The sequence below is a fragment of the Phenylobacterium sp. LjRoot97 genome (genome assembly GCF_964254345.1).
In the GTDB taxonomy this organism is placed as follows: Bacteria; Pseudomonadota; Alphaproteobacteria; order Caulobacterales; family Caulobacteraceae; genus Phenylobacterium.
This window is the reverse complement of record NZ_CAXUTH020000001.1, coordinates 2,664,627-2,717,884: the sequence shown is the minus strand read 5'-3', so window position 1 is coordinate 2,717,884 and position 53,258 is coordinate 2,664,627. Positions and strand designations below refer to the sequence as shown.

Below are 53,258 nucleotides of genomic sequence, written 5' to 3'. Positions count from 1 at the left end.
GGTAGAGCGTGGCCTTCATCCGGAAGTCCGGGGTGCCCGGCAGTGCGCCGGTCAGAGCCGACACGATCAGGTCTCCGAGCGGATCGGATTGAGGCGCGGCTTGTGCGCTTTGTGACAGCCCAAAGAAGAAGGGGAGGGCGGCAAGGGCGGCGAGGCGACGTCGCATGACGGCGGCTCCTTCGTCGTTGTTCTTGGCAGCGGCGGTCTTCGTACCCGGACTCCGAGCGGCAGATCAACCCCGCGTGAACAGCCGACGCTCGCGACATATCGACACGAGCGCTTTGAGCGCAGCACGAGAAAGGCTATCAACCCGTTGGCCAACAAGGGGTTGAGGCATGCGCGTCTATGGCGATTCCATCTCCGGAAACTGCCTGAAGGTAAAGTGGACGGCGGACCATCTTGGCCGTCATTTCGAGTGGATCGAGACCGACATCATGCGCGGCGAGTCGCGCACGGCGGAGTTTCTGGCGCTCAATCCGGCCGGCCAGGTCCCGGTCGTGGTGCTCGACGACGGACGCCCGCTCGCCCAGTCCAACGCCATCATCATCCACCTGGCCGAGGGTTCCGACCTGATCCCGGCCGACGCCTACGACCGCGCACGGATGCTCGAATGGATGTTCTGGGAGCAGTACAGCCACGAACCCTATGTCGCCGTCGCCCGCTTCCAGGTCCGCTATGCGGGCAAGCCGGTTTCCGCGCTCGAGGCCCGGCTGGTCGAGCGGGGCAACGGGGCGCTGCAGCGGTTGGAAGAGGGGTTGGCGGCCTCGTCCTTCCTGGTCGGCGAGGCCCTCAGTCTCGCGGACGTCGCACTTGTCGCCTACACCCGCGTCGCCCACGAGGGCGGCTTCGACCTGAACCGGTATCCGCGCGTCCAAGCCTGGGTGAAGCGGGTGGAGGCTGCGCTCAAGATCGCCTAAACGAGGTCGTATGAAAGCTTCGCTGCTCGCCGCCGTCGCCGCGCTCTGCATCCTGCCTGCCCAGGCCCACGCCTGGGGCGCGATGGGACACCGAATGGTCGGGGAAGCGGCGGCTCAGGCGCTGCCGGCCGAGGTTCCGGCCTTCCTGCGGACCCCGACGGCGGTGCGCGACATCGGCGAACTCTCGCGCGAACAGGACCGCTCCAAGGGCGCGGGCCGCATCCATGACCACAACCGCGACGCCGGGCACTTCCTCGACCTCGACGAAGACGGCAAGCTGCTCGGCGGCCCGTCCTTCACGCCGCTGCCGGCGACCCGCGCCGACTACGAGAAGGGCCTGCAGGCCGCCAGCCTCGACAGCTGGAAGGCCGGCTACCTGCCGTACTCGATCGTCGACCGCCACCAGCAGCTGACCAAGGATTTCGGCTATTGGCGGGTGCTGACCTACATGGCCGCCCGCGAGAAGAACCCGATGCGCAAGGCCTGGTACAAGCGCGACCTGGTCCGCCGCGAAGCCCAGATCCTGCAGACCATCGGCGACCTGTCGCACTTCGTCGGCGACGGCGCGCAGCCGCTGCACGTGACCGTGCACTACAACGGCTGGGGCGAATATCCGAACCCTAAGGGCTATACGACGGCCCGCATCCATGGTCCGTTCGAGAGCGAGTTCGTCTTCGAGAACGTCAAACCTGCCGATGTGACGATAAAGATGGCGCCGTTGAAATCCTGCGACTGCCCGATCGAGAAGCGCACGGTGGATTATCTCACCGATACAGGCGCCTACGTGATCCCGCTCTATGAGCTTGAGAAGGCCGGCGGCCTAGCGGCCGGCGATCGCCGCGGCGTCGAGTTCGCCGCCGCCCGGCTCGCCGTCGGCGCGTCGGAGCTGCGCGACATGATCGTCTCGGCCTGGCGCGGCAGCGACAAGGCGACGGTCGGCTGGCCGGTGCTGCGCGTCGACGACGTGCTGGCTGGCAAGGTCGATCCCTTCGATTCCTTGTACGGCAAGGACTGACCGGTGCGCGCCGTGCCCCAGTTCGGTGATCGCAGGGCCGGGCCGACCTATGCCGACCGGCCGGCGGCGTTCGGGATCCTCGAACGCGACGGGCAGATTGCTGCGGTCCGGATCGAAAAACCTGACGGTGCGAGCTGGATCGACCTGCCCGGCGGCGGCGTCGATCCGGGCGAAACGCCCGAAGAGGGCGCAGCGCGGGAATTCGGCGAGGAGGCGGGGCTCAAGGTCACGGTCCGCGAGTCGTTCGCCCTGGCCGACCAGTACTTCGTCAACACCGAGGGCGAGGCCTGGAACAACCGCAGCGTCTTCTTCGTCCTCGATCTCGTCGCCGAGGAGCCGGCGCTGAAAGTCGAGGAAGATCACACGCTTATTTGGCTTTCGCCGCTGGATGCGATCGCTTCGCTGCGGCACGATTCCCACGCGTGGGCGCTGGCCGCCTGGCTGCGCCGCTAGGCGCGCCCTTGCTGCCGGAGGCGGGCTTGGCCGCCTTGCGCCGGCTGCGCTGATGGGTCGGGGTGCCGGCTTCCTCCCGCACCCTTGTCGACACTTCATCCAGCTCGGTGAGGATTTCCTCGAGCTCCTCGTCCGGCAAATTCTCTATGCCTATGAACGAGTTATGCGCCTTCGTCACCCGGATCAGCTCGTCCAGCTTGGCGTGCAGGGCGTTGTTGTCGCGGTTCTGGGTGTTCTGGATCAGGAACACCATGAGGAAGGTCACGATGGTGGTCGAGGTGTTGATCACCAACTGCCAGGTGTCCGAAAACCCGAACAACGGCCCGCTCGCCGCCCAGGCGATCACCAGGGCGCAGCAGGCCACGAATGTGAGCGGCCGGCCGGTCAGCCGGGAAATGTCGGTGGCGAACCGGGTGAAGACCTGGGTGACCTTGCTGCTCATCCGGCGTACTCCCGCCGCATTGCGCGGCGCAGGCTGAACGGGTAGTGGCTGCGCCAGTTCCGACCCCAGGAGAGCGCATGTCCCAAGCCCAGATCATCGACGGCAAGGTCACGGCCGAGCGCCTGCGGGCCGAGGTCGCGGAAGAGGTCGCGGCGCTGAAGGCGCAGCACGGCCTGCAGCCGGGCCTGGCGGTGGTGCTGGTCGGCGAGGATCCCGCCAGCCAGGTCTATGTCCGCTCGAAGGGCGAGCACTCCAAGGCCGTCGGCATGCATTCGGTGACCCACCGCCTGGCGGCCGACGCCAGCCAGGACGAGCTGCTGGCCCTGGTGCGCCAGCTCAACGCCGATCCGGCGATCCACGGCATCCTCGTGCAGCTGCCGCTGCCCAAGGGCCTGGACGAGAAGGCGGTCATCGAGACCATCGACCCGGCCAAGGACGTCGACGGCCTGCACGTCGTCAACGCCGGCCGTCTGGCCCAGGGACTGCCCTCGCTGGTTCCCTGCACGCCGCTGGGCTGCATGATCATGCTCCGCGAGACGCTCGGCGACCTGACCGGCAAGCGCGCCGTCGTCGTCGGCCGTTCGGTGCTGGTCGGCAAGCCGGTGGCCCAGCTGCTGCTGGCCGCCGACTGCACGGTGACCATCGCCCACTCGCGCACCCAGGACCTGGCGGCCGTCTGCCGAGAGGCCGACATCCTGGTCGCCGCCGTCGGCCGTCCTCAGATGATCAAGGCCGACTGGATCAAGCCGGGCGCGACGGTGATCGACGTCGGCATCAACCGTGTGCCGTTCCGCGATCCGGTCAAGGCCGCCGAGGGCAAGACCAAGCTGGTCGGCGACGTGGCCTACAAGGAAGCCTCGGCGGTCGCCGGGGCCATTACGCCCGTGCCGGGCGGCGTCGGCCTGATGACCGTGGCCTGCCTGCTGCAAAACACCGTCACCGCCGCCAAGCGCATCGCCGGGCTGGAGGCCTAGGCCCCGCGGGCGTTGGTCCAGGCGACCAGCTCGCCCAGAGCCTGACCGACCGCCTCGTCATAGGCCGCGACGATCGCCGAGACGCGGTTGTCGCCGGCCCGGACCCGCGTCTCGAAATTGTGTGAGCCGGCCAGCACGCGGTCCGGCCCGGTCAGCGTCGCCCGCAACGTGACGACGATCTCCGGCGCGGCCTTGGCGCCCTGGTTGTACTGCGCCTCGAATTGGGTGACGTCGACGCGCAGCACGTAGTCGGCCTTGCTGAAGTCGCCACGGGTCAACAGCCGGGCCGGACCGGCGTCGGCGTCGAACGCGCGTGACAACGCCTCGTTGAACAGCACCGAGGCCGGCGAGACCCAGCGGGAGCCGGCGACATAGGCCGCCTGGCTGCCGGTCATGGTCAGCATGCGGTCGTTAGCCGCCGCCTGCACGAAGGAGCCGCCCAGGCGCGCGACCGCGAACGGCGTGGCCTGGCTCGCAGCGACGGGCTGAATGCCGCCGTCGAAGCGGTAGAGCTGGGCCGGCTTCTCATCTGGCAGCAGGGTGATGCAGCCGGCGAGCAGGGCGGCGCAGGCGGCCAGGGCGAGGGCGGGGAGGGTGCGCTTCAGGGCGTTCATGGCTTGACCTTGACCTCCTGGGCCGGGGACTTGCCGACCAGGCCGCGGGGGTTGGCTTCGACGTCGCGGATCAGCCGATCCAGGGAATCGGCGGTCTGCTGCAGGGACTGGATCGCCGAGGTGAGCTGCGGCAGCCCATTGGTGGCGAAGTCGTTGGTCGGACCGTCCAGCCGCCCGACCATGGTGCGGATGTCCTTGGCCGCGACCTGCGCTTCGCCGGCCGCGTCGGCCAGATTGGCCAGGGTGCGCTTGCCTTCGCCATCGACCAGCTCCTGGCTCGACTTGGTGAGCTCGGTGATCTGGGCGGCCGCCGCATCGATGCTCTGCAGCGCCTTCTGAGCGTCGGCGATCAGGGCCTTGCGCTCGCGCAGTTCGGCGGTGACGGCCTGGGCGTCCTCGACCGCATCCCCGAACTTCTTGATGTTCTGGTCGGACAGCACGCGGTTGACGCGGTCCAGCGCCTCGACCGTGCGGGTGAGCACCGTTCCGCCGCCCTCCAACAGGTCCGACAGCGCGCTGCGCTGGGTGCGCAGCTTGGGCACCTTGCCGGGATCGACGGTGTCCTTCAGCAGCCGCTTGGCCGGCGAGCCGGCGGTGATCTGCACATAGTTGATGCCGGTGATGCCTTGCGGCTCGAGGGTCGCAAAGGAGTCGACGCGGATCGGCACGTCGGAGGTGACGCGCGCGCGCGCGATGACGCGGTTGGGATCGGCTGGATCGAGCTGGATCTTGGTCACTTCGCCGACCTTGATGCCGTTGAAGTGGACTTCGCCGCCCTGGCTCAGCCCCCGGACCGGGCCCTGGAAGATGATGTCGTAGAGGTCGTAGTCCTGGGCGAAGCTCAGCCGCGCCAGCCAGACCACGAAGATCAGCAGGCCGGTCACCAGCAGCAGGGTCGAAAAGCCCACCAGGGCGTAGTTGGCGTCTTTTTCCATCAGGCGGGTGTCCCGGCTCTATGGGCCGCTTCGGCCGCGGCGCGGCCGCGCGGTCCAAGAAAGTACTCTTTGATCCATGGATGTTGTGAACGCTCAAGCTCGGCGACGGGGGCCACCTCGACCACGTGTTTGTCCGCCAGGACGGCCACGCGGTCGGTGATCGAGTAGAGCGTGTCGAGGTCGTGCGTGATCATGAACACCGTCAGGTCGAGGCTGTCGGACAGGTCGCGGATCAGCTCGTCGAAGGCGCCGGCGCCGATCGGGTCGAGGCCGGCGGTCGGCTCGTCCAGGAACAGCAGCTGCGGATCCAGGGCCAGCGCCCGGGCCAGGCCGGCGCGTTTGCGCATGCCGCCGGACAGCTCGGCGGGCTTCAGGTCGCCAGCGCCAGGGCGCAGCCCGACCAGGGCGATCTTCAGGTCGGCGAGTTCGTGGACCACGCGGCGGGGCAGCTTGGTGTGCTCGTACATCGGCGCGGCGACGTTCTCGCGCACGGTCAGGTTCGAGAACAACGCACCCTGCTGGAACAGCACGCCCCAACTGCGCTCGATCTCCGACCAGCGGCGGCGGCTGGTGCGCTGGATGTCCTGGCCCAGCACCTTGATCGTGCCGGCGTCAGGGCGGCGCAGGCCGATGATCGAGTTGAGCAGCACGGACTTGCCGGTGCCCGACCCGCCGACCACGCCCAGCACCTCGCCGCGCTCGACCGTGAGGTCGAGATCTTCGTGCACCACGTGGTCGCCGAACTGCGAGCGCAGGCCGCGCACCTCGATGGCCGGACCATCGTCATCGAGCAGGGATTGGTTCGCTAAATCCGCCACTTAGATACCAATCTGCATGTAGATCAGCGCAAACACGGCATCGATCAGGATGATCGCGAAGATCGCGTGCACGACCGCGGCCGTGACCCGGCGGCCGAGCGACTCCACGTCGCCGCCGACTTCCATCCCCTGGCGGCAGCCGATGCCCGCGATCACTGCGGCCATGATCGGCGCCTTCGAAAGGCCGATCCAGAAGTGGGTGACGCCGACATTGTCGAGGATCCGCTGCAGGAAGAAGGAGGGCCCGAGGTCGAGCACGGTCCACGTCACCAGCAGGCCGCCCATCAACCCGGCGATGGTGGCGACGAAGGTCAGCAGCGGAATGATCGCCAGCAGGGCGGCGAAACGCGGGAAGACCAGGGCCTCGAACGGATCGACGCCCAGCACCTTCATGGCGTCGACCTCCTGGTTCATCTTCATCGAACCGATCTCGGCGGCGAAGGCCGAAGCCGAGCGGCCGGCCAGCAGGATCGCCGTGATCAGGATGTTGAACTCGCGGAACACGGCGATGCCGATCAACTCGACGGCGAACACCTCCGCCCCGAACTGGCGCAGCATGTTCGCGCCCAGCAGACCGACGACGGCGCCGATGAAGAACGATGTCAGGGTGACGATCGGAATAGCGTCGAGGCCGGCGCGCTCGGCCAGCGAGACGCAGGCCGCCCAGCGGATCCGCGCCGGATTGATGACCGTACGGCCGACGACCACCAGCAGGTGGCCGACGAACACCATGGTTTCGAAGATCTCGGTGCCGAGGTTGAACACCCCGCGTCCGGTGCGGATCGCCAGTTCGTAGAAGCCGCGCGGCTCCTGGCGTTGGGTCGGCTTGTCCCGGGCCGCCGCGGCGACCAGATCCAGCAGGCGAAGGGTCTCGGGGCGCGCGTCGATGTGGTTGGCGACGGGGTTATCGGCGACCGCGCGCAGGATGCCGTAGGCGCCAGCGGTGTCGAGCCGGCGGATCGTCGTCAGGTCGATCCCGGAGAGGTTCTCGCCGCGGACAGCGGCCACTAGGCGGCTGACGGCGTCGCCCGCGGCCGTGGCCGTCCAATCGCCAGAGAGGACCGCCCGGCGGCCGCCATCGGCCTCCATCACGCTGAAATCGGCGGGTCGTTCCATCGGCTCGCGTCGGGCCTCTTCAGCTAGCGTCCGCTTGAGTCTAAACGCCTCAAGCTTGAACCTACCAGAGCCGTCTCAACACGCCGAACGCCTTATGGCGAAGGTTGTTCCGTGGCGCCAGCCTATCGAACGCGTCTCGCGACAAGGTGATCCTAGGTCGCAGGCGGCGGCCAAGATTTCGCCCAAGTCGCAGGCCCTAAGAGGGCCGGGGCGGCTCAGTCCGCCCCCTGAACATATGCCTATCAGTCGGGAGCGTGGGTTGACCCGTCGTCACTTCGAGATCGCTGGAAAGTCCGGCGCCCTCTACCGGTACTCGGTTCTGGAGGAGGATCGCGTCCTGCCGCCGGCCGGCGCGAACTACGTCATCTGCAAGCCTGCGGATCGCGGCGTGGACATCCTGTTCGTCGGCGAGACGGACAGCTTGGCGCGGATCGCCTGGCGCGAGCAGCTCGCCTATGCCCGCGACACCTATGGCGACGACGCCGACGTGCTGACGCGCCTGAATGTGCGCAGCGCCGTGCGTCTGGCCGAGCAGGAAGACCTGCTGGAAGAATACCGCCCGCCGATGAACGCCGGGGCCTAGCGCCGACGTGCGGGCGTCGCCATTCTCCGGCGGTGCCTGATCCTCTCATCGTCATTCTTGGCGCCGCCGTCCGTCCGGACGGCAGCGCCAGCCCAGCCCTGCTTCGCCGGATCAAGGGCGGCTTTCGGCTGGCCCAAGCCCATCCTGCGAGCCTGGTGTTCTGCTCGGGCGGCGTCGGCCGCTACGGCCCGTCCGAGGCTTCGATCATGGCTGAGCGGCTGAGCGCCATGGGCTTGCCGGCCGCGCGGATGGTGCTGGACGAGGACAGCCTGGATACGCTGCAGACTGTGGTCGCCGCTGCGCGATACGTCCGCGCCCATGGCCTGGCGGGGGTGATCGTCTGCACCGACAGCTATCACACCCCGCGCACGCGGCTGTGCTTTGCGGCCCTGGAGGTCGCCAGCGTCGATGGTTCGGTGCTGGCCGGTCCGCGCCAGATGGGCTGGGGCGCGTGGTGGCGGATGCGGCTGCGGGAGATCCCGGCCATCCCCTATGACGGGCTGTTGGCCCTGACCAAGCGCCGCGCGCTTCAGCCGGTCCAGCGGTAGCCGACCCCCGGCTCGGTGGTGATCAGGGTCGGCGCCGCCGGGTCCGGCTCGACCTTCTGACGCAACTGGGCGACGAACACCCGCAGGTACTGCACGTCGGCCTCGTGCGCCGGTCCCCAGACGGCGGTCAGCAGCTGGCGGTGGGTGACCACCTTGCCGCCGCCAGCGACCAGCTGTGCCAGCAGGTCGTACTCCTTGGGAGACAGACGGATGGCATGCCCGCCGCGGGTCACCAGTCGCTTGATGAGGTCCACGGTCAGGTCGCCCGCCGTGACCACCGGTTCGGCCCCGGCTGACCTCAGTCGGTGGCGCAGCGCGACGCGAAGACGCGCCAGCAACTCGCCGACACCGAAAGGCTTTTCGACATAGTCGTCGGCGCCCATGTCGAGGGTGTCGATCTTCTCGGTCTCCTTGTCGCGGGCCGAGAGCACGATGATCGGGCCGTCGTAGAAGGCGCGCGCGCGGGTCAGGGCCTCCTTGCCGTCGAAGTCGGGCAGGCCGAGGTCCAGCACCACGGCGTCGGGCGCCTTGCGGGCGATCTCCTTCAGGCCGTCGGCGGCGGTGTCGGCGCGCACCGGCTCGTAGCCTGCCGCCTCCAGCGCCGGCTGCAGGAACCGGTGGATCTGCGGCTCGTCGTCGATGACCAGGATGCGGGGACGGCTGGCGCTCACAGCATGTGCCCCGGCATGACGTGCTCCTTGGGCAGGCTGATCAGGATGCGGGTGCCGCGACCGTCATGGATCGGGCTGGCGGCGGCGATCCGCCCGCCCATCGCCTCGACGAACCCCTTGGAGATCGCCAGCCCCAGCCCCGCGCCCTTTCCGCGGTCGGTGGCTTCCTCCATGCGGCGGAACTTCTCGAACACCCGCTCCAGCTCCTCGGTGGGGATGCCGCGGCCCTCGTCCTCGATGGAGATCACCACGTTGCCGCGGTCCTCGTAGGCGGCGACCTCGATGGCCGAGCCGTCCGGGCTGTAGGCGATCGCGTTCTCGAGGATGTTCACCAGGGCCTGCTCCAGCAGCGACGCGTCAGCCTTGACCATCGACAGCTGGGCAGGGAAGTCGCGCGCTACGCTGCGCTTGTCCAGCCGCCGCTGCACGCGCTCGACGGCGGCGCGCAGCACGTCGCGGATGTCGACCCACTCGCGGCGGGTGACCAGGGCGCCACCCTCCAGCCGTGTCATGTCCAGCAGGTCGCCGACATAGCGGTTCAGCCGTTCGGCCTCCTCGCGAATGGACTGAAGAAGGTCGTGTTGGACATTGGGTTTCAACGACTTTCCATAATCCAGAAGCGTCGTGACCGAGCCCAGCACCGTCGACAGCGGCGTGCGCAGGTCGTGGCTGACCGAGTTGAGCAGCGCCCCACGCAGGCGGTCGGTGCGGCGCAGAGCCTCGGCGTCGGCCGCCTGGGCGGCGAACTCGGCCCGCTCCAGCGCCACAGCGCCCTGATCGAGCAAGGCGGCGACAAACCGCTCGTTGTCCTCGGCGGCCAGCGCCTTGAGCTCGACGCCCGCGACGCCGGCCCGGGCCTTGACCCCCTGCAGCGGCCGGAACGTCCAGGCGCTGTTGGGCAGGGTGCCGGTGCCGGCCCCGGCCGGCTCGCCCTTTTCCCAGGCCCAGCGAGCTGCGGCCATGTCGCCGGGCGCCAGGGCCTCCAGCGCCGGCGAGGCGGCGGTGAGGGCCAGGTCGTCGCGCTCCGGCGTCAGCACCACGGCCGCGCCGCTGGTGGCGGCCGCCAGTTGCTCGGCCAGGGCCTGGGCCGCAGTGTCCTGCTTGGCCGCCGATGACAGGCGGCGGCTGGCGGCCAGCAGCGCCGAGATCGCCGAGGCCCGCTGCGCCACCGCTCGCGCCTGGTCGCGAATGCGACCGGTCAGCCAGCCGGTGGTCAAGGCCACGGCGAAGAACACCCCGAAGGTCAGCATGTCGGCCGGGTGGCCGATACGCACCGTCAGTCGCGGCTCCAGGAAGAAGAAATTGTAGATGAAGGCGCTCAGCGTCGCCGCCGTCAGCGCCGGCCACAGCCCGAACGCCAGGCCGCTGACCAGCACGCTGAGCATGAAGATCATCGCCAGGTTGGCGGTCTCGGCCACCTGGAACGTGACGCTGGCCAGCAGGGCGGCGACCACGACCATCGCGATGGCGGTCGCGTGTCCGATCCAGGGCCAGGCCCGCAGCGGGGCTGCATGCCGCGCCGGGGCCGCCTCGGGCTCGCCCTGTTCGGTCACCACGTGCAGCGCCGCGCCCTGGGCCTCGTCCAGCAGGGCGCGGATCAGCGAGCGGCGGAACGGGTTGCGGCGACGGCGTCCCGACTTGCCGACCACGATCTGGGTGACGTTGTTGCGCCGGGCGTAGTCGAGCACGCTGGCGACCAGGTCGTCGCCGGTCAGCACCACGCTCGTCGCGCCCAGCTGCTCGGCCAGCTTCAGGGCTTCGTTCAGCCGCGCCTGGCCGCCGGCCGGCGAGGGCGGGGCGTTCGGCCGCTCGACATGCGCCACCGTCCAGGGCGCGTCCATCATCATGTCCGACAGCCGCCGGCCGGTCCGCACCAACGCCCCAGCCGACCCGTCTGGGCCGACCAGAACCAGGATCCGCTCGCCCGCCGCCCAGGGGCCCTCGACGCCGGCGGCCTTCATCGCCCCGATCAGCTGGTCGTCGACCGTCTGGGCGGCGCGGCGCAGGGCCAGTTCGCGCAGCGCGGTCAGGTTTTCGGGCTTGAAGAACCGCTCGGCCGCCAGCCGCGCGGTGTCGCCGATATAGACCTTTCCCTCGGCCATCCGTTCGCGCAGCTCGGAGGGGGTGATGTCGATCAGCTCGATCTCGTCAGCCCGCGAGAGGGCGCTGTCGGGCACCGTTTCGCGCTGGCGCACGCCGGTGATCTTCCAGATCACCTCGCGCAGGCTCTCCAGATGCTGGACGTTCAGCGTCGTCCAGACGTCGATCCCGGCGGCCAGCAGCTCCTCGACGTCCTGCCAGCGCTTGGCGTGGCGCGAACTCGGCGTGTTCGAATGGGCGTATTCGTCGACCAGCAGCAGTTGCGGCCGCCGCGCCAGGGCGCCGTCCAGGTCGAACTCCAGCAGCGTGCGCTCGCGGTACTCGATCGGTCGGCGGGCCATCACCTCCAGCCCGCGCAGCAGGGACTGGGTCTCGCGCCGGCCATGGGTCTCGACCACCCCGACAACGACGTCGTCGCCCTCCGCCTTTCGGCGGCGAGCGGCGCGCAGCATCTCGAAGGTCTTGCCGACCCCGGGGGACATGCCGAGGAACACCTTCAGGCGTCCTCGGCCCGGCTGTTTGGTCGCCGCCAGCAGGGCGTCCGGGTCCGGCCGTCTGGGTTCGTCCGTGCTCATGGGGTCGGGGGCGGGAAGCGGGCGTCGAGGGCGAGGTTGGTCATCAGCACATTGACCCTCGGCTGGCCGAGGATGCCGAAGGTGCGCCCTTCCACATGGCTCTGCAACAGCGCCCGCACCCGGGCCGGATCGACGCCGCGGGCCGTGGCGATGCGCTCGGCCTGCAGCATCGCGTACTGCGGCGAGACGTCGGGGTCGAGGCCCGAGCCCGAGGCGGTGACCGCGTCGGCCGGGATCGTCCCCTTGACGCCTTCGGCGCGCAGGGCGTCGGCGCGCTCGGCGACCTGCTTGGCCAGATCCGGGTTCAGCGGGCCGAGGTTGGAACCCGACGATGCGCTGGCGTCATAGCCCTCGGCGCCGGCCGCCGACGGGCGCGGGTGGAGGTACTGCGGCTGCGCGAAGTTCTGGCCGACCAGTTCGGAGCCGACCACCTTGCCGCCTTCGAGAACGAGGCTGCCATTGGCCTGGCGCGGGAAGGCCGCCTGGCCGACGCCGGTGATCAGCAGCGGGTAGGCCAGGCCCAGCAGTAGGGTGAAGAAGGCCATCGAAACGACGGCGGGACGAATGAGGGAGGGCATGGCTTTGCGGTCCTAGAGCGCCGCGCCCAGGAAGGCGCAGGCGAAGAGCAGGGCGATCAGCCCCAGCGAGACGAGGGTTTCACGCAGCAGCATCAGGCGAGCCCCAGCCCGGAGATCGCGAGGTCGATCAGCTTGATGCCGGCGAACGGGGCGATGAGGCCGCCCAGGCCATAGAGCAGCAGGTTGCGCGACAGCAGCTTGGCCGCGCCGATCGCCCGGTAGCGCACGCCGCGCAGCGCCAGCGGGATCAGCGCCACGATGATCAGGGCGTTGAAGATCACCGCCGACAGGATCGCGCTCTGCGGGCTGTGGAGGTTCATGATGTTCAGCGCGCCCAGGCTGGGCAGGGCGACCACGAACATCGCCGGGATGATCGCGAAGTACTTGGCCACGTCGTTGGCGATCGAGAAGGTGGTCAGCGCGCCGCGGGTGATCAGCATCTGCTTTCCGACCTCGACGATCTCGATGACCTTGGTCGGGTCGCTGTCCAGGTCGACCATGTTGCCGGCCTCGCGGGCGGCCTGGGCGCCGGTCTGCATGGCCACGCCGACGTCGGACTGCGCCAGGGCAGGGGCGTCGTTGGCCCCGTCGCCGCACATGGCGACCAGCCGGCCCTTGGCCTGTTCCTCGCGGATCAGCCGTAGCTTGTCCTCGGGCGTGGCTTCGGCCAGGAAGTCGTCGACGCCGGCTTCGGAGGCGATGGCGGCGGCGGTGACCGGGTTGTCGCCGGTGATCATCACCGTGCGCAGGCCCATGCGGCGCAGGTCGGCGAACCGCTCCTTCACATTGGGCTTCACTACGTCCTTCAGGTGGATCACCCCGACCAGGGCGCCGTTCTCGCTGACCGCCAGCGGGGTGCCGCCCGAGCGGGCGATGCGGTCCACCGCCGCCGACAGGTCGGCCGGGATCTGGTCAGGCGAAAGCCCCAGGCCGCGCACCACCGCATCGACCGCGCCCTTGCGCCAGGACTGGCCGTCGGCGTCGAGGCCGGACTGACGGGTGGTGGCGCTGAACGGGATGATGCTCGCGCCATGAGGGGCTTCGAGATCCAGGCCTTCGCCACGGGCCAGGTCGACGATCGAGCGGCCTTCCGGCGTCTCGTCGCCGAGCGAGGCCATCAGGGTGGCGCGCATCGCCGCCTCGGGGCGCACGCCAGGCGCGGCGATCACTTCGGTGGCCATGCGGTTGCCGAAGGTGATGGTGCCGGTCTTGTCGAGCAGCAGGGTGTCGACGTCGCCGGCCGCCTCGACGGCGCGGCCGGAGGTCGCCAGCACGTTGACCTTCAGTAGCCGGTCCATGCCGGCGATGCCGACGGCCGACAACAGCCCGCCGATCGTGGTCGGGATCAGGGTGATGAACAGCGCGCCCAGCACCATCGGCGAGAGCTGGACGCCCGAGAACCTGCCCAGCCCCAGCAAGGTCGTCACCGCGATTAGGAAAATCAGGGTCAGGCCGGCCAGCAGCACGGCCAGGGCGATCTCGTTGGGCGTCTTGCGGCGGTCGGCGCCCTCGACCATGGCGATCATGCGGTCGAGGAAGGTCTGCCCGGCCTCCGAGGTGATCCGCACCTTGATCCAGTCGGAGACGACGGTGGTGCCGCCGGTGACGGCGGAGCGGTCGCCGCCGCTTTCGCGGATCACCGGGGCGGACTCGCCGGTGATGGCGGCTTCGTTGACCGAGGCGACGCCCTCGATGATCTCGCCGTCGGCGGGGATCACGTCGCCGGCCTCGACCAGGACGATCTCGCCGACGCCCAACTTGTGGGCCGGGGTGGGGACGATGGTGCCGGTCGCCGGATCGACGATCAGCTTGGCCTTGGTGGTGACGCGCGAGGCGCGCAGGGAGTCGGCGGCCGCCTTGCCACGGCCCTCGGCGACGCTCTCGGCCAGGTTGGCGAAGAGCACGGTGGCCCAGAGCCAGAGCGCGATCTGGATCTCGAAGCCGAACGGACGTCCGGCGACGATCTCGTTGATCGCCGAGGCGCTGGCCAGCAGCGCCACGATCCAGGTGGCGAAGATCACCGGATTGCCGGTCAGCTTGCGCGGATCGAGCTTGACCGCCGCGTCGCGGGCGGCGCGGGCGAGCAGCGGGGCGGAGAGGCTGGTGGCGAGGGTCGAGGCCTTGCGGCGGTCCTCGCCTTGCGGTGCATAGGATGCGGTCATGTGCTGACGCCTAGGGTTAGCGGCCGGCCAGGACGTCGAGCACCTGGAAGTGCTCGACGATGGGACCAAGCGCGAGGGCCGGGAAGAACTGCAGCCCGCCGAGGATGAGGATCACGCCGATCAGCAGGCCGACGAACTGGCCGCTGTCGGTGGGCAGGGTGCCGGCGGACGGGGCCAGCTTGGGCTTGGCGACCAGCGAGCCGGCGATGGCCAGCACGGCGACGATCGGCACGAAGCGGCCCATCAGCATGGCCAGGCCCAGGGTGGTGTTCCACCACGGCGCGTTGGCGGTCAGGCCGGCGAAGGCCGAGCCGTTGTTCGCCGTGGTCGAGACGTAGGCGTAGAGGATCTCCGACAGTCCGTGCGGGCCATGGTTCAGCAGGCCCTTGAGCGCCTCGGGCAGCACCGCGGCGATGGCCGAGAAGCCGAGCATCGACAGCGGCACGACCAGCACCGCCAGCATGGCCAGCTTGATCTCCTTGGCCTCGACCTTCTTGCCCAGGTACTCGGGCGTGCGCCCGACCATCAGCCCGGCGACGAACACCGCCAGCAGCGCCATCACGACCATGATCGCCACGCCCGAGCCGATGCCGCCGGGCAGAATCTCGCCCAGCATCATCAGGAACATCGCGATCCCGCCGCCCAGCGGCATGTAGCTGCCGTGCATGGCGTTGACCGAGCCGTTGGAGGCGCCGGTGGTCTGGGCAGTCCAGGCGGCCGAGGCGGCCGGGCCGAAGCGGACCTCCTTGCCCTCCATGTTGGCGCTGGCGTCGACGTGCGCGGCGACCAGGGCCGGGGGGCGCTGAGTTTCGGCCAGATAGACGCCGGATGCGCCCAGCGACAGCAGCACGGCGGCGGCGGCGACCAAGGCTCGCAGGTCCTTGAACGCCTTGGCCGAACGACCGAAGGCGAAGAACGCAGCCCAGCCCATCACATTGATCGACACCGCGGTCAGGAAATTGGTCAGCGGCGTCGGGTTCTCGAACGGGTGGGCGGAATTGACGTTGAAGATCCCGCCGCCGTTGATGCCGAGCTGCTTGATCGCCAGTTGGCTGGCGACCGCGAACAGCGACAGCTTTTGCTCGCCGCCTTCTAGCGTCGCGGCCTGGGCCGAAGCCGCCAGGGTCTGGGGCACGCCCAGCGCGACCAGGGTCAGCGCCAGCACGATCGAGGCCGGCAGCAGCACGTAGAGCGTGGTGCGGGTCAGGTCGGCCCAGAAGTTGCCGACGCCTTCGCTGCGATGGCCGATGAAGCCGCGCGCCAGGGCCGCGGCGATGGTCGCGCCGGTGGCCGCGGACACGAAGTTCTGCACCGTCAGCGCGGCCATCTGGCTGAACTGAGACATGGTCGTCTCGCCGCCATAGGACTGCCAGTTGGTGTTGGTCACGAAGCTGACGGCGGTGTTGAACGCCAGGTGCTCGCTGACCCCGCCGAAGCCCTGCGGGTTCAGCGGCAGGCCGCCCTGCAGCCGCAGGATGGCATAGACCAGGACGAAGCCCGCGGCGTTGAAGGCCAGCAGCGCGGCGGCGTAGCCGAACCAGGTCTGGCTCTTGTTCGCGTCGACGCCGCAGCCGGCGTAGACCAGCCGCTCGACCGGCCGCAGCACCGGGTCGAGCCAGGTGCGTTCCCCGTTCCAGACCCGGGACATGTAGACGCCTATAGGCCAGCCGAGCCCTATGGCCACGGCCAGCGTCAGGGCGATCTCCGCCCATCCTTGCCAAGTCATGTCAGTGATCCGTCAGAAGCGCTCGGGGCGCAGCAGCGCGGCGAGCATGTAGACGGCCACGGCGATCGCGCCGCCCGCCCAGAGGAGATCGACGAGCATCTTCAGATGCGCCTCAATCCAGCGGCCATCAGCGCGAACAGGGCGAACGCCCCCGCGCCGAGACCGAGAAAGATGAGATCCGCCATGACAGCGCCTCCATAGCCAGTTCAGGCCAGGAGAGTGCGCTCCTCAAGCGTCAGGGTTCGAGACGGGACGCGCCCGCCGCGCATAAGGGAAACGTAAAGGTCAGCCGGCGCGCGCGAACGTGAAGCGGCGGTGGCCGACCCAGCTGGTCGCGACCGGCACGGCGATCGCCAGGGCGTGGCCGATGGTCTCGGCGTGCCAAGTGAAGCCGATCATCGGAAACACGCCGCGCACCAGCAGCGTCGCGGTCAGGAAGGTCAGGGTCGCGCCGATCGCGTTGACGATCGCGAAGTTGCGCGCCTGCACGCCGATCGGCAGCGGCGAGCCCGGGAACACCAGCAGCCGGAACAGCACGAAGGCGACCGCCATGCCCGTGGCGTAGGCGCAGATCACCGCCGCCTCGAACGGCAGCACCAGGCTCCAAGCGAAGCGCGAACCGAAGTTCGTGCCGGCCGCCAGGCCGCCGACGGTCAGGAACCGCGCAAAGCGCAGCACATCGAAACCCAGCGGCTTCCAGCCAGGGCCCGCGGTCAGAACGTGTTCGTCGATCGACGCCATGACGGCCATCGTGGCGCGCCATGGTTGAGAAAACGCTCACGCGGCCTCAATTTTCTCCCGCAACCCCTTGTTAAGGTAGATGCGGCGGCCGCCCGAGGGCGGCTAGACCGGATCGACCCGGAAGTAGCGTTCGGCCTGTTCGCTCCAGCCGTAAGCTGTGTCGTTCATCTGATCGCGATCATAGCCCGGACTGTTCTTCAGCAGGTCCTTGCCCAGATCGGTGAGGTAGCTGTCCGAGGCCTCGTCATAGCGCAGCGCCCGCCAGGGGATCGGGTGGAACTTGCCGCTCGCGCCGAACAGCCCTCCGAACTCCAGCGCCACGAACCGAGCCTGGCCGGTGTCGCGCTCGAAATAGATCTCGCGGATCGTGCCGAGCTTCTTGCCGGAAGCGTCCTTCAACGGCGCGCCCAACAGGTTGGCGCTACGGATCATCAGGCTGTCCAGGCTCATTGCGTCCCTCCAATTCCGCGTGGGGAACGCCTAGCTGCGCTGTTCGATCCCGGAGGATTCTAGGCGGCGCTCACCTTGCGCTCCTTGGTTCGCCGCTCGGTCACCGTTTCGGGGGTGAGGGGGTGGCGGCACTCGCTGCAGATCACCACGCTGTCGACCGGGTGGCCGCACTGGTTGTGGGTGACGATGACCGGCGGCTGGTCGTCCTCGAGCAACCACTTGTCAGCCCAGATCAGCAGGGCCAGGGCGTGCGGATAGAGGTCCTTGCCCTTCTTGGTCAGCCAGTATTCGTAGCGCGGCGGCGACATCTCGTAGAGCCGCCGCTCGAACACGCCGTTGGCCACCAGAACGCGCAGGCGGTCGGTCAGGATGTTGGTGGCGATGTCCAGCATCGACTGGATGTCGTCGAAGCGGTGGATGCCGAAGTACTGGGTCGAGATGACCAGGCCCGTCCAGCGGTCGCCGGTCATGTCGACCACGTCGGCCGCCTGCCGGGGGGCGTCCTCCGCGCCGGACTGGCGGCGACGGTGCAGGCGGGCGATCTCGACCTCTTCGTAGCCCGCGCCCGGACCCGGATGGTGGCTGCAGGTGTGCAGCGAGATGTCGCCGCCGCAGTGGCGGCAGACCATCATCGGCAGCATCGACTTGCCGCACTCGGTGTGAACCAGCCCGGCCGGGCCGTTGGGCGCGGTGGCGTCCCAGCGGATGCCCCAGCACCAGGCGATCAGCACCGAGTCGAACAGGTCCAGGCCCATCGGCGTCAGGTGATAGGACTGGCGCGCCGCGCCCTCGCGATGGGCGCGCTGCTCGAAGATGCCGCTGGCGACCAGGCCTCGCAGGCGGTTCGACAGGGTGTTCCGCGGCGCGCCGGTGCGCGCGCGGAACTCCTCATAGCGTGTCGCCCCGCGGAACGCCTCCTGGATGATCAGCTGACTCCAGCGGTCGCCGATCGTGTTCAGCGCTCGGTGGACGGAGTTTTTGACGATCTTGCGGGTGCGGGCCATGGGTCTCCTGCACCCAGGCGTATAGCCGCACAACCCCCCTGTCCAGTTGGGATTGGCCGTCAAAAGCGCGCCGCGGGCGTGAGGCGGATGTCAAAAAGTCCATTTTTGAAAGCAATTCACGGCTTGCCCGCAATCTGCGGAATGACCCTCCACGCGGCCGGGGCTGCGCGCACGACCGGATCGGCGATCCTCAAGCTCAACGCGGTCCGAAAACGATCTCCGCCGAGCGCCCCGTCCGCCTGAGATCGGCTGCGGCCTGGTCGGTCGCGGCTTGAGCGGCGTCTTCCGAGAGGTAGTCGCCGAGGAAGACGTCATCGCAGGTGACGTGCCACACCCCATGGGCAAGGTTGCTGCGGATGATGACGGGCGAGGGGCGGGCATCTGCGCGCATGGCTCTGTGCGCGACTGTCGAAGGCGGGGCGGGCTGAGGGGCAGCGCTTCCGCGAACACGCATCAGCCGCATCACCTCCCGAATAAAGGCTTCCGCATAGTCGGCTGTCTCGACGTAGTCGTACTCGTACGCGCCTCGCCGCGCGCTGGCGAAGCGCTGGCGCATTGCGTCCAAGAAGTCTGGCCGGCCTTCGGCGATCTGAGCCATCAGTGCTTGTAGGATTTGTTCATGCGCCAGGACACGGCGCTCGAGATCGGTGTTTTCGACGGCCATCTGGGCCTCCATCAGTTCGATCGCCCCCCGTCGCGCGCCTTCCTCGCAAGCAAGGCGGTCCTTCGCATTTGGGGTGCCGCGACGCAATTTTCTAGGAGAATTAGAATAATCGTCTTCGTGATCGGTAAATAAAATCGCCCAATATTTCGGGTTGTGATATATTGATAGTGATCGAAAGCGCGAATTCGGCGCCTTCGCTCGGATAGATGCGCGCAGCGTGGCTCCGGGCGGGATCATGAAAGCTCAATCATGAGCATTTTATCAGAACGAAATCAGATTGCGGACGCGCCCGGATACTGGGCCATCCAGATCCATCTTGGCGAGAGCACGCCCGCGCGACGGTACCTGTGTCACGCGGAGAACGACCGAGCAGCGGTCAATATGGCGGGCCGTCTGATGGGGTCGTCGGTGGAAGCGAGGGGGTTCGATAGCCTCTGGATCAAGAAGGGACTGCTGGAGCGGAAGCGCTCGTCGCTGCCGGACATCGGGCGCCATCAGATCGTATCGAGCTCTGCGGAATGGGACCGGCTGGTCCAAGCGCACAATGCTTCCGAAGCAGAGAGCCCTCTGCGGGCCTAGGTGTCGCCATGAAGCGGTTGAAGCTCCTTCCGGGCGGGGCGGCGGGCGACTCGTCAGCAAACCGGCGCTGGATTTCGCAACAGAACCAGATGCCGGAGGCCACTCCAAGCCCGCCGCCTGTTCCCCTCCGACCTGCCAATCCAGTGGCCGTTTGGGAAGACGACGGCGGCGCCGCTTCGCGCCTGACCTGAGGCCGGGGCAGGCCGCCGCCGCGCGTAGCGCGGCGGCGCCAGCTACGCCTCAGAACCCGAGCTGACGCCCGGCCAGGTCGCGCAGGATCTCTTCCGAGCCGCCGCCGATCACGAAGATGCGCGCTTCGCGATAGATGCGCTCGACGCGGTTGTCGCCGGTGTACGCGCGGCCGCCAAGAACCTGCAGGCTCTCGCGGGCCACGAACTCCAGGGTCGTCGTCGCCTGGACCTTCATCATCGCCAGCTCGGCCACCGGCGTCTCGCCGCGCTGGAAGCGCCAGACCAGGATGTCGAGAAAGGCGTAGCAGGCGTTCACCCGCTGGATCATCTCGACGATCTTGTGACGGATGGCCTGGTGGTCGATCAACCGCTGGCCGAAGGTATGACGCTGGCGCGACCAGTCGATGGCCTCCGCGATGGCCGTGCGAGCCATGGCCAGGGTGGCGGCGATGCCGCTGAAGCGCTCGATGTTGAACTGGTTGGCCAGGCCCGCGAAGCCGCGGTTCTCAACCCCGATCAGGTTGGCGGCCGGCACCTCGACATTGTCGAAGGTCAGGGTCCCGTTGTTGCCGTTGTACCAGCCGAGGCCCTTGACTGGGGCGCTGGAGACGCCGGGGCGATCGGCCTCGATCATCAGCAGCGACAGGCCGCCGACGCCGGGACCGCCGGTGCGGACCGCGGTCAGCAGGAAGTCGGCGCGGGTGGCGCCTGAGATCAGCGTCTTCCCGCCGTTGACGATGTAGCTGTCGCCGCGCTTTTCGGCCGTTGTCTGGAAGGCTCCGACGTCCGAGCCGCCCGAGGGCTCGGTGACTGCAAAGGCGATCTTCTTTTCGCCGCGCAGGATCGGCTTGGCCACGCGCTCGCGCATCTCCTCGGGGCCGAAGGCGATGATCGGGGGCAGGGCGATCCAGTGGGTCGCGAGATCGGCGAACACCACGCCGGACCCGGCCCGGAAGAACTCCTCGGCGAAGATGATGCGGTGATAGAGGTCGATGTCCTCGCCGGTGCCGCCCAGCTTTTCCGAAAAGCCCATGCCCAGCACGCCGGCCTTGGCGGCCTTCACATAGAGCTCGTCAGGGAAGGTCGCGGCCGCGTCCCAGGCGTCGAGGTTCGGATTGATCTCCGCCTCGATGAAGGTCCGCAGCTGCTGACGCCAGGCATCGTGCTTCTCGGTCAGGAACGGGCTCGGCGGGCGCAGCCCATCGAAATCCAGGCGAGGTTTGTCCGCCGCAGCCATCAGTTCGTCCTCCCGACTTGTTACTTGCGAAATGATACTAATGGGGTGCGCAGAGCGGGGCAATGGGTCAGCCGCATCGCCAGGGACATTTCTATGCGTGTCATCCCGGAAAGCGCGCAGCGCCTGTCCGGCACCCATTCGCGCAAGCATAGCCAGGCGTGGCGCGGCCGTGACGCCGCCCGCGTATCCGGTGTTCATGCGTCCCGGTCTTGCTTCGCAAACCCGGATGAAACGGGGCGCTAGGCCAGCGCCGCCCGCAACTCGCGCTTCAGAACCTTGCCGACCGGATTGCGGGGCAGGCCAGGCAGGATCTCTAGCCGCTCGATCTGCTTGAACACCGCGACCTTGCGCTCGCCGGTCAGGAAGGCGTTGATCGCCTCGCGGTCCACGGTCTTGCCCGGTCGAGGCGTCACGAAGGCGCAGACCCGCTCGCCCAGCCGCTCGTCGGGCACGCCGACCACCGCGGCCTCGGCGATTTCCGGGTGCGCCATCAGGTGGCCCTCAAGCTCCTCGGACGAGATGTTCACCCCGCCGCGGATGATGATGTCCTTCAGTCGCCCGACGAAGCGGTAGTACTGCGCCCGGTCGCCGGCGATCTCGAACAGGTCCCCAGTGCGGAACCAGCCCTGGGCGTCGAACGCCTTGGCGGTCAGCTCCGGCGCGCGCCAATAGCCGGCGAACACGGTCGGCCCCTTGATCCGCATCTCGCCCGGGCGGCCGGGTTCGCTGATCTCTTCCTCGGTGTCGGGATCGACCAGGCGGCTGAAGAAGCGGTCGTTGAGCGGATAGGCCCAGTCGAAGCCCGGCGCGCCGACTCGCGGGAAGTAGGTCGCCCGCTCGCCATGCCCGGGAATGTCGTCGGCCGTGCCGCACAGCGACATGCCCTCGTTGGAGCCGAAATAGTTGACGATCTCGACGCCATAGCGGTCGTGGAAGGCGCGGATCATCGTCTCCGACAACGGCGCCGAGCCGGAACCGATAGCCCGCAGCCGGCCGAAGTCGACACCCTCCAGCAGCTTGTGATCGTGGGCCAGCAGGTTCAGCACCGCCGGCGGGGCGACGGTGTAGTCGATGGCGTGATCGCGCATCTGCTGCAGCATCACCGCCACGTCGAACGGATGGTGCTGGATCAGCGTCCCGCCGATCAGCAGCCAGCCGGCCAGCGCCGTCGAGACGCCGCCCATATTGACCATCGGGAACGGGTTCAGCATCCGCGCGCCGCTCGACAGCCGGCCCGCGGCGACCACGCCCTGGGCCATGATCAGCCATTCGTTGTGGCTGCGCGGCACGCCCTTGGGCTCGGCCTCGGTGCCGGAGGTCCAGCAGATCGTCGCCACGTCGTCGGCGGTGACGGCCGCGGCTTCTGCAGCGCGCCTCGCCGCGGCCAGCTGGTCGGGTGCCGCCGCGCTCATCGCCGCGCCCAGGTCCACGGCGCCCCCGGCCGCGCCGACGCTGAAGATCGTCTCGAGCGGCAGGCCGCGTAGCTGCGCCACATGGTCGTGACCGCCGATCATGGCGCCGGTGATCGCCGCCTTGGCGCCGGTGCGGCGCACGATGCTGGAGAGCTCGTTCTCGCGATACTGCACCGGCGCGGGCGTGACGATGACGCCAAGTCGGAACGCCGCCAGATAGGCGAGGGTCAACTCGACCACATTGGGCAGCTGGACCAGCAGCACGTCGTCCTTGGCCAGGCCTGCAGCGTGCAGCACGGCGGCCAGCCGATCGACCTCACCGCCCAGTTCGCGCCAGGTCAGCGCGCGCGGATCGCGCCCGATGACGGCCTGCGTGTTCGGCGGATCGATCAGCGCGTCGTCGTTCGGCCGCTCGGCCACGTGCCGGTCCAGCAGGTCGACCATGGTGGTGTCGCCCCACCAGCCCTTGGCGCGGTACGCGGCGATGTGGTCGGCGGGAACGAGGATCATCGTCGGCTCCGATCAGGCGAGGCGTTCGACCACCATGGCCGCGCCGACCCCGGCCGCGCCAGTGGCGACGACGAGGCCGAGCCGCCCGTCGGCGGCGTCCAGCGCGTCCAGCAGCGAGGACAGCAGGATCGCGCCTGTCGCCCCCATCGGGTGCCCCTTGGCCAGGTGGCCGCCGCCGACATTGACCTTGGCCGGGTCGGCCGGCCGGTCGCGCAGGAACTTGGCGATGGTGACCGCGAAGGCTTCCATGAATTCGACGCGGTCCATGTCGGCCAGGGTCAGGCCAGCGCGGGCCAACGCCTTGTCCATGGCCGAGAAGCCGGCCAGCAGCGAGGCCCGCGGATCGCCGCCGGACTCGGCGTAGGCGAGGATCCGGGCGCGGGCCTTGCGGCCGCCGCTCGGCGCGCCGCCGACAACGGCCAGGCCCGCCCCGTCGCAGACCGGCGGGGCGTGGGCGATGGTGTGGCGGTGGTCGATCGGGCCTTCCAGCGCCTGCGCATAGGTCGCCGCCAGAGGCGCGAAGGCGGCCGGCATGGCGGCCAGCGATTCAGCGGTGGTCTGCGGCCGAGCGCACTCTTCTGCCGCTGCCGCACCGATGGCGATGCGCGAGGCGATCAAGGTAGGGCTCACCTCGGCCTGGCCGGTGCGGAGCTGCGACGTCAGGGCGACGGCGTCCAACTCCGCGCGGCTGACGCCTTCAGCCTGCGCCAGCCGGTCGGCGGCGACGACCACGGGGATGTAGCGCGAGCGCTTCGGGAAGCTGGCGTCGGTGTAGTAGCCGGCGTTGTCGCCCATGAACGGCACGCGCGACATCATCTCGACCCCGCCGGCCAGGGCGCGGTCGATCGCGCCGCCCGCCACCATGGTCGCGGCATGGCCGATCGCGGTCAGGCCCGAGACGCAGTAGTTGTTGAGCGTGAAGGCGTAGGCGTCCTCGGCGACGCCGGAATGCAGCTTGGACACCAGCGCGATGTTGCCGCCCTGGTCGCCGATCTGGCCGACGCAGCCCAGCACCATCGCCTGGCTCGCGCGCGGGTCCTGGCCACGAACCTCCAACGCGTCCACCAGCGTCCCGACCAGTTCCTGCGGCTTGTTGGCGGCCAGCGATCCGTCGGGGCGGGCCTTGCCGCGCGGGGTCCTGACGGCGTCGTAGATCCAGGCGTCCACGTGTTTCCTCCCGGCCGCGCCCTTGATCGGGCGTCTGGCCAGGCTCCGGCTTGCCACGATAAGTCTAGGAATGCAAGCTAACGGAAAGCGAGACGGGAGGGCGCATGACGCGCAAGACCAGGGTCGTCCAATGGGCGACCGGATCGATGGGGAAGACCTGCCTGCGGGCAGTGCTGGATTCGCCGGATTGCGAGCTCGTCGGCCTGTTCGTCTACAATCCCGCCAAGGCCGGCGTGGACGCCGGCGAGATTGCGCGGCGGCCGGCGACGGGCGTGCTGGCGACCAGCTCGATCGACGACATTCTCGCGCTCGACGCCGACGTGGTGCTGCACTGCCCGATGCTGGCCAGCCCCTACGACGGCCACGACGCCGACGTGAAGCGGCTGCTGGAGAGCGGCAAGAACGTCATCTCGATCAACAACTATTTCCATCCTGGGGCGCTCGGCGCGGCCTACGCGCAGGACCTGGAAGCCAGCGCGCGCAAGGGCGGGGCGACCCTGGCCGGCGTCGGCGTCAATCCCGGCTGGGCGGCGGAGAAGGTCGCCGCGGCGGTGGCCGGGATCTCGCTCCGCCTCGACCGCGTCGCCACGACCGAAGTCATCGACTGCTCGGGCATCCCCAACGCCGCCTATGTGTTCGGGGCGCTCGGCATGGGCTCCGATCCCGCTGGCCTCGACCTCAAGGAGGGGCCGCTCGCCCGCACCTTCACCGACATGTACGCCCAGTCGGTCGCGGCCTTGGCCGAGAAGCTGGAGATCGACCTCGACGCGATCGAGGCGGACCATGCCGTCACCTTGGCCGACCACGACGTCGACGTCCGCGCCGGCGTTGTGCGGGCCGGCACGGTCGCGGCGACCACCTGGCGCGTGCACGGCCTCGTGGGCGGCGTCCGCCGCATCAGCCACGCGGTCAACTGGGTGATGGACATGAGCCTGCCCGCCTTCGCCGGCAAACCGCACTGGGAGATCGAGCTGAGCGGCCTGCCGGGCGTGCGTCTCTCGATGGACCTCACCGAAGCGGCAGACCCGGGCGTGCGCACCAAGCCCGAGCAGTACGCCGTCGCGGGCATGGTCATGTCCGCCATCCCCGAGGTCGTCGCCGCCCCGCCAGGCCTGTGGCGGGACTAAGATCCAAATTGCTTCCCCGGTGGGGGAGCTGTCAGCCCACGGCTGACTGAGGGGGCTTGCTGACTCACCAGTCCCCCTCCGTCGCGCTCAGCGCGCCACCTCCCCCAGGGGGGGAGGAACTGACGTTACCCGGCCCGGCCGACCACAAAGCTGACCACCGTCCCCAGCGAGCCGCCGATGTTCAGCGTCTGGTAGGTGCGCGCGCCCTCGACCTGGTAGTCGCCGGCCGTGCCGGTGACTTGGCGGCCGGCGTCCAGCAGCATCCGCGCGCCGGTCGCGCCGACCGGGTGGCCGACGCCGATCAGCCCGCCCGAGGCGTTGACCGGACACTTGCCGCCCAGCTCGATCAGGCCGCTCTCCACCGCCTGCCAGGACTGCCCGGGCGCGGTCAGGCCCAGGTGGTCGATGGCCATGTACTCGGTCGAAGTGAAGCAGTCGTGGGTCTCGACGCCCGACAGATCCTGCGGCCCGGCGATGCCGGCCCGGCCCCAGGCGTCGGTGATCGCCTTGCGCACGTGCGGGAAGATGTAGTCCTGGCCCTTCGAGCGCTCGATCTTGTCGAGGAACCGGATGCCGGCGTTGGTGTGGCCCCAGCCGAGGATCTGCGGGAAGTCGGACGCCTTCACCCCGCGGCGCGCGGCGTAGCGCTCCATGAAGCGGTCGGAGCACAGCACGATGGCGCTGGTCCCGTCGGTGATCTGGCCGCAGTCCATGCGCCGGGTGCCCGGCTCGATGATCGGGTTGGCGGTGTCGTCGTCGGTGAAGTTCTCAGGCGTGAACGCCCACTTGCGGGTCTGCGACAGCGGATTGCGCTTGGCGTTGGTCAGGTTGATCTCGGCGATGCGGTTCAGGTGCCGCCGGTCCAGGCCGTAGCGCTCGCCGTATTCCTGGGAGAGACGGCCGAACACGGCCGGCCACATGAAGCGGCAGTCGATGCCCTCGCGGCCCTGCCAGGAGGCGGCGTTCTGGACCTTGGAGGCCTCGTCGCCGGGCAGGTTCTTCTCTTCCTCTGCGCCGACGATCAGCACGCAGTCATAGCGCCCGGCCTCGATCTCGGCGGTCGCGGTCAGCACGGCGATGGAGGCCGAGGCGCAGGCCGCCTCGTGGCGCATGGCCGGCACGCCGTGCAGTTCGGGAACCACCTGGGCGACCATCGCCGCCAGGTGGCCCTGGCCGCGATAGAGCTCGCCGAAGGCGTTGCCCACGTGGACGGCGTCGATGTCGGAGGCGTCGAGCTTGCAGGCGTCCAGCGCCCCCAGAATCCCGTCGCGCAGGATGTCCGACAGGTCGAGGCCCTCGCGCGACCAGGCGCGGGCGAAGTCGCTCTGATGACCGCCCAGAAGATAGATCGCCATGGCTTCCTCCAACCGTCTCTTTCGTGATCTTGCCGGCGAGCCTAAGGTGTCGGTTCTTAAATGCAAGTCATAGGGAGGCCGGCATGCGGGATTTCGAGAGCCGGACGGGGGTGGTCACCGGCGCGGCCGGCGGCATGGGCGCGGCGGCGGTGCGGCTGTTTGCGCAGCGCGGGGCGAAGGTCGTGGCGCTCGACCGCCGGTTGGAGGATCTCGGCGGCCTGGCCGAGACCTGGCGCGGGGAGGGACTCGCCGTCGAGATCGCCGGTTATGACCAGGGGGATCCGGACAGCATCGCCGCGGTGTTCGAGCAGGTGGACGGCTTCACGGGCGGCCGGCTCGACTTCTGCTTCGCCAACGCCGGCTACGGCCGCTACCGCCCGGTCCTGGAGATCGAGGCCAAGGAGTGGAAGCGCCACACCGCGATCAATCTCGACGGCACGTTCCTGGTCGCCCAGGCGGCCGCACGGCGGATGCGCCAGGGCGGCGGGGCGATCGTTCTCAACGCCTCGTCCGGAGCGGTGTTTCCGACCGATCTGCTCTCGGCCTACTGCGCGTCTAAGGCCGGGCTGGTGATGCTGGCCAAGATCCTGGCCTCTGAGCTCGGCGCCTATGGAATCCGGGTCAACGCGGTGCTGCCCGGCGTCATCGAGACCCCGATGACCGAGAGCCTGCTGGCCGAGCCGGGCGTGCCCGAAACCCTGGCCAAGGCCACGCCGCTCGGCCGCGCCGGCCGCCCGGAGGAGGTGGCACAGGCCGCGGCCTTCCTGTGCAGCCCGGCGTCCGGCTACGTCACCGGAACCAGCCTGCTGGTCGACGGCGGCCAGACCCTGCACGGCTTCCCCCGCTGGTTCAGCACCGACCACCGCGACCCCGCCGCCCCCTGGACCGCGCACGTGGATCGCTAGGCAGCATCCTTCTCCCCTCGTGGGAGAAGGGGAGCTTGAGACGCCCCTTGCACGGCGCCATCGTTCGTGTAGCTTTCATATAAAGACTAATAACGAAGCGGGAGGAGCGGGCCGACGGCGCCGACGCCGAGACGGCGCGGTCCGGGCCTGGAGGTCGTCATGCAGGTCAAGGATTCCGTCGCCCTGGTCACTGGGGCCAACCGCGGCATCGGCGAGGCGTTCGTGCGCGAGCTGGTCGCCGCCGGCGCGGCCCATGTCTACGCGGCCTCCCGCGATGCGGCCTCGGCCGCTCACCTGGAGGCCGAGTTTCCCGGCAAGGTCACCGCCGTCCAGCTCGACGTCAGCCAGCCCGACCAGATCGCCGCCATCGCCGCGGCGCGGCCCGACGTCTCGTTGATCGTCAACAACGCCGGGGCCTTCACCCACGGCCTGCTGATCGGCTCCGACACCCTGGCCGGCGCGCGCGAGGAGATGGAGGTCAACTACTTCGGCCCCGTCGCCATGTGCCGCGCCTTTGCGCCGGCGCTGGCCAGGCACGGCGGCGGCGGAATCATCAACGTGCTGTCGGTCGGCGGCATCCTGGCGGCCCCGAACATGGGCGGCTACAGCCCCTCGAAGTTCGCCATGCGCGCCGCCACCCAGTGCATCCGCGCCGAACTGGCCGACCAGGGCACGACCGTCTCGGCGCTGATCGTCGGCTCGGTCGACACCCGCATGGCCGAGCACGTGAAGGGCGCCAAGGAGCCGCCCTCGGTGATCGCCAAGGCCGGCATCAAGGCCATCGAGCGCGGCCAGGATGAGGTCGACACCGACCGCATGGCCATCGAGACGCGCGCGGCCCAGGCCCGCGATCCGAAGGGCCTCGAGCGCCAGATGGCCAAGATGCTCAAGGCGACTGAAATTTCGACCGGCCGTTAGGGGGAACGACCATGCCTGAACTCTCACAGATCGTGACCTTGCTCGCGGTCAATTTCGGCCTGCTGGTGGCCGGCTTCCTGATCCTCTGGATGATCGGGTCGGCGATCAAGGACGTCACCTTCGTCGACGCCTGCTGGGGCCTGGGCCTGGCCAGCATGGCGCTCGCCAGCTTCCTGCAGACCGGCGGGCAGGGCGCTGACTCACGCCGTTATCTGCTGACCGGCCTGGCGCTGCTCTGGGGACTGCGGCTCGGCCTGCACATCCTCGGCCGTTGGCGCCATGAAGGGCCCGACCGCCGCTATGTGAAGATGATGGACCGCGCCAAGGCCGACAAAGGCTGGAGCTACGCCCACGCCTCGCTGCGGATGGTCTTCGCCTTCCAGGCGCCGCTGCTGTGGGTGGTCAGTCTGCCGGTGCAGCTGGGCCAGCTGTCGGCCCAGCCGGCCAGCATCGGCCTGCTCGGCTGGATCGGCGCGGGGCTGTCGCTGTTCGGCATCGCTTTCGAGACCACCGCCGATTCCCAACTCAAGCGCTTCAAGGCCGATCCGGCCAGCCGCGGCCAGGTGCTGTCCAACGGCCTCTGGCGCTACACCCGCCACCCCAACTATTTCGGCGACATCTGCACCTGGGTCGGCTTCTACCTGATCGCCGCCGAGACCACGCTCGGCCTCTGGGCGCTGCCTGGTCCGCTGCTGCTGATCTTCCTGCTGACGCGCTGGAGCGGCGGCCCGTCCTACGAGAAGCGCCTGACCCACCAGCGGCCGGGCTACGACGACTACATCCGCCGCACCTCCTCGCTGATCCCCTGGCCGCCCAAGCCGGCCGAAAGGAGCGCCCCGTGAGGACGCCTCGGACCCTGCTGTCGCCGACCATCGCGCCGCCGGCCCCGCGGCCGATCGGAACCCTGCCGGGCCTGCACGCGGCCCGCGATCCGGACGCCCCGGCCATCACCTGCGAGGGCAAGACCCTGACCCGGGCGCAGTTCGCCGCCCGCGTGAACCGCCGCGCCCGCGGCCTCGCGGCGCACGGCGTGCGGGAAGGGGACTTCGTCGCCATCGCCCTGCCGAACGGTCCGGCCTTCCTGGAGCTGGCCTTCGCCGCCTGGACCCTGGGCGCGACGCCGGCACCGGTCTCCTACCGCCTGCCGGCGCCCGAGCTGAAGGCGATCATCGAGCTGATGCAGCCGCGCGTCGTCATCGGAGGCGAGGCGACCCGCGCGGCGGGCGTCGAGTTCCTGGATGAAGCGGCGACCCACAATGAGGCGACCTCCGCCGACCCGCTGCCGGAGCTGACGGCCAAGCACGTCAAGGCGATCGCCAGCGGCGGCAGCACCGGCCGGCCCAAGGTCATCGTCGACCACGCGACCTCGATCATCGATCCGGACGCGCCCTCGCTGGGCATGCACCCGGGCGACACGGTGATCATCCCCGGGCCGCTCTATCACGCCGCCCCGTTCGGCCTAGCCTACATGGCGCTCTGCTGGGGCTGCCACCTGGTGATCACCAAGCGCTTCGATCCGTCCGAGACCCTGCGCCTGATCGGCGAGCACAAGGTCCAGTGGGCCTATCTGGTCCCGACCATGATGCACCGCATCTGGCGGCTGCCGGACGCCGAACGCGCCGCCGCCGACGTTTCCAGCCTGGAGATGATCGTCCACATCGCCTCGGCCTGCCCGGTGTGGCTCAAGGAGAAGTGGATCGAGTGGCTAGGCCCCGACGCGGTCTGGGAGGTCTATTCCGGCACCGAGGCCATGGGCGGCACCTCGATCGGCGGCCGTGAGTGGCTGACTCACAAGGGCTCGGTCGGCCGCCTGCTGCCCGGCAGCGAGATCCGCATCCTGCGCGAGGACGGTACGCCTGCGCCGGCCGGCGAGGTGGGCGAGGTGTTCTTCCTGCCGGCTGGCGGCCGTGGCGCGACCTACCACTACATCGGCGCCGAACCGCGGGCAAAGGGCGAGTGGGAGACCTTCGGCGACATGGGCCACATCGACGAGGAGGGCTACCTCTACCTCGCCGACCGGCGCACCGACCTGATCATCTCTGGCGGCGCCAACATCTATCCGGCCGAGGTCGAAGCCGCGGTCGACGCCTATCCGGGCGTGCTCTCCAGCGTCGTCGTCGGCCTGCCGCACGAGGACCTGGGCCAGGCCGTCCACGCCATCCTCGAGATGGCGCCCGGCGGCCCGCCGCTGGACGAGGCCCAGGTCAAGGCGTTCCTGGCCGAGCGCATCGCCCCCTACAAGATCCCGCGCAGCCTCGAGGTCACCTTCGAGCGCCTGCGCGACGACGCCGGCAAGGTCCGCCGCAGCGCCCTGCGCGATGAGCGCGCCAAGGCGGAGGCTTAGGGCGCGCGCCATGACCTCCGGGGTAATGGCGCCGGTGCGACGCCGTCCGTAGCCTGCTCCAAACTTCATGGGAGCAGGCGATGAACGGGTTCTGGCGCAGATGGCTGATGGCGTGGTGCGCGGTGGTCGGCCTGTTCGGCCTCGTGCTGGCGGGCGGGGCGGCGCCGGCGACCAGCAGACCTGTCAGGCTTTTGCTCGACCTGCTCAACGGGCCTGAGCCGCTGGTCATCGATGGCCCGATGCGGTTTTGCCTGGCGGTGCTGGGCGCGGTCACCATCGGCTGGAGCCTGACCCTCGCCACGGCGATCGAGGCGGCGGTGCGGCTGGGCCCGGCCGGGCGTCCGATCTGGGCGATGATCCTCGCCAGCGGCCTCGTCTGGTACGTGATCGACAGCGCGCTGTCGCTGGCCACCGGCTTTGGGCTGAACCTGATCGCCAATACGCTGTTCATCGCCGGCCTGATCGTCCCGCTGGCGGCCGGTGGGGTTCTGCGTCGGCAAGATAGGCTTACGCCCGCCTAGTCCTTGCGCAGGTCGAGCGCGACGTCCCAGGCTTCGACGCGGGCCCGCGCCTTTCCCCGTCCGCAGTCGGCGATGCGGACGACGAGGTAGGGACAGTCCAGCTTCCCGTCCTGGTCGCGAAGTTCGAAGAGCAGCTTCACCGCGCGGCCGGCGATGAACACCGTCGGCTTGTCCAGGTCCCAGGTGTCGACGCTTTCGCCGATCTGCGAGACGGCGTGCCGGACAATGCCGGCCGCCTGGGGATACCGGAAATCGCAAGCCGCCGCGGCCGGCGTGGCGAGGGCGGCGGCCGTCAGCGCCAAGACGGCGGTTATAGCTGGCGACATCGGCTTGCGCTCCTCAGCCGGGACTATCCGCCAAGCTCTGCCATAATTCCACCCTCAGCCAGAGCGAGCGTCCGGCCGGAAGTTCGCGAGAGGGTGGAATGGCGCGTACGCAGCAACGGATCCTGCTGCTGGTCCTGTCGATCGGGGCGCACGTCGTCGTGCTGGGATGGTTGCTGGTCCAGCGGCACGTGCTGTCGTCGCCGTCCGAGCCCCCGGCCATGGAAGTGCTGCTGGCGCCGCCGATCTTCCGCCGCCCCCCAGCCGAGCCGCGCGACCGGCCGTCCGCGCCGCCGCGCGTGCATGCGGCCAGGTCGCCGGAGCGCGCGCCGCTCCAACGCGCAGATCAAGGTCTAGCCGCGCCGTCCGCGGCGGCCGGAGAAACGAACATCGCCGCGCCGCCGGCCGTGCGCCGGGCCCTGCGCGGTCTGATCGGCTGCCGGCTGGCGGACCTCACCGATGAGGAGCGCCAGCGCTGCGACGAGCGTCTGGCCGCGGTCGAGGACCGGATCGGCCGCAAGCTCGACCTCGACCCAGGCGGCGCCTTCGTCCGCGAGGTCGACCCCTATCTGGCGCGGCGGCCGAAGAACGGCTGCAAGGCCCGCGCGGGCGGCGACGCCGATCCGGCGGGAGAGCAGGGGGCCGCCGTCGGCATCGGCTGCGCCTGGGCGTTCTAGGGCGTTGACCGCGTCGTCCGCCGACCGCCTAGTCGCACCATGCGCCTGTTCCACTTCAGCGACGATCCCGCGATCGCGCGGTTCGACCCGCGCCCTGTGCAGGTTCCCTCGGCCCGGCCGGCGGGCCGCGAGTGGCTGAACGGGCCGCTGGTCTGGGCGATCGATGCGCCGCACCAGGCCATGTACCTGTTCCCCCGCGATTGCCCGCGCATCCTGCTCTGGGCGCTGCCCACGAGCTCGCCGCAGGATCGGGCCGAATGGCTGGGGGCGGCGGCGCAGGCGGCCTACGTCGAAGCGCGCTGGCTGGCGGCGCTGAACACGGCGCGGATCTATCGCTACGAGCTGCCGGCCGAGCGCTTCGAGAGCCTCGACGACGCCGGCATGTGGGTCGCGCGCGAACCCGTCACGCCGCTGACCATGGAAGAGTTGTCGGATCTGCCCGGCGCCCTGCGGGCCTGCGGCGTGGACCTGCGTGCGGTGGAGAGCCTGACGCCCCTGCGCCGGGTCTGGGATACGACGCTGCACGCCAGCGGGATCAGGCTGCGCAACGCCGCCGGCTGGTAGGCCTGTCCTCCGCGCCGCGGAAGACAGGCGCGCCGATCAGTGGGTGGCGTTCGGATCGGCCATCTGGAAGTAGTCGCGCCAGCCGACGATCTTGCCGTCCGGCTTGAACTCGATGACGCCCATATAGGGGTGGGTGACGGTCTGGCCGCTGGCGTTGACGTACTCCTCGCGGCCCTCCGTGAAGAGGTGGGTGTCGGTCTCGGCGTGGCGCTCGATCACCCAGGTCGAGCCGGTGTTGTCGGCCCAGTACTTGGTGATGAACTTCTCCACCCAGTCGCGGCCCATCAGCGGCCGGGTGCCGACGTGATAGTGGTACTCGACCTCCGGGGCGAAGAAGTCGAGGAAGCCGGCCTTGTCCTTGGCGGCGATGGCCTGCTGCAGACGGCGGATGAGGTCGATCTTGGCTTCGCTCACGCGGCGCTCTCCTGGCTGGGGGCCTCGATACGGGCCGAGTCGTAATAGTCGCGCAGCTTGCAGACCTTCCCGTCACGGAACTCGATGGTCTGCATGAACGGGTTGTCGATCATCACCTCGCGGGCGCGGTCGTAGAGCTTCTCCATGCCCTCGACCAACATGACGTCGCCCTTCTCGGCCCAGTTCAGCACGATCCAGTCGCGTTGGTCGAAGCCCTGCTCGTAGTTGCGCAGGAACTTGCGCATGGTCGCCTTGTCGCGGATCGGCTTGATCCCCATGCGCCAGTGATACTCGAACTCGTCGGTCAGCGTGTCGAGGAAGGCGTCGTGGTCCTTCCGTTTCGAGGCGGCGATCATCGCCTCCAGCGTCTTCATGTTTTCGCTCATGACCGCGTCCCTCCTGCGTTTCCTTGACCGCAGGCTATTGGCGTAAGTTCGATTATGCAAGTAACAACGCTGGAGCGGTTGACGCCGCTGCGGGTGGTCAATAAGTTGCGATTTGCAAGTCAAGGCTTGCGGCTTTTGAAGGCGCGGGGGGTTCGCGCCTGGGGATGTAAGGATACGCGATGCAGGATCTGGTTTCGCTCAAGGGGCGGCTGCGGCTGCCGGCCATCGCCGCGCCGATGTTCCTGGTCTCGGGGCCGGAACTGGTGCTGGCGGCGTGCAAGGCCGGGATCGTCGGCTCGTTCCCCGCCAACAACGCACGCACCATCGAGGTGCTGGACCAGTGGCTGGTCGACATCAAGGCCGCTGTGGGCGACGCGCCCTGGGCGATCAACATCATGGTCCACCGGACCTATGAGCGGATGGCCGAAGAACTCGAGCTGGTCATGAAGCACAAGCCGCCGATCGTGATCACCGCGCTTGGCAGCCCCAAGGAATTGGTGGCTCAGGTCCAGGCCTACGGCGGCAAGGTGCTGGCCGACGTCAACTCGATCTCCTACGCCCGGAAGGCGGCGGAGGCCGGTGTCGACGGCCTGGTGCTGATCTCGGCCGGGGCCGGCGGCCACACGGGTCAGCTTTCGGCCTTCGCCTTCGTGCCGGCGGTGCGCGAGTTCTTCGACGGGACCATCGTGCTGGGCGGCGCCATCGGCTCGGGCCAGGCGGTGCGCGCGGCCGAGATCCTCGGCGCCGACTACGCCTATCTCGGCACCCGGCTGATCGCATCCGAGGAGAGCATGGCCCACCCGGACTACAAGACCATGCTGGTCGAGGCGTCCGCCGACGAGATCATCCTCTCGGCGTCGCTGACCGGCGTGCCCGCCAACTGGCTGAAGGGCAGCCTGGTCGCCGCCGGCTTCGATCCGGCCGCCATGGGCGCCAAGGCCGAGATCGACCTCGGCCGGCCCGAGGACAACGACGCCAAGCGCTGGAAGGACGTCTGGTCGGCCGGGCAGGGGGTCGGCGCGGTGCGCGCCATCGAGCAGGTCGGCGCCATCGTCGACCAGCTGGCCGGCGAGTACGCCGCGGCCAAGGCGCTCTAGGCGTCGGCTTCCGGAGGCGGCGGCGAGGCGCCCATCAGCGCGCCGATGACCCGTCGCTGCTCCATCGGCACGGGCTTGTTGCCGAACACGTCCGACAGCCACAGGCCGTCGGCGACCAGCCGCTGCAGCAGGGCGTCGTCAGCCCCGACCACGTCGTTCGGCTCGTCGCGGGTGACCTGGTCGGTCCACCACTGCCAGCGGTCGGCCAGCGACGGCTCCAGCAGGCAGGCGACCAGCACCACCTTGCAGGTGCGCACCTCGTCCTCGCTCATGGTCAGTTGCACGGTGGCGGCCAGATAGGCGCGCGAATAGCGGCCCACCGGGTGCGGGTCCTTGGCGGCCAGCGCCTCGATATTGTCGACGAACGTCTTGCCGGCTTCGTCGACCAGCGCCTTCAGCAGTTCGGCCTTGCTGGGGAAGTGGTGCAGCAGCGCGCCCTTGCTCAGCGGCAGTCGCGCCACGACGGCGTCCAGGGTGAAGCCCGCCGGGCCGCCCTCCTGCAAGGTCTGCATCGCCGCGCCCATGATCTGCGCGCGGGTGGCTTCAGGCTGGCGTCGGCGGGGCTGGGTCATGGCCGTTACATACCAACTGGACGGTAATTTGCAACGACCCTTGCCGTAACGTCAGGTGGTGGTCGCCAGCCATCGGCGCAAGACCCCGCTGGTCTCGTCCGGCTGCTCGATCGCCGGCAGGTGGCCGCAGCGATGGAACAGATGGAAGTCCGGGCGGGGCAGGGCGCGAAACATCGCCACGGAGTCGGCGGGCGGGGTCAGCACGTCGCCGTCGCCGACGGCCACGAGGACCGGGATGTCGAGCGAGGCGAGCAGCGGGCGGCTGTCGGGACGGTGCATGATCGCGGTCTGCTGGCGTACGAACGCCTCGCCGCCGACCCGCTGGGCCATGGCCTTCAGGTCGTCGCCGACCGGCCCGCCCAGGTGCTGGGCGTCGACCAGCCGCGGCAGCAGCCGGTCGGTGACCCCGGCGAACCGCCCCGAGCCCAGCGAGGCCAGCGCCGCCTCGCGCTCGGCCGAGCGTCCTGGCGCGTCGGGCGCGGCGCTGGGGTCGAGCAGCGCCGCGGCGGCGACCCGCTCGCCCGCCTGGCGCAGCACTTCGAAGGCGACGTAGCCGCCCATCGACAGGGCGACCAGGGTGAAGCGCGGCGGCGCGGCGGCCAGCAGCCGGCCGGCCATGGCCTCGACACTGTCGTCCAGCGTTACGTCGGCGATGCTGGAAGGAGCCAGGTCCGACAGGGTCTCGCGCTGGTCGCGCCACAGCCGCTCGTCGCAGAGCAGGCCGGGGATGAAGACGATGGGGAGCATGCCGGGGTTCTAGCGCGGGCCGGCCTCAGCTGTCGCCCTCGACCAGGACCAGCTTGCTCACGGTGGTGCGCTTGCGCAGCGCGAACAGTTCCTGGGCCTCGGGATCGTTGAGGAACGCCCGGGCATGATCGCTGGACGGAAACTCCAGCACGACCATCCGCTCGGGCGCCCAGTCGCCTTCCATCACTTCCGGCTCGACGCCGCGGACGATGTAGCGCCCGCCGTGCCTGGCGATGAAGGCGGGGATGGCCTCGACGTACGGCATGAAGCCGCGCAGGTCCGCGATCGAGAAGTCGAGCACCAGATAGGCGGTCATGGTCGCTCCTCCCGGGTCCTGCGCCGGAGCCTAGCACCGCCAGTGCATCTAGCCAGCCTGGCGCGGGCGCCGCCCGGCGAGGCTCAGCCCCCACCCGGCGAAGGCCAGGACCTAAGCTGGGGGGGCAGAAAGCCTGCGCTGGTCCAGCCTGGCTCAAGCGTCGCTGGGGCGATGAGCATTGCAGCCGCCTAGTGCGTTGACAGCTTCTCGCGCTTGACCCGGATGCCGGCGGCCTCGCGGTCCCAGGTCTGGGCGGTGACGCCTTCCTTACGGAGCTCGACCTTCTGGATCTTGTTGGTCGGCGTCTTAGGCAGCTCGGCCTCGACCCGCACATAGCGCGGCACCATGAAGTGGGCCATGCGCGGAATCAGGAACTCGATCAACGCCTTGGGATCGACGGTTGAGCCCTCACGCGGGGCGACGCAGACCATCACCTCCTGCTCGCCGCCTGGCAGGTCGACGCCATAGGCGGCCACTTCGCGCACGTGCTCATAGGCGCTGACCTCGATCTCGATCTCCAGCGAGGACATGTTCTCGCCGCGGCGTCGGATCGCGTCCTTCTTGCGGTCGACGAAGTAGAACAGCCCCTCGGCGTCGCGCCACAGCAGGTCGCCGGTATGGAACCAGCCGTTGCGCCAGGCCTCGGCGGTGGCGGCCGGGTCGCCCAGATATTCCTTGAACAGCTCCCAGGGACGGTCGGTGCGGATGGTCAGCTCGCCGACCTCGCCGACCGGGACCTCCTGGTCGAAGGCGTCGACCAGTCGGCACTGCACGCCGGCCCGTGGCCGCCCGCAGCTGCGCATGGTCTTCTCGTTGACCTCGCTGATCAGCGGCGAGGAGACCTCGGTCATGTTGAAGCCGGAGACGTAGTCGAAGCCGAACCGCTCCGCCAAGGCCACCGTCTCCTCAGACACCGGTGACAGCGTGCAGATCCGCAAGGGATTGTCCTTGTCGTCGGGCCGGCGCGGCTCCTTGTGCAGGAAGCTGGTCAGCGCGCCGATGAAGCCGCTGCAGGTGGTCGAGCCGGTCTCGCGCACCAGGTCCCAGAACCGCCGGGTGTCGAAGGCCTCGAACAGGGCGATGGAGCCGCCGCTGGCCAGCGCCGCCATGATCCCGCTGATGCCGCCGACATGGAACATTGGCAGGTTGACCAGCATCCGGTCGTCGGCGCGCATGTAGCCGTAGGTGACCCGGGCCGTGGTCCACTCCTGGACGTACGAGGTCACGACCGCCTTCGAAGGCCCGGTGGTGCCCGAGGTGAAGATGATCACCGGCGTGTCCCAGGGCTGCGGATCGGCCAGGACCGCCTGGCGCGCGTCGCCGTTGAGCGCTGACGGCGGTTCGACAGCCTGCGTCAGGTCCAGGGCGTTGGGACCGGGCGCGGTCAGGATCACCCGTTCCAGCGCCGGCAGGCTTAGGCCAGCCAGCCGCGGGGCCAGGTCTGGGTGGACGATCGCCACCTTGGCCCCGGTCTTGTTGATTGCGTGCTCCAGCAGCCGGCCGCGAAAGCTGGTGTTGATCGGAGCCAGCGCTGCGCCGGCGTAGTTGGCGCCGAACCAGGCCCGGCAGAGGGCGGCGGAGTTGGGGGCCCAGGCGGCGACGATGTCGCCCGGCTTCACGCCGCGCGCCTGCAGGGCGGCGGCGGTGCTGAGCGCGATCTCGCGGGTCTGGGCCCAGGTCCATTCCTCGCCGGTCTCGAACCGCAGGAACACCTTGTCGGGCGTCGCCTGCGCGTGCCGGTCGATCAGTCGGGGCACGACGCAGTCGGCGGCGCTCGGCGCGGCTTTCTGGTCGAACCAGACGGGATGGGACATGGGTTTCCTCCAACCAGACTCTGGCGCCTGGCGGCCGCTTCGATCGGCGGCGCTGCCCTCGCGCTTAGTTTGAGATACATCAAATCAGTTTCAAAATGAAAGTGATATTCGATGCGGCGTCCGGCTCGAATGCCGTCATGTCGGAATCAAACTGGCAAATTGAAACTAAATGCGCCTATCATGCGCCAACGAGGATGGCCGGCGAGCCGTCCAGCAAGGGAGAGCGACATGCCCGTCGAACTGGTGAACCGGGTCCACAGCACCATCGAGCCGAACGACCACCCCTATATGAACGGCGCCTGGACCCCGCAGCACGACGAGTTCAACGGCGAGGGGCTGGAAGTGATCGGCCAGGTCCCGGCCGACATCGACGGCGTCTATGTGCGCAACACCGAAAACCCCGTGCACGAGCCGCTCGGCCGCTATCACCCGTTCGACGGCGACGGCATGCTGCACGTGATGAGCTTCAAGGACGGCAAGGCGGCCTATCGCAACCGCTTCGTCCGCACCAAGGGCTTCCAGGCCGAGGAGGAGGCGGGCCGCGCCCTGTGGGCCGGCCTGGCCGAAAATCCCGCCAAGTCGACCCGTCCGGGCTGGGGCGCGCACGAGCGGCTGAAGGATTCGTCCTCCACCGACGTGGTCGTCCACGCCGGCAAGATCCTCTCGACCTTCTATCAGTGCGGCGAGGGCTACCGCCTCGACCCCTATACGCTGGAGCAGGAAGGCATCGAGAGCTGGACGCCGATCGACGGCATCTCGGCCCATCCCAAGGTCGACGAGCACACCGGCGAGCTGCTGTTCTTCAACTACTCCAAGCACGCGCCCTACATGCACTACGGCGTGGTCGGACCGGACAACAAGCTCAAGCACTACATCCCTGTGCCGCTGCCGGGCCCGCGCCTGCCGCACGACATGGCCTTCACCACCAACTACTCGATCCTCAACGACCTGCCGGTGTTCTGGGAGCCGGAGCTGCTGGAGAAGAACCTCCACGTGGTGCGGTTCCACCGCGAGATGCGCTCGCGCTTCGGAATCCTGCCGCGCTACGGCAAGCCGGAAGAGATCAAGTGGTTCGAGGCCGACCCGACCTACGTCCTGCACTTCCTCAACGCCTTCGAGGACGGCGACGAGGTCGTGCTCGACGGCTATTTCGAGGAGAACCCGGAGCCGAAGTCGTCCAACAGCGCCCCGGCCGGCTATGAGCGGATCATGGCCTTCCTCGACCAGAACGAGCTGCGGCCCAAGCTGCATCGTTGGCGCTTCAACATGAAGACCGGCGAGACCCAGGAACAGCGCCTCGACGACCGCATCCTCGAGTTCGGGGTCATCAATAATCAGTACGCCGGCCTGCCGTACCGCTACGGCTACAGCGCCGTCTCCAAGCCCGGCTGGTTCCTGTTCACCGGCCTGGTCAAGCATGACCTGAAGTCGGGCGAGAGCTGGGCGATCGATTTCGGCGAGGAGCGCTATGGCAGCGAGCCGGGCTTCGCGCCCCGCGTCGGCGCCAAGGACGAGGACGACGGCTACCTGGTCACCTTCGTCACCGACATGAACGCCGACCGCTCGGAATGCGTGGTCTACGACGCCAAGAAACTGGCCGACGGCCCGGTCTGCCGCATCGTGCTGCCCGGCCGCATGTCCAGCGGCACCCACGCCACCTGGGGGCAGGGGCAGGCGATCCGCGCGGCGCAAGGGAAATAGCCATCAGCAAGTCCCGGGGCCTGCTCGACGGCTCCGGGCGACTGGTCGGGTCCCGGTCTGTGCTGCGCAGGCCGGGACTTCTTGTGTCCGCCTACCAGGTCTTCAGCGGTTTCACGGCCATCGGGGCCTTGTAGATATAGACCTGCGGCTTGGCGGCGCTCACCGGCTTGGCGGTGAATCTGACCGTATTGTCGGTCGTGGCGCGGGCCGGCGCGGTCTTGTACGTGGCTGCCATCAGCAATCCGCCCGACTTCGCGTCGTGGCGCACCTGTCCGCTGCTCTGCGCGGACGCCGTCCCCACAGCCAGCAGGCTGAGGACAGCGGTCAAGGCGACGAGTCTCACGCGCCTTCCTCCCATGTATCGTCTAGTCTCACGGACCTTCTTGCGGGTCCGTTCAGCAGGCTGCACCGCTTTCAGGCTCGGTGCAAACCCGCAATCTACAAACGTCAGTGATCGGACGCTTCGGCGGCCTCCTCCTGTGAGGCGCGGACATAGGGCTTGATCGCCGCGATCAGCGCCGCGACGCCCAGCGGCAGCACCACGGCGGTGACGATGGCCACCGCGACGCCGATCTTGGCGGGGTCCTTCAGCCAGTGGTCGCTGATCAGCGCCACCGCCGTCGGGCCGACCGTGAAGGCGACGATGTTGCCGATCAGCAGGTAGAGCGCGATCACCCGGGCCCGCACCCGGTTGGGCGTCACCGCCTGGAATGAAACCGCCGGCAGGCCCTGGGTCAGGCCGAACCCCAGGCACATCAGCGCCAGCATGGCTGCGGCCAGCTCGCCGGTCGCCATCATCGGGACCGCCAGCGCGAACGGAAAGGCGCCGAGCGCGCCGATGATCGCCACCCGCAGCACCGCGTCCTTGCGGCCAGCGGCCGCGAAGCGGTCGGTCCACCAGCCGCCGATCAGCACGCCCAGCGTGCTGCCGACCAGCAGGATGGTCCCGTAGACCGCCCCGACCTTGCCCACCGGCCAGCCGTGCGCGCGCATCAGAAAGGCCGGCGCCCAGGTCAGGTACGCGGCGATCACCACCCCGACCAGCGAGTAGCCGGCGGCCAGCAGGGTGAACACCAGCCAGCGGCGGCGCAGATAGGGCCCGAGCGGGGCCGAGGGCGCGGCGCCCGCGCCCTGGCGGGCCGGCTCGCGCAGGAACAGCATTGCGGCGATCAGCACTGGCCCGGGCAGGCTGACGAGCATGAAGGCGAACTGCCAGCCCTTCAGCGTCCCGACCAGCGGCAGGCTGATCGGCGGGGCGGTGCTGGCCCACTCGATCACCGCGCCGCCGATGATCAGCGCCATGCCGACCCCGGCGATCGAGCCGATCGCATAGACCCCCATCGCTCGCGCCCGCTTGGCCGGCGGGAAGGAGTCGGCGATCATCGAATAGGCGGCTGGCGACAGGCCCGCCTCGCCGATCCCGACGCCGACGCGGGCGGCGAACAGCGAGACGAACGACCCGGCCAGGCCGCAGGCGGCGGTCATCGCGCTCCAGACCCCGATGCTGACCATGATCAGGTTGCGGCGCGAGCCGCGGTCGGCCAGCCAGGCCAGCGGCACGCCCATCAGCGTATAGAACAGCGTGAACGCCAGCCCGCTCAGCAGGCTGAACTGGGTGTCGGTGATCCCCAGGTCGCGGCGCAGCGGCTCGACCAGCAGGGTCAGGATCTGACGGTCGACGAACCCGACGGCATAGGCGGCCATCAGCACCAGCACCATGGTCCAGGCGCGGGCAGGGGCGGGCCAGTCGGGCGTCGGGCGCGGGGCCGAAACGTCGGCCGCCACGGCGCTGGACATTGTCTTCTGAAGCACTTTCAGACCCCCGAATGGCGTCGCCGTCTGCGCGGCGTCGACCTAACGTCACCCCGGAAGTATCAAAATGCAAGCTTATCTGATGCGACTTTCAAAAAAGGACTTGTGCGGTTCAGTTCAGTAATGCAAGTCTCTCCTCATGGGCCGCAGAGCCCAGTGGATCGGCGCCTTGGCGCGCCGTGCGAACACGGGGGAAACTCATGACCAGGCAAGCGCTCTTTCTGTTGGCTACCTGCGCCGTCGGGGCGCTTTCGGCCGGGACCACGGCGGTCGCTCAGACTGCGCCAGCGGCCAGCGCCCGGCCCGTCGCCGTCGAGGAGGTGATCGTCACCGCCGACCGCCGCGAGCGGAAGCTGCAGGACGTCCCCTCGGCGATCAGCGCCATCACCGAGGAGGCGCTTGAACGCAGCCGCATCGTCGATCTCGGCTCGCTGTCGACCACTGTGCCGTCGTTCTCGATGACCGAGAGCTCGGCGCTCGGCAAGGAGCTCAGCATCCGCGGCGTGACCAGCGTGCGGATCCTCGACGCCACCGCCGAACCCTCGGTCGGCATGTTCGTCGACGAGGTCTACCTGTCGCGCATGGGCTCGGCCTTCACCGACTTCTACGACCTGGAGCGCGTGGAGGTGATCCGCGGTCCGCAGGGCGTGCTGCTGGGCAAGAACGTGGTCGGCGGCGCGATCAGCGTCATCACCGCCAAGCCCAAGTTCGACCCGTCCGGCGCGACCACCATCTCGTTCGGCAACTACGACTCGGTGATGGCCAACGGCTACGTCACCGGGCCGCTGACCGACGACCTGGCCGGCCGCGTCGCCTTCCAGGTCCGCAACCGTTCGGGCTACAGCAGGAACGTCATCCTCGGCGGCGACATGGACAACCTGAAGTCCTACCAGGGCCGCGGCGAGCTGCTCTACCGCGCCCCGGACGCCGACCTGCAGGTGCTGGCGACCTTCGACTACGGAACCGACGAGACCGACGGCACCGCCCGGGTGATGACCGACGACCCGTTCGCCGCCGGCGTCGGCGTCGTGTCGGCCTGGCGCGCGGCGCGGGGCCTGGGCCCGCGTGACGGCACCAGCCCGGAGCAAGAGTACAGCAGCCGGCTGACCCGCGGCGCGATGCTGCGCGTGGACTGGGGCGTGTTCGAGGGCGCCAAGCTGACCTCGATCACCGGCTACCGCTCGTCCAAGGGCACAATGGGCTTCAACCAACTGGGCATCGGCTCGCCGCCCGGCCTGGCCGACACCTTCTACTCGACCACCGAGAAACCCGAGACGATCAGCCAGGAACTGCGGCTGGTGTCGGACAATCCCGACAGCCGCTTCGACTGGATCGTCGGCGCCTTCCACCAGGCCGACGATGTCACCCGCTACGACTCCAACGTCGCCACGACCGCCACCACCATCGCCGCGCTGAGCGGCACGTTCCTCTACACCAACAAGGCCGACCTCAAGACCACCGCGGTGTTCGGCCAGGTCGGCTACAAGTTCACCGATCAGCTCAAGGCCACGGTCGGCCTGCGCTACACCATGGACGACAAGAGCGGCACCCGCCTGGCCCAGTGCCTCGAGGACGGCGGCGACGGCCTCTGCGTGGCGGCCCTGGTGCTGGCCAAGGGCCAGTCCTTCACCGTCAACTACGGCAAGGACTGGAACGCCCTGACCCCGCAGGGGATCATCGAATACCGCCCGAACGAGAGCGTCATGATCTACGGCAGCGTCGCCAAGGGCTTCAAGGGCGGCGGCTGGGACCACCTGCCGTCGACCGCCGCGGCGGCCGCCATCGGCTATGACCCGGAAAAGGCGACCAACTACGAGATCGGCGTGAAGTCGGACCTGTTCGACCGCCGCGTGCGGCTGAACCTCGCGGCCTTCAAGATGGACTACAAGGACCTGCAGTCCCAGCAGCTGGTCCTGGAATGCCTCTGCCTGATCACCAGCAACGCCGGGACCGCCGAGATCAAGGGCCTGGAGGCCGAAGGCACCTGGGCGGTCAACGAGGACCTGACCCTGACCGCCTCGGGTTCGTGGCTCGACGCCAAGTACAAGAACTTCGTCGACGGCGCGGGCGTGGTGTTCTCCGGCAACCACATCCAGCGCTCGCCGGAATACAAGTTCGACATCGGCGCGAACTACGTGTTCGGCATCGGCGAGTGGGACCAGGCCTTCAGCCTGCAGACCAACTACACCAAGCAGGGCAAGAGCTACTGGACGCCCGCCAACACCTTCGCCCAGGAACCCTTCGGCCTGTGGGACGCCTCGCTGCGGGTCCAGCCGCCGGGCGCGGCCTGGTCGCTCACGGTGTGGGGCAAGAACCTCACCGACGAGCTCTACGCCGTCGCGGCCCAGACCTTCTTCGGCGACCTGATGAACTACTACGCCCCGCCCAAGACCTACGGCGTGGACCTGAAATACGAGTTCTAGCGGCCCGCCTCCGGGGCTGACGACTGAGCCGGCGCCGATCCCCTGGCGCCGGCTTTTTCGTGTCTGCGGCCATGGGTTCGTTGACAACGGGTCGGCGCGCGCTCTGAGATTTGGCGCAAGAGTCACGCAAGTTGGCTCAAGTAGACCAGGGAGCGACGCCATGACGGATTCAACTCGGGTCGAGGGCGCTGCGGGCCCGGCCCGGAAGATCACCATCTATCGGGCCGAGGAGGGCAAGCACCTCCTGGAGGCGATGCAGTTCGCGCCGATGAACGACATCCAGGCCCGCGGCCTGCAGAACGTCGTCGAGGCGGGCTACGAAGGCGGCAACGTCGTCAAGGTGCTGTTCTCCAGCGAGGAGCTAGGCCTCAGCCTGACCTACGCGTGGTTCAAGCAGGGCTTCCCGCTGCCCCGCCACAGCCACAGCGCCGATTGCCTCTACTACGTCATCTCCGGGGCCCTGCAGTACGGCAGCGAGGTTCTGAGGGCCGGGGACGGCATGTTCGTGCCCGCTGGCGCGGTCTACACCTTCGAGACGCTCGAGGATGGCGTCGAGTTCGTCGAGTTCCGCAAGGCCGCCCGGTACGACATCAACTATCAGACCTCCGAGAAGGTCTGGGAACGTCAGCTGCAGCAGACCAAGGACAACGTCGATGCCTGGCGCGCCGCCGAAGCGCCGCCCGCCGCCCGCCGCATGTTGGGGCTGGGGTAGGACGTCCGGCTGTCGGCGATCCGGTCAGCCGCCCCAATCGATCCAATAGAGACGTTTGGGAGCTAGCTAGACTGCTCAAATGACGGCGCGCGCTAAGTCCCCTGACCCCGAGATCTATTGCGACTTCAACGGGCGCGTGACGGAGCGCGGGTACCGGCCAACCAACGGCACGGTCCAGGATTTGGCTGCCTTGGGCCTTACGCTTGAAAGCGCCGTGGGACGCCGTTTTGTCTTTGTCGGCGACGACGCGGACGAGCACGGCAACCCAGACGACATAATGCACAACGGCGCTGTCGTTCAGGACTTGGTGTTCGGGGTCCTTTTGGAAGCAGATGACGCGGGCTTCTACTGGCGATCCCAACTGAGGGAGTAGTGGCCCTCTCAGACGTTTGCCGCGTCCCATTCGGCGTCATGCCAGTCGAAATAGTGGGCGACAGCAATGAACCGCCCGCCTTCACCAAATTGTGGTGGCGTAAGCTCCCAAACTTCATTCCCGAAAACGTGAAGTATATATCGAGCGGAAACGGAAGCGCGGGGAGGCCGTTCAGAAGTCACGTCAGCGAGGCCCTCACCGTGGCCCAGCCGAGCATTGATCCATGCTTCGAGTTGGCGAAACTCATCGTCTGACTTGAAGCTCTTTACCTCGGTGAGGCCTTCGATCTTCGTCACTGGATTTCTCAATGTGCACGTGTGGGGCTTGAATAGCACTTGGTTCGAATGTCGCTAACCACCCCTCGCAGACGTTTTAGACGTCTGCTGAGCCAATCACCCACCATCCGGAATGGCGACCGGGGAGCCGCGGGGGGGCTGGGTGAACCCGTCGAGCGGGTTCCCGCGACTCCCCGCCGCCCGCAGAGCGCGCCCCGAAAGGCCTCGCTCCTGGAACCTCGGCGGGTCGCCTGCCGCGTGGTTCAGGCCGTCAGGACCTGCACGCGTCGCGCCCGGCGGTCATGGCGGAGCAGGGCGCCCGCGCTCACGAAACCCAGGATCATGGCGGTCCAGATGAGCGAGGCTTCCGCCGCGCGGGCGGCGGAGGCGGCGGCGTCCTGACCTCCGGCGGCCGGGCTGGCGGAGGCCGCCATGGCGAGCGCGAAGGTGAGTGTCGCCGGCAAATGCTTCAACATCTGGGTCACGTCCTGACAAGCCGCCGGGAAGCGGCCTTCATGGACGCGGGTATGGCGCGCTTCGAGTGTCGAGAGCGAGCAAGTATTTGAAAAATAACGTAAACGAGTGTAACGCCCGCGGCCCCAGGGTAGAGCCTGGCCCGCGGGCGCCACCTGTGGGTCAGAGTTGGACGAAGCTTTCGAAGCCGCCGAAGATCATCCGCTGGCCGTCGAACGGCATCTTGGCGGGGTCCATCTTGATGCGCGGATCGGCCATCACCTTGGCGTTGATCTCGTCTCGGCTGGCGCGCGAGGCGTAGACGATCCACGAGAACACCACGATCTCGTCGTCCTTGGCCTGCACGGCGCGCGGGAACGAGGTCACGTCGCCATAGGGTGTGTCGTCGCCGATGCACTCGACATAGGCCAGCGCGCCGTGGTCCTTCCAGACCTCGCCGGCGTTACGGGCGATGTCCTTGTAGGCCTCGATGTTGGCCTTCGGTACGGCGAGCACGAAACCGTCGACATAGGGCATGGGGCTTCCTCCTTTGGGTTGTGCAGACCAAAGGACGTTCGCGCGGCGTCCGATCCGACAGCCGCGCGCTTTTTTCCGAACGCCCGACTACGCGGCGGTGCTCGCCGGCCTGCGCCAGCGCCAGATCAGCAGCACCAGCGCGGTGATGATCAGGACCGCGAAGCCCGACAGCATCCAGGCGTTGAGATACCAGTGCTCGCCCCAGGTGAACTTGCCGGACATGATCTTCGCCCAGCCGCGGAAGTGCTGCGTCGAGCCGACCGAAAGACCGAAGATCGCGAACACCGCCGACAGGTAGCGCACCAGCCAGTGGGCCGGGTTCGGCATGAGCAGCAGCAGTCCCAGCAGGCCGATCACCGTGCGCTGCGTGCGGCAGTAGGGGCAGTGATAGACGAGGCCCGCCCAGTCGACGCCCCAGGTCACGATGGCGATGGCGATCGCCGCCAGTCCGACGATCCGGCGGTGACGCAGCAGGATGTCGGGAAGATCGTTGAACATGGGCGCCCCCTCGGCCTGGAAACTCGGCCAAAGCGGGCCTGACGCGCGACCATAGGCGCCGTCGCCGCGCAGGTCGAACGAATAGGCCCGCGCGGGTGCTATCCGCTGTTGCGCAGTCCGGCGGCGACCCCGTTGATGGTCAGGTGGATGCCCTCGCGCACGGCCTCTTCGCAGTCGCCGGCGCGGCGGCGGCGGATCAGCTCGATCTGCAGGTGGTTTAGGGGATCGATGTAGGGCAGGCGGGTGCGCAGCGCCTCGGCCAGGTCCGGATGGCGGTCCAGCAGCGCGCTCTGGCCGCTGATGGTCAGCAGCGCCTCCACCGTCTTGTTCCACTCGGTCTCGATGCGCCCGAAGATCGTCTGCGCCAGGACCTTGTCCTCGACCAGCCCCGCATAGCGCCGGGCGATCAGCATGTCGCTCTTGGCCAGCACCATCTCCATGTTGGCCAGCGTGGTGGCGAAGAACGGCCAGGCCTCGTGCAGCTCGTTGAGCTCGGCCAGCGAGACGCCCGAGGCCTCGATCGCCGAGCCGAAGCCGTACCAGCCCGGCAGCATGGTCCGCGACTGCGACCACGAGAACACCCACGGGATCGCACGCAGCCCCTCGATGCTGCGGGTCGGCTGGCGCGAGGCCGGACGGCTGCCGATGTTGAGGTCGACGATCTCGGTCAGCGGGGTGGCGGCGTAGAAATAGTCCACGAAGCCCGGGGTTTCGTAGACCAGGCTGCGATAGGCCTCCATCGAGGCCTGGGACAGCTTGTCCAAAGCCGGCGCGTACTTCTCGCCCTGCCGCTCGGCCGAGGCCTTGCGCAGCGACGCCAGCACCACCCCGGCGGTGATGGTCTCCAGACTCTGGTCGGCCAATTGCGGGTCGGCGTACTTGTTGGCGACGACCTCGCCCTGTTCGGTGATGCGGATACGGCCGCGCACCGTGCCTTCCGGCTGGGCCAGCAGCGCCTCGTAGCTCGACCCGCCGCCGCGCCCGACCGTGCCGCCGCGGCCGTGGAACAGCTGCAGCCGCAGCCCCATCGCCTCGGTGGTGGCCAGCAGCGCCCGCGAGGCCTGGTGCAGTTCCCAGGTCGAGGTCAGGTAGCTGCCGTCCTTGTTGGAGTCCGAATAGCCGATCATCACTTCCTGCAGCCGCCCCTCGGCCAGCAGCGACTTGATCAGCGGCAGCGACAGGTACTCGCGCATCGTCTCCGGCGCGGCGCGCAGGTCGCCAATGGTCTCGAAGAGCGGCTCGGCGAACACCTCGGTGCGCGGGCTTTCGCCCGGATGGAACAGGCCCACTTCCTTCAGCAGGATGTAGACCTCCAGCAGGTCCGAGACCGACGTGGTGTTGGAGACGATGTAGGCGACGATCGCCTGGCGGCCGTACTGCTGGCGCGAACGCGCCGCCTGGGCCAGCACCGCGTACTCGCGGTTGGTCTCCTCGCTGTACTCGGCATAGGGCGAGTACAGCAGCCGGCCGTGAGCGAGCTCCGACAACAGCAGGTCGCGGCGGGCCTGCTCGTCGAGGGCCTGATAGTCGGGGCAGACCCCGGCCACCGCCATCAGTTCGGCGATCGTGCGAGCGTGGACCGCCGAGTTCTGGCGCAGGTCCAGCGTCGCCAGGTGGAAGCCGAAGCAGTCCACCGCGCGGATCAGCTCGGGCAGCGGGCCGATGATGAAGGTGTCGCCGTGGTTCGCGACAAGGCTGTCGAGGATGGTCTGCAGGTCGGCCTTCAGCGCCTGGGCGGTGGCGTAGGGCTGCGCGGCCAGCGGCGAGGGGCGGGGCGGGGCCTCGCCGGTCAGGATCGGATAGGTCGCGGCCAGCCGCGCATAGACCCCGCGCAGGGCGCGCCGATAGGGCTCGTCTCCCCGCTGGGGCGAGGTGTCGCCCGAGGCGTCCGCCAGCGCCTTTAGCGCCGGAGTCACCTCGGCCAGGGTGCTGGACAGCGAGAGTTCGGCCCCCAGGGCGTGGATCCGTTCGAGATAGTTCAGCAGCGCCGCCTGCGACTGGCGCGCGAACGCCTGGCGCTGGACCGCGTCGGTGACGAACGGGTTGCCGTCGCGGTCGCCGCCGACCCACGATCCGATGCGCAGGAAGCTGGGCAGCTGAGCCTCGAGCTGGCGCGTCCAGCGGGCGTAGAGCTTCGGCAGCTCGGCCAGGAAGCTGCGCTCGAAATACGAGACCGCGGTCTCGATCTCATCGATTACACCCAGCCGAACGCCGCGCAGCAGCCGGGTGCGCCAGAAGATCGCCACTTCGCGCAGCAGTTCGATCTCTCTCTCGTGGCGGGCGCTCTCGCCGCTGGCGTGCTCCAGGGCGCTCAGCGCCTCGGTGATGGCGCCTGTGCGGTCCAGCACGCTCTTGCGCCGAACCTCGGTCGGGTGGGCGGTGATCACCGGCGCGATGAACGCGGTCTGCAGCATCTTGGCGACCTGCGCCGTCGAGACGCCTTCCTCCGCCAGCGCCGCGAGGCTGCCGGCCAGGGTGTCGACGCGCGGGTCGCCGGCCTTGCGACGCTGGACATAGTCCTCGGCGATGTTGGTGATCTGCAGGAAGCACGCGAACGAGTGGGCGAAGCGCACCGTCTCGCGCAGGTCCAGGCTGCGCAGCCGCTCTTCCAGCAGCGCCGCGTTGGCCGCGCCGCCTTCGCGGTGGAAGGCGACGGACGTTTTGCGAATGTCTTCGATGCGGTCGAACAGCACCTGGCCGTCCTGGGATTTGATCACATCCCCCAGCACGCGGCCCAAAACCCGAACCCTGGCCCTCAGCTCCGAGGGCGGCGACTTGGCAGCTCTATCCGGCACGCGCGCACTTTCAGAATGTCGTTACGTCAGTTCAACGCACCGCGTTCTCTACAGGTGATCGCGCGCGTCGTCGCGGGAGAGTTTGGCGCTCAGGCGCGGACCGGAAACCAGATCTCGATCGCCGGTTCGCCGGTGTTGCGCGCGTCGTCGCCATAGACCTCGATGAAGTCGGGGGTCAGGCTGTCGCCGGCCGAGCGCAGGCCCAGGTTGGGCAGCCAGCCGTACCAGGCGGTCCAGATGGTGCTGCGCAGCCGAGTGACCGGGCCGCGGTGGGCGAACACGGCGTAGCGCCGCGTCGGCACGCGCAGTTGCTCGAACGCAGCGGGACGGCCGGCCGCCTCGTCGGTCGCCACCGCGGCGATCATCTCGAACCCCTCGCGCTGGGCGAACAGGTCGTAATAGAGCCCGTACCCCGCGCCGTCCTTGCGGCCCGCGACCTTGCCGAAGCGTTCGGAGGCGGCGCACCACTGCTCGTCCAGCGCGCGCCAGACGCCTTCCTTGCGGGCGTGGCGGCGGCGCAGGCCCGCAAAGGTCCAAGGTCGCTCCTCGAACCGCGGCGCCTCCATGGCGGCCGGCTGTAGTCTCTCCATGGTCCCTCTCGTCGGTCGTGCGCGGCCAGCACCGCGGCTGCGCCGCGTCGCTCGCCTGCGTCCAGATCGTGTGAAGGCCGCGCGAAGTCTCGCCCGAGGCGTCGGCCGCGGCCGTTTCTTCACGGTCTAGCTGTGCGATGTCGCCGGCGTCTTTCGGACCATGACCACGCCGAAACGCTGATGGCGGGAACGCGCGCCGTGTCAGATCTCGACGCTGTATAGGCCGGATCGGACGGTACTCAAGGATAGTCCATATGAACTAGTTCGGTGCGATATCGAACGATTTGAACTCAATAAAAACAACTGTCAGGGGGAGTGTTCAAAGCAATTTTAAAATATTAAGCAACATTGTTGTGCGTGGCGAAATTGTGGCGCAGATCGACTGCCATCTAGAACAACAACAAGGTGGTTTTGCGTGGATAAGCTCAAATTTCAGGTCAAGGCTCCGGCCGTGATTTCGGCGCTGGTTCTCGCGGCCGCGATCGCGACTCCGGCCGCCGCGGCGGTGCAGGTCGAGTTCAAGAACGTCGCGGGCGCGTGGTTCGACCCGGCCGGCGGCACCAACGTCAACATCGCGGCCAATGGCGGCGACGGCACGATCCGTTGGGGCACGTCGACCGGCTACGGCCAGAGCGGCTACAACTTCGTCGGCACCGATTTTTCGGCCAGCCTCGACCAGGCCATCGACTCGTCGGGCTCGGTGAACATCGGCGAGTTCCAGCACGTGAACTTCCCGATCAACAGCGGCGGCGCGATCAGCGGCGTGGGCCTGCGCTTCACCACCGACGTCTGGGCCGACGGCTCGTTCCTCGGCACGAAGACCTTCGAGTACAACTTCTCGCACAACGAGACGACGAACCAGTCGAACCCGTGCGCCAACGGCCAGGCGAACTACACCGGGATCAACATCAATGGCTGCGCCGACCGCGTGACCATGAACTTCAACTCGAACTCGCAGGTCTTCCAGATCGGCGGCAAGCAGTACACGCTGAACCTCGACGGCTTCCTGGTCGACGGCTCGCCCAGCGGCGGCTTCTGGACCAAGGAACAGGCGGTCAACAGCGCCTTCATCCGCGGCAAGATCGACCTCTACAGCGTCGCCAGCGGCGTGCCGGAACCGGCCACCTGGGCGATGATGATCATCGGCTTCGGCGGCGTGGGGACCATGGTCCGCTCGGCCCGTCGCCGTCAGATGCTGGCGGCCTGACCCCAGCTCTGATGCGACTGCGAAAGGCCCGCTCGCACGAGCGGGCCTTTTTCGTTGGATCAGCGGTCGACGTATTCGCGGATCAGCGCCCGCGCCGCGCGCGGCAGCATCCGGTCGGGCCCTTCGCCGCCCAGGGTGATGCGGGCCATGTGCGAGCCCTCGAGCAGCAGCAGCAGCCCGTCGCCCAGCTCGTCGTCTGGCGCGCCGGCCGCGCGAGCCAGCTCGATCAGCCGCCGGCGCGTCTCCATCTTGTGGGCCTTGGCGACCAGGAAGGCCGGGTGGTTAGGTTCATGCAGCTCGACCGCGGCGTTGCACAGGGCGCAGCCGTGCGCCTCCGAGCTTTCCGAACGCTCGGCGAAGGCGTCGAACAGGCCTTCCAGTTGGGCGCGGGGGGTGTCGAAGCGGCCGACGATCTCGTCCCACCAGGCCCAGCCCTCCCGCGACTGCTCGCGCAGCACCTCGGCGATCAGCTCGTCCTTGGACGGGAAGTTGCGATAGAGGCTCATCTTGGTCGCGCCGGCCTCGGCGGCGATGCTTTCGACCCCGACAGCGCGGATGCCCTTGCGATAGAACATGTCGCGCGCCGCCTCGAAGATGCGGTCGCGCGCCGAGCGCGGCGCGCCGTCCGCCGTCGTCTTGGATGGTCTCGCCGACATGTCCCGCCTTTCAGTGAGCGACCGGTCTGTATCGAGTTACATCACCGTGCGTCATCCACAGGGTCAAGCGGGTAGGGCGGAAGCTTCGCCCTATCGGCTGCGATGCTGAACAATGAGGCGGATGTTGCGCTGGCGGGTCAGCCAGCTCCACAGCCAGTCGAACGCCACGGCGATGCGGTTGCGCAGCCCGATCAGGAAGTAGACGTGGGCGACGCCCCAGAACACCCAGCCGACGAAGCCGGTCAGCTTGACCTGGCCGATCTGCACCGCCGCGGCGTGCCGTCCGATCGTCGCCAGGTCGCCGGCGTGCATGTAGCGGAACGGCGCTTCGCCCGGTCGGCCGGCCAGCCGCTCGGCGATCTGCCGCGCCGCGTGCTTGCCGGCCTGCTTGGCGGCCGGCGCGATGCCGGGCACGGGCTTGCCGTCGCTGGCCATCGCCGCGGCGTCGCCGACCACGAACACCTCGGGATGGCCGGCAGCGACAGGTCGGCGCCCACCTTCACGCGTCCGGCGCGGTCGTGCTCGCCCGCCAGCTCCGCGGCCAGCGGCGAAGCGGCCACGCCCGCAGCCCAGACGATGGTGCGGGCCTCGACCCGGCTCTCGCCCAGCACCACGCCGCCGGCGTCGACGTCGGTGACCATCGCCCCGGTGCGCACCTCGACGCCCAGTCCTTCCAGCGCCCGCTCGGCATAGGCCGACAGATCGGGCGACAGCGCCGGCAGCACCCGCGGTCCGCCCTCGACCAGCAGCACCCGCGCCTGGCCCGGATCGATCTGGCGGAAGTCGCGGCTCAGCGCGTCGCGCGCCAGCTCGGCCACGGCGCCGGCCATCTCCACCCCCGTCGCCCCGCCGCCGACCACCACGAAGGTCAGCAGCGCCGCGCGCTGCTCGGGCGGGGCGGTCTCGGCCTCCTCGAAGGCCGACAGCACCCGGCGGCGCAGTTCGGTGGCGTCCTCCAGGCTCT

The 53,258-nt window shown here is 68.8% G+C and carries 59 protein-coding genes (2 of these 59 cut by a window edge); 21 read left to right on the top strand and 38 right to left on the bottom strand.

What is annotated here, in order from left to right:
* Positions 1-64, bottom strand: partial view of a 3D domain-containing protein gene (locus ACSQ2H_RS13550; protein ID WP_436061913.1) — the 5' end (the start) only. 320 nt of this gene lie to the left of the window's left edge; the window shows 64 of its 384 coding nt (coding positions 1-64); it begins with the start codon at positions 62-64; its stop codon lies off the left edge, out of view.
* 271 nt (positions 65-335) lie between these two features.
* Between ACSQ2H_RS13550 and ACSQ2H_RS13545 the strand changes: the two genes are divergently transcribed.
* Genes ACSQ2H_RS13545 through ACSQ2H_RS13535 form a run of 3 tightly spaced genes read left to right on the top strand, consistent with a single transcriptional unit; the run spans position 336 to position 2,385 of the window.
* Positions 336-917: a glutathione S-transferase family protein gene (locus ACSQ2H_RS13545; protein WP_436061912.1), complete on the top strand. Its 582-nt coding sequence runs from the start codon at positions 336-338 to the stop codon at positions 915-917.
* A gap of 10 nt (positions 918-927) precedes the next feature.
* Positions 928-1,932, top strand: a complete 1,005-nt coding sequence (locus ACSQ2H_RS13540; RefSeq protein ID WP_436061911.1) for a S1/P1 Nuclease — start codon at positions 928-930, stop codon at positions 1,930-1,932.
* A 3-nt stretch (positions 1,933-1,935) separates the two neighbouring features.
* Complete coding sequence (locus tag ACSQ2H_RS13535; protein ID WP_436061910.1) at positions 1,936-2,385, top strand: NUDIX domain-containing protein; 450 nt, start codon at positions 1,936-1,938, stop codon at positions 2,383-2,385.
* On the opposite strand, the gene ACSQ2H_RS13530 is transcribed toward ACSQ2H_RS13535, so the two are convergent.
* Entirely contained in the window at positions 2,300-2,827 is a 528-nt protein-coding gene (locus tag ACSQ2H_RS13530) for a low affinity iron permease family protein (protein WP_436061909.1), read from the bottom strand. The two genes, ACSQ2H_RS13535 and ACSQ2H_RS13530, sit on opposite strands and share 86 nt — an antisense overlap.
* Positions 2,828-2,904: 77 nt before the next feature.
* Here ACSQ2H_RS13530 and folD point away from each other — a divergent pair, with 77 nt between their 5' ends.
* Entirely contained in the window at positions 2,905-3,801 is an 897-nt protein-coding gene (gene folD / locus ACSQ2H_RS13525) for a bifunctional methylenetetrahydrofolate dehydrogenase/methenyltetrahydrofolate cyclohydrolase FolD (protein WP_436061908.1), read from the top strand.
* Here the strand turns inward: folD and ACSQ2H_RS13520 are convergent.
* Genes ACSQ2H_RS13520 through ACSQ2H_RS13505 form a run of 4 tightly spaced genes read right to left on the bottom strand, consistent with a single transcriptional unit; the run spans position 3,798 to position 7,284 of the window.
* Positions 3,798-4,415 (bottom strand): ABC-type transport auxiliary lipoprotein family protein, encoded by a 618-nt coding sequence (locus ACSQ2H_RS13520; RefSeq protein WP_436061907.1) that lies wholly within the window; start codon positions 4,413-4,415, stop codon positions 3,798-3,800. The genes folD and ACSQ2H_RS13520 overlap by 4 nt on opposite strands.
* Entirely contained in the window at positions 4,412-5,350 is a 939-nt protein-coding gene (locus tag ACSQ2H_RS13515; protein WP_436061906.1) for an MlaD family protein, read from the bottom strand. The genes ACSQ2H_RS13520 and ACSQ2H_RS13515 overlap by 4 nt, the downstream gene beginning before the upstream one ends.
* A complete protein-coding gene (locus ACSQ2H_RS13510; RefSeq protein WP_436061905.1) occupies positions 5,350-6,168 on the bottom strand; it encodes an ABC transporter ATP-binding protein in 819 nt (272 codons plus the stop codon). Before ACSQ2H_RS13510 ends, ACSQ2H_RS13515 begins: the two co-directional genes overlap by 1 nt.
* Positions 6,169-7,284: an MlaE family ABC transporter permease gene (locus ACSQ2H_RS13505; RefSeq protein WP_436061904.1), complete on the bottom strand. Its 1,116-nt coding sequence runs from the start codon at positions 7,282-7,284 to the stop codon at positions 6,169-6,171. It abuts the gene before it with no gap.
* A 259-nt stretch (positions 7,285-7,543) separates the two neighbouring features.
* On the opposite strand from ACSQ2H_RS13505, the gene ACSQ2H_RS13500 reads away from it, so the two are divergent.
* Together ACSQ2H_RS13500 and ACSQ2H_RS13495 are read left to right on the top strand one after the other, a co-directional pair.
* Complete coding sequence (locus ACSQ2H_RS13500; RefSeq protein WP_436061903.1) at positions 7,544-7,867, top strand: hypothetical protein; 324 nt, start codon at positions 7,544-7,546, stop codon at positions 7,865-7,867.
* A 32-nt stretch (positions 7,868-7,899) separates the two neighbouring features.
* Positions 7,900-8,415: a YdcF family protein gene (locus ACSQ2H_RS13495; protein ID WP_436061902.1), complete on the top strand. Its 516-nt coding sequence runs from the start codon at positions 7,900-7,902 to the stop codon at positions 8,413-8,415.
* Here ACSQ2H_RS13495 and ACSQ2H_RS13490 read toward each other — a convergent pair.
* From ACSQ2H_RS13490 to ACSQ2H_RS13445, 10 genes are all read right to left on the bottom strand, one after another.
* Positions 8,397-9,086, bottom strand: a complete 690-nt coding sequence (locus ACSQ2H_RS13490; protein ID WP_436061901.1) for a response regulator — start codon at positions 9,084-9,086, stop codon at positions 8,397-8,399. The two genes, ACSQ2H_RS13495 and ACSQ2H_RS13490, sit on opposite strands and share 19 nt — an antisense overlap.
* The gene (locus ACSQ2H_RS13485) at positions 9,083-11,761 is read right to left on the bottom strand and encodes a DUF4118 domain-containing protein (RefSeq protein ID WP_436061900.1); all 2,679 of its coding nucleotides are present in this window, start codon (positions 11,759-11,761) and stop codon (positions 9,083-9,085) included. The genes ACSQ2H_RS13490 and ACSQ2H_RS13485 overlap by 4 nt, the downstream gene beginning before the upstream one ends.
* Complete coding sequence (kdpC, locus tag ACSQ2H_RS13480) at positions 11,758-12,339, bottom strand: potassium-transporting ATPase subunit KdpC (RefSeq protein WP_436061899.1); 582 nt, start codon at positions 12,337-12,339, stop codon at positions 11,758-11,760. Before kdpC ends, ACSQ2H_RS13485 begins: the two co-directional genes overlap by 4 nt.
* Before the next feature lie 92 nt (positions 12,340-12,431).
* Positions 12,432-14,501: a potassium-transporting ATPase subunit KdpB gene (gene kdpB, locus ACSQ2H_RS13475; protein WP_436061898.1), complete on the bottom strand. Its 2,070-nt coding sequence runs from the start codon at positions 14,499-14,501 to the stop codon at positions 12,432-12,434.
* A gap of 16 nt (positions 14,502-14,517) precedes the next feature.
* Complete coding sequence (kdpA, locus tag ACSQ2H_RS13470) at positions 14,518-16,227, bottom strand: potassium-transporting ATPase subunit KdpA (RefSeq protein WP_436061897.1); 1,710 nt, start codon at positions 16,225-16,227, stop codon at positions 14,518-14,520.
* Between the two features lie 12 nt (positions 16,228-16,239).
* Positions 16,240-16,326: a potassium-transporting ATPase subunit F gene (locus tag ACSQ2H_RS13465; protein ID WP_363223149.1), complete on the bottom strand. Its 87-nt coding sequence runs from the start codon at positions 16,324-16,326 to the stop codon at positions 16,240-16,242.
* 186 nt (positions 16,327-16,512) lie between these two features.
* Positions 16,513-16,977: a GtrA family protein gene (locus ACSQ2H_RS13460; protein WP_436061896.1), complete on the bottom strand. Its 465-nt coding sequence runs from the start codon at positions 16,975-16,977 to the stop codon at positions 16,513-16,515.
* Between the two features lie 93 nt (positions 16,978-17,070).
* Entirely contained in the window at positions 17,071-17,418 is a 348-nt protein-coding gene (locus ACSQ2H_RS13455; RefSeq protein ID WP_183769524.1) for a PRC-barrel domain-containing protein, read from the bottom strand.
* A gap of 59 nt (positions 17,419-17,477) precedes the next feature.
* Positions 17,478-18,422: a winged helix-turn-helix transcriptional regulator gene (locus tag ACSQ2H_RS13450; protein ID WP_183769525.1), complete on the bottom strand. Its 945-nt coding sequence runs from the start codon at positions 18,420-18,422 to the stop codon at positions 17,478-17,480.
* A gap of 196 nt (positions 18,423-18,618) precedes the next feature.
* Positions 18,619-19,323, bottom strand: coding sequence for a hypothetical protein (locus ACSQ2H_RS13445; RefSeq protein ID WP_436061895.1), 705 nt, complete (start codon positions 19,321-19,323; stop codon positions 18,619-18,621).
* Positions 19,324-19,335: 12 nt separating this feature from the next.
* Here ACSQ2H_RS13445 and ACSQ2H_RS13440 point away from each other — a divergent pair, with 12 nt between their 5' ends.
* A complete protein-coding gene (locus tag ACSQ2H_RS13440; protein WP_436061894.1) occupies positions 19,336-19,665 on the top strand; it encodes a hypothetical protein in 330 nt (109 codons plus the stop codon).
* 240 nt (positions 19,666-19,905) lie between these two features.
* Here the strand turns inward: ACSQ2H_RS13440 and ACSQ2H_RS13435 are convergent, their stop codons facing one another.
* From ACSQ2H_RS13435 to ACSQ2H_RS13425, 3 genes are all read right to left on the bottom strand, one after another.
* Positions 19,906-21,093 carry an acyl-CoA dehydrogenase family protein gene (locus ACSQ2H_RS13435; protein WP_436061893.1) on the bottom strand — a complete coding sequence of 396 codons (1,188 nt, stop codon included), beginning with the start codon at positions 21,091-21,093 and terminating at the stop codon, positions 19,906-19,908.
* A gap of 239 nt (positions 21,094-21,332) precedes the next feature.
* The gene (locus tag ACSQ2H_RS13430) at positions 21,333-23,015 is read right to left on the bottom strand and encodes a class I adenylate-forming enzyme family protein (RefSeq protein WP_436061892.1); all 1,683 of its coding nucleotides are present in this window, start codon (positions 23,013-23,015) and stop codon (positions 21,333-21,335) included.
* Between the two features lie 12 nt (positions 23,016-23,027).
* On the bottom strand, positions 23,028-24,182 hold the full coding sequence (locus tag ACSQ2H_RS13425) for an acyl-CoA thiolase (RefSeq protein WP_436061891.1): 1,155 nt from the start codon (positions 24,180-24,182) through the stop codon (positions 23,028-23,030).
* 104 nt (positions 24,183-24,286) lie between these two features.
* On the opposite strand from ACSQ2H_RS13425, the gene ACSQ2H_RS13420 reads away from it, so the two are divergent.
* Complete coding sequence (locus ACSQ2H_RS13420; protein WP_436061890.1) at positions 24,287-25,309, top strand: NAD(P)H-dependent amine dehydrogenase family protein; 1,023 nt, start codon at positions 24,287-24,289, stop codon at positions 25,307-25,309.
* A 125-nt stretch (positions 25,310-25,434) separates the two neighbouring features.
* On the opposite strand, the gene ACSQ2H_RS13415 is transcribed toward ACSQ2H_RS13420, so the two are convergent.
* Positions 25,435-26,664: an acetyl-CoA acetyltransferase gene (locus tag ACSQ2H_RS13415; RefSeq protein WP_436061889.1), complete on the bottom strand. Its 1,230-nt coding sequence runs from the start codon at positions 26,662-26,664 to the stop codon at positions 25,435-25,437.
* An 83-nt stretch (positions 26,665-26,747) separates the two neighbouring features.
* On the opposite strand from ACSQ2H_RS13415, the gene ACSQ2H_RS13410 reads away from it, so the two are divergent.
* The 5 genes from ACSQ2H_RS13410 (at position 26,748) to ACSQ2H_RS13390 (ending at position 31,352) form a co-directional block, all read left to right on the top strand.
* Positions 26,748-27,569 carry an SDR family NAD(P)-dependent oxidoreductase gene (locus tag ACSQ2H_RS13410; RefSeq protein WP_436061888.1) on the top strand — a complete coding sequence of 274 codons (822 nt, stop codon included), beginning with the start codon at positions 26,748-26,750 and terminating at the stop codon, positions 27,567-27,569.
* 159 nt (positions 27,570-27,728) lie between these two features.
* Positions 27,729-28,487, top strand: coding sequence for an SDR family oxidoreductase (locus tag ACSQ2H_RS13405; RefSeq protein WP_436061887.1), 759 nt, complete (start codon positions 27,729-27,731; stop codon positions 28,485-28,487).
* An 11-nt stretch (positions 28,488-28,498) separates the two neighbouring features.
* On the top strand, positions 28,499-29,329 hold the full coding sequence (locus ACSQ2H_RS13400; protein ID WP_436061886.1) for a DUF1295 domain-containing protein: 831 nt from the start codon (positions 28,499-28,501) through the stop codon (positions 29,327-29,329).
* Positions 29,326-30,831: an AMP-binding protein gene (locus tag ACSQ2H_RS13395; protein WP_436061885.1), complete on the top strand. Its 1,506-nt coding sequence runs from the start codon at positions 29,326-29,328 to the stop codon at positions 30,829-30,831. The genes ACSQ2H_RS13400 and ACSQ2H_RS13395 overlap by 4 nt, the downstream gene beginning before the upstream one ends.
* Positions 30,832-30,911: 80 nt before the next feature.
* Positions 30,912-31,352: a hypothetical protein gene (locus ACSQ2H_RS13390; RefSeq protein WP_436061884.1), complete on the top strand. Its 441-nt coding sequence runs from the start codon at positions 30,912-30,914 to the stop codon at positions 31,350-31,352.
* Here the strand turns inward: ACSQ2H_RS13390 and ACSQ2H_RS13385 are convergent.
* The gene (locus tag ACSQ2H_RS13385) at positions 31,349-31,678 is read right to left on the bottom strand and encodes a hypothetical protein (protein WP_436061883.1); all 330 of its coding nucleotides are present in this window, start codon (positions 31,676-31,678) and stop codon (positions 31,349-31,351) included. The genes ACSQ2H_RS13390 and ACSQ2H_RS13385 overlap by 4 nt on opposite strands.
* 98 nt (positions 31,679-31,776) lie before the next feature.
* Here ACSQ2H_RS13385 and ACSQ2H_RS13380 point away from each other — a divergent pair, with 98 nt between their 5' ends.
* Both ACSQ2H_RS13380 and ACSQ2H_RS13375 read left to right on the top strand, forming a co-directional pair.
* Positions 31,777-32,352, top strand: coding sequence for a hypothetical protein (locus ACSQ2H_RS13380; protein ID WP_436061882.1), 576 nt, complete (start codon positions 31,777-31,779; stop codon positions 32,350-32,352).
* A gap of 39 nt (positions 32,353-32,391) precedes the next feature.
* Positions 32,392-32,916, top strand: coding sequence for a DUF6886 family protein (locus ACSQ2H_RS13375; RefSeq protein WP_436061881.1), 525 nt, complete (start codon positions 32,392-32,394; stop codon positions 32,914-32,916).
* 36 nt (positions 32,917-32,952) lie between these two features.
* Here ACSQ2H_RS13375 and ACSQ2H_RS13370 read toward each other — a convergent pair whose 3' ends face one another.
* Positions 32,953-33,330, bottom strand: coding sequence for a nuclear transport factor 2 family protein (locus tag ACSQ2H_RS13370; RefSeq protein WP_436061880.1), 378 nt, complete (start codon positions 33,328-33,330; stop codon positions 32,953-32,955).
* Complete coding sequence (locus tag ACSQ2H_RS13365) at positions 33,327-33,716, bottom strand: nuclear transport factor 2 family protein (protein ID WP_436061879.1); 390 nt, start codon at positions 33,714-33,716, stop codon at positions 33,327-33,329. Before ACSQ2H_RS13365 ends, ACSQ2H_RS13370 begins: the two co-directional genes overlap by 4 nt.
* Before the next feature lie 179 nt (positions 33,717-33,895).
* Between ACSQ2H_RS13365 and ACSQ2H_RS13360 the strand changes: the two genes are divergently transcribed.
* Entirely contained in the window at positions 33,896-34,813 is a 918-nt protein-coding gene (locus ACSQ2H_RS13360) for an NAD(P)H-dependent flavin oxidoreductase (protein ID WP_436061878.1), read from the top strand.
* Here ACSQ2H_RS13360 and ACSQ2H_RS13355 read toward each other — a convergent pair.
* From ACSQ2H_RS13355 to ACSQ2H_RS13340, 4 genes are all read right to left on the bottom strand, one after another.
* Positions 34,810-35,385: a TetR/AcrR family transcriptional regulator gene (locus ACSQ2H_RS13355; RefSeq protein WP_436061877.1), complete on the bottom strand. Its 576-nt coding sequence runs from the start codon at positions 35,383-35,385 to the stop codon at positions 34,810-34,812. The genes ACSQ2H_RS13360 and ACSQ2H_RS13355 overlap by 4 nt on opposite strands.
* Positions 35,386-35,436: 51 nt before the next feature.
* Positions 35,437-36,132: an alpha/beta fold hydrolase gene (locus ACSQ2H_RS13350; protein ID WP_436061876.1), complete on the bottom strand. Its 696-nt coding sequence runs from the start codon at positions 36,130-36,132 to the stop codon at positions 35,437-35,439.
* A gap of 25 nt (positions 36,133-36,157) precedes the next feature.
* Positions 36,158-36,448 carry a DUF1330 domain-containing protein gene (locus tag ACSQ2H_RS13345; RefSeq protein WP_436061875.1) on the bottom strand — a complete coding sequence of 97 codons (291 nt, stop codon included), beginning with the start codon at positions 36,446-36,448 and terminating at the stop codon, positions 36,158-36,160.
* A 188-nt stretch (positions 36,449-36,636) separates the two neighbouring features.
* On the bottom strand, positions 36,637-38,262 hold the full coding sequence (locus tag ACSQ2H_RS13340; RefSeq protein ID WP_436061874.1) for an AMP-binding protein: 1,626 nt from the start codon (positions 38,260-38,262) through the stop codon (positions 36,637-36,639).
* Between the two features lie 228 nt (positions 38,263-38,490).
* On the opposite strand from ACSQ2H_RS13340, the gene ACSQ2H_RS13335 reads away from it, so the two are divergent.
* Complete coding sequence (locus tag ACSQ2H_RS13335) at positions 38,491-39,963, top strand: carotenoid oxygenase family protein (protein ID WP_436061873.1); 1,473 nt, start codon at positions 38,491-38,493, stop codon at positions 39,961-39,963.
* Positions 39,964-40,054: 91 nt separating this feature from the next.
* Here the strand turns inward: ACSQ2H_RS13335 and ACSQ2H_RS13330 are convergent, their stop codons facing one another.
* Positions 40,055-40,306 carry a hypothetical protein gene (locus ACSQ2H_RS13330; RefSeq protein ID WP_436061872.1) on the bottom strand — a complete coding sequence of 84 codons (252 nt, stop codon included), beginning with the start codon at positions 40,304-40,306 and terminating at the stop codon, positions 40,055-40,057.
* A 104-nt stretch (positions 40,307-40,410) separates the two neighbouring features.
* Positions 40,411-41,760: a spinster family MFS transporter gene (locus ACSQ2H_RS13325; protein ID WP_436061871.1), complete on the bottom strand. Its 1,350-nt coding sequence runs from the start codon at positions 41,758-41,760 to the stop codon at positions 40,411-40,413.
* A 215-nt stretch (positions 41,761-41,975) separates the two neighbouring features.
* Here ACSQ2H_RS13325 and ACSQ2H_RS13320 point away from each other — a divergent pair, with 215 nt between their 5' ends.
* The 3 genes from ACSQ2H_RS13320 (at position 41,976) to ACSQ2H_RS13310 (ending at position 45,283) form a co-directional block, all read left to right on the top strand.
* A complete protein-coding gene (locus ACSQ2H_RS13320; RefSeq protein WP_436061870.1) occupies positions 41,976-44,198 on the top strand; it encodes a TonB-dependent receptor in 2,223 nt (740 codons plus the stop codon).
* Between the two features lie 160 nt (positions 44,199-44,358).
* Complete coding sequence (locus ACSQ2H_RS13315) at positions 44,359-44,910, top strand: cupin domain-containing protein (protein ID WP_436061869.1); 552 nt, start codon at positions 44,359-44,361, stop codon at positions 44,908-44,910.
* A gap of 79 nt (positions 44,911-44,989) precedes the next feature.
* On the top strand, positions 44,990-45,283 hold the full coding sequence (locus ACSQ2H_RS13310; RefSeq protein WP_436061868.1) for a hypothetical protein: 294 nt from the start codon (positions 44,990-44,992) through the stop codon (positions 45,281-45,283).
* A gap of 8 nt (positions 45,284-45,291) precedes the next feature.
* On the opposite strand, the gene ACSQ2H_RS13305 is transcribed toward ACSQ2H_RS13310, so the two are convergent.
* From ACSQ2H_RS13305 to ACSQ2H_RS13280, 6 genes are all read right to left on the bottom strand, one after another.
* The gene (locus ACSQ2H_RS13305; protein WP_436061867.1) at positions 45,292-45,579 is read right to left on the bottom strand and encodes a hypothetical protein; all 288 of its coding nucleotides are present in this window, start codon (positions 45,577-45,579) and stop codon (positions 45,292-45,294) included.
* Positions 45,580-45,821: 242 nt separating this feature from the next.
* On the bottom strand, positions 45,822-46,034 hold the full coding sequence (locus ACSQ2H_RS13300; protein WP_436061866.1) for a hypothetical protein: 213 nt from the start codon (positions 46,032-46,034) through the stop codon (positions 45,822-45,824).
* 160 nt (positions 46,035-46,194) lie between these two features.
* Positions 46,195-46,548, bottom strand: a complete 354-nt coding sequence (locus tag ACSQ2H_RS13295; RefSeq protein WP_436061865.1) for a DUF1428 domain-containing protein — start codon at positions 46,546-46,548, stop codon at positions 46,195-46,197.
* A gap of 87 nt (positions 46,549-46,635) precedes the next feature.
* Entirely contained in the window at positions 46,636-47,046 is a 411-nt protein-coding gene (locus ACSQ2H_RS13290) for a hypothetical protein (RefSeq protein ID WP_436061864.1), read from the bottom strand.
* 98 nt (positions 47,047-47,144) lie between these two features.
* Positions 47,145-49,841, bottom strand: a complete 2,697-nt coding sequence (gene ppc, locus ACSQ2H_RS13285; protein WP_436061863.1) for a phosphoenolpyruvate carboxylase — start codon at positions 49,839-49,841, stop codon at positions 47,145-47,147.
* An 89-nt stretch (positions 49,842-49,930) separates the two neighbouring features.
* Complete coding sequence (locus ACSQ2H_RS13280; protein WP_436061862.1) at positions 49,931-50,431, bottom strand: GyrI-like domain-containing protein; 501 nt, start codon at positions 50,429-50,431, stop codon at positions 49,931-49,933.
* A gap of 415 nt (positions 50,432-50,846) precedes the next feature.
* Here ACSQ2H_RS13280 and ACSQ2H_RS13275 point away from each other — a divergent pair, with 415 nt between their 5' ends.
* Positions 50,847-51,638 carry a THxN family PEP-CTERM protein gene (locus tag ACSQ2H_RS13275; RefSeq protein ID WP_436061861.1) on the top strand — a complete coding sequence of 264 codons (792 nt, stop codon included), beginning with the start codon at positions 50,847-50,849 and terminating at the stop codon, positions 51,636-51,638.
* 59 nt (positions 51,639-51,697) lie between these two features.
* Here the strand turns inward: ACSQ2H_RS13275 and ACSQ2H_RS13270 are convergent, their stop codons facing one another.
* The 3 genes from ACSQ2H_RS13270 to ACSQ2H_RS13260 all read right to left on the bottom strand — a co-directional run.
* The gene (locus tag ACSQ2H_RS13270; protein ID WP_436061860.1) at positions 51,698-52,294 is read right to left on the bottom strand and encodes a TetR/AcrR family transcriptional regulator; all 597 of its coding nucleotides are present in this window, start codon (positions 52,292-52,294) and stop codon (positions 51,698-51,700) included.
* Positions 52,295-52,384: 90 nt separating this feature from the next.
* A complete protein-coding gene (locus ACSQ2H_RS13265; RefSeq protein ID WP_436061859.1) occupies positions 52,385-52,606 on the bottom strand; it encodes a hypothetical protein in 222 nt (73 codons plus the stop codon).
* A protein-coding gene (locus ACSQ2H_RS13260) for an NAD(P)/FAD-dependent oxidoreductase (protein ID WP_436061858.1) crosses the window boundary here: on the bottom strand, positions 52,537-53,258 show its 3' portion. 379 nt of this gene lie beyond the right edge of the window; only the last 722 of its 1,101 coding nucleotides appear in the window; the start codon falls outside the window, past its right edge — the gene reads right to left on this strand; the stop codon is at positions 52,537-52,539. Before ACSQ2H_RS13260 ends, ACSQ2H_RS13265 begins: the two co-directional genes overlap by 70 nt.

What these genes read in the sequence shown, in the direction of transcription:
- ACSQ2H_RS13290 (WP_436061864.1), bottom strand. Translation starts at nt 47,046, where the DNA reads ATGTTCAACGATCTTCCCGACATCCTGCTGCGTCACCGCCGGATCGTC.
- ACSQ2H_RS13380 (WP_436061882.1), top strand. Translation starts at nt 31,777, where the DNA reads ATGGCGCGTACGCAGCAACGGATCCTGCTGCTGGTCCTGTCGATCGGG.
- ACSQ2H_RS13345 (WP_436061875.1), bottom strand. Translation starts at nt 36,448, where the DNA reads ATGACCGCCTATCTGGTGCTCGACTTCTCGATCGCGGACCTGCGCGGC.
- ACSQ2H_RS13410 (WP_436061888.1), top strand. Translation starts at nt 26,748, where the DNA reads ATGCGGGATTTCGAGAGCCGGACGGGGGTGGTCACCGGCGCGGCCGGC.
- ACSQ2H_RS13485 (WP_436061900.1), bottom strand. Translation starts at nt 11,761, where the DNA reads ATGAGCACGGACGAACCCAGACGGCCGGACCCGGACGCCCTGCTGGCG.
- ACSQ2H_RS13375 (WP_436061881.1), top strand. Translation starts at nt 32,392, where the DNA reads ATGCGCCTGTTCCACTTCAGCGACGATCCCGCGATCGCGCGGTTCGAC.
- ACSQ2H_RS13450 (WP_183769525.1), bottom strand. Translation starts at nt 18,422, where the DNA reads ATGGCCCGCACCCGCAAGATCGTCAAAAACTCCGTCCACCGAGCGCTG.
- ACSQ2H_RS13265 (WP_436061859.1), bottom strand. Translation starts at nt 52,606, where the DNA reads ATGCACGCCGGCGACCTGGCGACGATCGGACGGCACGCCGCGGCGGTG.
- ACSQ2H_RS13390 (WP_436061884.1), top strand. Translation starts at nt 30,912, where the DNA reads ATGAACGGGTTCTGGCGCAGATGGCTGATGGCGTGGTGCGCGGTGGTC.
- kdpC (WP_436061899.1), bottom strand. Translation starts at nt 12,339, where the DNA reads ATGCCCTCCCTCATTCGTCCCGCCGTCGTTTCGATGGCCTTCTTCACC.
- ACSQ2H_RS13465 (WP_363223149.1), bottom strand. Translation starts at nt 16,326, where the DNA reads ATGCTCGTCGATCTCCTCTGGGCGGGCGGCGCGATCGCCGTGGCCGTC.
- ACSQ2H_RS13515 (WP_436061906.1), bottom strand. Translation starts at nt 5,350, where the DNA reads ATGGAAAAAGACGCCAACTACGCCCTGGTGGGCTTTTCGACCCTGCTG.
- ACSQ2H_RS13435 (WP_436061893.1), bottom strand. Translation starts at nt 21,093, where the DNA reads ATGGCTGCGGCGGACAAACCTCGCCTGGATTTCGATGGGCTGCGCCCG.
- ACSQ2H_RS13415 (WP_436061889.1), bottom strand. Translation starts at nt 26,664, where the DNA reads ATGGCGATCTATCTTCTGGGCGGTCATCAGAGCGACTTCGCCCGCGCC.
- ACSQ2H_RS13325 (WP_436061871.1), bottom strand. Translation starts at nt 41,760, where the DNA reads ATGTCCAGCGCCGTGGCGGCCGACGTTTCGGCCCCGCGCCCGACGCCC.
- ACSQ2H_RS13420 (WP_436061890.1), top strand. Translation starts at nt 24,287, where the DNA reads ATGACGCGCAAGACCAGGGTCGTCCAATGGGCGACCGGATCGATGGGG.
- ACSQ2H_RS13445 (WP_436061895.1), bottom strand. Translation starts at nt 19,323, where the DNA reads ATGATCCCGCCCGGAGCCACGCTGCGCGCATCTATCCGAGCGAAGGCG.
- kdpB (WP_436061898.1), bottom strand. Translation starts at nt 14,501, where the DNA reads ATGACCGCATCCTATGCACCGCAAGGCGAGGACCGCCGCAAGGCCTCG.
- ACSQ2H_RS13360 (WP_436061878.1), top strand. Translation starts at nt 33,896, where the DNA reads ATGCAGGATCTGGTTTCGCTCAAGGGGCGGCTGCGGCTGCCGGCCATC.
- ACSQ2H_RS13430 (WP_436061892.1), bottom strand. Translation starts at nt 23,015, where the DNA reads ATGATCCTCGTTCCCGCCGACCACATCGCCGCGTACCGCGCCAAGGGC.
- ACSQ2H_RS13300 (WP_436061866.1), bottom strand. Translation starts at nt 46,034, where the DNA reads ATGTTGAAGCATTTGCCGGCGACACTCACCTTCGCGCTCGCCATGGCG.
- ACSQ2H_RS13280 (WP_436061862.1), bottom strand. Translation starts at nt 50,431, where the DNA reads ATGGAGAGACTACAGCCGGCCGCCATGGAGGCGCCGCGGTTCGAGGAG.
- ACSQ2H_RS13520 (WP_436061907.1), bottom strand. Translation starts at nt 4,415, where the DNA reads ATGAACGCCCTGAAGCGCACCCTCCCCGCCCTCGCCCTGGCCGCCTGC.
- ACSQ2H_RS13355 (WP_436061877.1), bottom strand. Translation starts at nt 35,385, where the DNA reads ATGACCCAGCCCCGCCGACGCCAGCCTGAAGCCACCCGCGCGCAGATC.
- ACSQ2H_RS13385 (WP_436061883.1), bottom strand. Translation starts at nt 31,678, where the DNA reads ATGTCGCCAGCTATAACCGCCGTCTTGGCGCTGACGGCCGCCGCCCTC.
- ACSQ2H_RS13310 (WP_436061868.1), top strand. Translation starts at nt 44,990, where the DNA reads ATGACGGCGCGCGCTAAGTCCCCTGACCCCGAGATCTATTGCGACTTC.
- kdpA (WP_436061897.1), bottom strand. Translation starts at nt 16,227, where the DNA reads ATGACTTGGCAAGGATGGGCGGAGATCGCCCTGACGCTGGCCGTGGCC.
- ACSQ2H_RS13405 (WP_436061887.1), top strand. Translation starts at nt 27,729, where the DNA reads ATGCAGGTCAAGGATTCCGTCGCCCTGGTCACTGGGGCCAACCGCGGC.
- ACSQ2H_RS13530 (WP_436061909.1), bottom strand. Translation starts at nt 2,827, where the DNA reads ATGAGCAGCAAGGTCACCCAGGTCTTCACCCGGTTCGCCACCGACATT.
- ACSQ2H_RS13315 (WP_436061869.1), top strand. Translation starts at nt 44,359, where the DNA reads ATGACGGATTCAACTCGGGTCGAGGGCGCTGCGGGCCCGGCCCGGAAG.
- ACSQ2H_RS13335 (WP_436061873.1), top strand. Translation starts at nt 38,491, where the DNA reads ATGCCCGTCGAACTGGTGAACCGGGTCCACAGCACCATCGAGCCGAAC.
- ACSQ2H_RS13505 (WP_436061904.1), bottom strand. Translation starts at nt 7,284, where the DNA reads ATGGAACGACCCGCCGATTTCAGCGTGATGGAGGCCGATGGCGGCCGC.
- ACSQ2H_RS13545 (WP_436061912.1), top strand. Translation starts at nt 336, where the DNA reads ATGCGCGTCTATGGCGATTCCATCTCCGGAAACTGCCTGAAGGTAAAG.
- ACSQ2H_RS13350 (WP_436061876.1), bottom strand. Translation starts at nt 36,132, where the DNA reads ATGCTCCCCATCGTCTTCATCCCCGGCCTGCTCTGCGACGAGCGGCTG.
- folD (WP_436061908.1), top strand. Translation starts at nt 2,905, where the DNA reads ATGTCCCAAGCCCAGATCATCGACGGCAAGGTCACGGCCGAGCGCCTG.
- ACSQ2H_RS13295 (WP_436061865.1), bottom strand. Translation starts at nt 46,548, where the DNA reads ATGCCCTATGTCGACGGTTTCGTGCTCGCCGTACCGAAGGCCAACATC.
- ACSQ2H_RS13365 (WP_436061879.1), bottom strand. Translation starts at nt 33,716, where the DNA reads ATGAGCGAAAACATGAAGACGCTGGAGGCGATGATCGCCGCCTCGAAA.
- ACSQ2H_RS13455 (WP_183769524.1), bottom strand. Translation starts at nt 17,418, where the DNA reads ATGAGCCTGGACAGCCTGATGATCCGTAGCGCCAACCTGTTGGGCGCG.
- ACSQ2H_RS13400 (WP_436061886.1), top strand. Translation starts at nt 28,499, where the DNA reads ATGCCTGAACTCTCACAGATCGTGACCTTGCTCGCGGTCAATTTCGGC.
- ACSQ2H_RS13460 (WP_436061896.1), bottom strand. Translation starts at nt 16,977, where the DNA reads ATGGCCGTCATGGCGTCGATCGACGAACACGTTCTGACCGCGGGCCCT.
- ACSQ2H_RS13340 (WP_436061874.1), bottom strand. Translation starts at nt 38,262, where the DNA reads ATGTCCCATCCCGTCTGGTTCGACCAGAAAGCCGCGCCGAGCGCCGCC.
- ACSQ2H_RS13440 (WP_436061894.1), top strand. Translation starts at nt 19,336, where the DNA reads ATGAGCATTTTATCAGAACGAAATCAGATTGCGGACGCGCCCGGATAC.
- ACSQ2H_RS13320 (WP_436061870.1), top strand. Translation starts at nt 41,976, where the DNA reads ATGACCAGGCAAGCGCTCTTTCTGTTGGCTACCTGCGCCGTCGGGGCG.
- ACSQ2H_RS13540 (WP_436061911.1), top strand. Translation starts at nt 928, where the DNA reads ATGAAAGCTTCGCTGCTCGCCGCCGTCGCCGCGCTCTGCATCCTGCCT.
- ACSQ2H_RS13270 (WP_436061860.1), bottom strand. Translation starts at nt 52,294, where the DNA reads ATGTCGGCGAGACCATCCAAGACGACGGCGGACGGCGCGCCGCGCTCG.